This is a genomic window from Streptomyces sp. NPDC097129 (assembly GCF_055668065.1).
The window spans coordinates 396,156-451,213 of the sequence record NZ_JBVOQE010000005.1 but is presented as its reverse complement, the minus strand read 5'-3'; the positions used below and the strand labels follow the sequence as shown (position 1 = coordinate 451,213).

Here is a 55,058-nt window from a genome sequence, read left to right as displayed (position 1 = left end):
GGCCTCCTTGCGGCTCGCTTTCGGGTGGTGCACCCGGTAGGCCTCAGTGATCTGGGCGCCGATGGTATAGAAGGGGTGCATCGCGGTCAGCGGGTCCTGGAAGATCATCGCCATCTTGTGGCCCCGCAGGTGCTGTACCCGGTCGGGAGGGGCGGAGATGAGCTCTTCGCCGTCCAGCCAGATCTCGCCGGAGATCTTGGCCTTGACGGTGCGGTGAAGGCCCATGATTCCCAGCGAGGTCACCGATTTCCCGGAGCCCGACTCGCCCACGATGCCCAGTGTCCGGCCGCGCTCGAGCTCGAAGGAGACGCCGTCCACGGCCCTGACGAGGCCGTCGTCGGTGTCAAAGTGGACGCGCAGGTCGCGTACCTGGAGAAATCCGATGCCGGTAGGCGCTCCGCGGCCGGCCTCCACCCCGCCGATGGGCGCCCTCACCGGCGGATTTTCGCGAGCTTTCCGGCTCATCAGTACCTCACCCGGGGGTCGACGGCGACGTAGAGCACATCCACCACGAGGTTGGCCACGACGATGAAGAAGGCGGCCAGCGTGGTCACGGCCATGATCTTCGGTAGGTCGTTGTCGGTGATCGCCTGTACCGCGTACTGCCCGACTCCGGGCAGCGAGAAGGCGGTCTCGGTGAGGACGGCGCCGCCGAGTAGCAGACCGATGTCGAGGCCGAAGATCGTGAGGATGGGGGTGAGCGCGGAGCGCAGACCGTGCTTGACGACCACCGTCCGTTCGCTGAGGCCCTTGGCCCGGGCAGTGCGGATGTAGTCCTCGCTCATCGTCTCCAACATGCCTGCCCGGGTGAGCCGGGCGTACAGCGCCGAGTACAAGAAAGCGAGAGTGACCCACGGCAGTACCAGATTCTTCGCCCACATCAGAGGGTCCGTGGTGAAGGGCACGTACTGCAGGTTCGGAAAGATCGCCCACTTGTAGCTGAACAGTGCGAGGGAAACCAGTGCGGTGAAGAAGATCGGAAGCGAGACGCCGGCCAGCGCGACCCCCATGGAGAGCCGGTCGAAGATCGAGCCGCGCTTGACCGCCGACAGCACGCCGATCGACACGCCGCTGACCAGCCAGATGATCGCCGCCCCCACGGCCAGTGACAGCGTCACGGGGATGCGTTCGGTGATCTGTGGCCAGACCGGCAGGTGGCTCTTGAACGAGTAACCGAAGCACGGCACCTGGCAGTAGGAGGCGTCCGGTCCGAAGTGGAACGTGCGGCCGGCGAAGATCCCGTGCACGAACTGCCAGTACTGCGTATACAGCGGCTGGTCGAAGCCCAGGTTCTTCTGGACGGCGGTCAGTGCCCCAGGACTGGGGTCGCGGCCGACGTACTGAGCCGCCAGCTGGGTGCTGGTCTCGCCGGCCAGCCGGGGCACCAGGAAGAAGATCGCAAAGGTGATGGCCGTCACGACGAACAGCAGGATCACCGCAGCCGCTATGCGGCGAATGATGTACGCACCCACGGTCGGGCGGCGGGGGCCCGGCCGGCCGGAGCTCGGCCCGGTCGGCCGGCGCCTCGCCCTTCACCTCCTCAGCTCCTCAGCTCCTCAGCTCCTCAGCTCCTCAGCTCCTCAGCTCCTCAGCTCCTCAGCTCCTCAGCTCCTGCGTTCCCGTACGGTCCGAGCGCCTGTGAGGGCTACCTCATGCCGACGTTCATGTGAGGGCTACTTCATGCCGACGTTCAGGTAGTCGTACATGCCGTAGGCCTCGGTGACGAACACGTTGGTCGCTTGGTCCGGGCGGTACAGCGGGTCCTTCCGGTACAGCAGGGGCACCAAGGGGGCCTGCGCCATCGCGGCCTTGTCGATGTCCCCCCACGCCTTGGTGCGGGCCGCGGCGTCGGTGTTGCCGATGGCCGCGTCGAGCATCTTGTTGATGGCGGGATCGTTGAGCTCGGACAGGTTGCTGTTGCCCGAGGCCTTGATGGCCCTGCCGTCGATGATCTGCTGGAGGAAGCCGTAGCCGTCCGGCCAGTCGGCGGCCCACGCCGTCATCATCAGACCGAGACCGTGGGAGTGGACGAAGGCCGGCGCGCCGGCGCTGTCCGTGAAGTACTTGCCCGACGGGTACTGCTGGATGCCGACGTTGATCCCGACCTTCTTCAGCGAGGCCTGGACGGCCTGGGCGATCGCGATCTCGTTGGGCCGGTCGGACCGGGCGGAGAGGTTGGTGGAGAAGCCGCCCGGGTGGCCGCAAAGGCCGAGCTCCTTCTTGGCCGCGGCGAGGCCCTCGGGCGAGTCCACTCCCTTGTAGCCAGGGGTCTTGTACAGGTCGTCGTACTTGACGTGGCCGGACACGGTGGGCGGCAGGATCGTCGTGGCGATGTCGCCGTGGATGTCGCCACCGGTCGCGGTCTGCGCGGAGACCTTGTCGACCGCGTACTCCACCGCCTTGCGGCAGTGCACATTGTCGAACGGCTTGACGGCGCTCGAGATCGCCACATAGGCGAGCGCGCCGCTCTGCGCGTCGTCGAGGTGTCCCTTCTGCGTCGCATTGTTCAGAGTGGCGGCCTGGCTCTGCGCCGCGATGCCGGCGCCTGCGACGTCGAGCGTCGCGTTACCGGCGATCAGGTTCTGGTCGACCGTGGTCTGGGCGATGTTGAACTGGACGGTGATCTTGTCCGGGAGCTGCTTGCGGATCGGGTCGGAGGACGCACTCCACTGCGGGTTCCTCACCAGCGTCGCCCCCTTGCCGTCCTGGTAGCTCTGGAACTTGTACGAGCCGGACGAGATCACGTTCTTCACGTAGTCCGAGCCGGTGTCCTTGGCCTTGGGCACCGGCGCCGTCTGCGGACTGCTGACCAGGTAGTCGAAGTCCGCGAACGGCTGCTTGAGGTGGAAGACGATGGTGGTGTCGTCAGGCGTCTCGATGGACTTCAGGCCGCCGCTCTTGTCCTTGTACGGCCCCTGATACTTGGGGGTGTTGTCCATCAGGTACGCGTTGAAGTACGTGGGCCCGTTGGACATCACCTCGGGCGCGTAGTTGCTGCGCTCGATGGCGTACTTGACGTCCTTGGTCGTGATCGGTGTGCCGTCGGAGAACTTCAGGCCGGGACGGATGTGGTACGTCCAGGTCCTGCCGTTGTCACTGGGCTTGCCGAGCCCCGCCGCGAGGTCCGGTACGAGCTTGAGACCAGCCTTGCCGGGGGCCGGCTGGTAGGTGGTCAGAGCCCGCGCGTAAATCCGCGAGAAGTTCCACATGAAGGCGTAGTAGGTGTTGCCGGGGTCCATCGAGTCCGGTGTGCTCGACAGCTGGTACACCACTGTCCCGCCCTTGTGGTCGGAGGGATTGACCACGCCGGTGATGCCGGCGTTGTAGGCGGGGGCCTTCCCCGTCGTTCCGCCGCCGGAGCTGCCGCCTTTGCCGCCGCACCCCGACACGACCAGCGCCGCGGTTGCGGCCCCCGCGAGAACGAAAGTGATCCTTGATCTCCTCATGACGCTCTCCCCTCGCCTGAGACGGGAATCGGTACGCGCATCATTTGCTCCGCGGGTCCAGGGCGTCCCGGAGTCCGTCGCCGAGCAGGTTGAATGCCAGAACAGTGATGAAGATCGCCAGACCCGGGACGAGCATGAACCACGGATCCGCCTGGTAGAGACTGATGGCCTGGTTGAGCATGCCGCCCCAGGACGCCTGCGGCGGCTGGATGCCGACGCCGAGGAAGCTCAGGCCCGCCTCGAAGAGGATGTTCGTCGGGATCAGCAGCGTCGAGTAGACGATGATCGGCGCGACGAGGTTCGGCAGCAGTTGCTTGAACAGGATGTGCGGCCCCCTGGCGCCCAGGGTGCGTGCCGCGTCGACGAACTCGCGCTCGCGCAGCGAGAGCGTCTGGCCCCGAATGATGCGGCCCATATAGGGCCAGTTGAAGAAACCGATCACGAAGATCAGCACGCTGATATGGAGCGTCAGCCCGTGGAGTCCGAAGGCACCGCCCTGCAGCGATGCGGACAGCGCGATCGCGAAGAGCAGCAGTGGGAAGGCCAGGAATATGTCCATGAGGCGGCTGATCACGGTGTCGACCCAGCCCCCGTAGTAGCCGGCGGCCACGCCCAGCACCGTGCCGAGGGTCACCGACAGCAAAGTCGCGCCGAATGCGACTGCCAGCGACACCCACGCACCTTCGATGATCCGGGCGAGCAGGTCGCGGCCGAACTGCGGCTCGACGCCGAGGGGATGGCCCCAGCTGATCCCGCCCCAGGCCCCCTTGGGCCTGAGCTGCACCGGGTCGATCAGATTCTGGTGGAAGGCGTTCGGATCAAGCTTGAAGACGGATTCGATGACTTTGGCGAAGACTGCCAGCACCATCAGGCAGAGAACGACGATGCCGCCTGCGACCGCGACCTTGTCACGCTTGAACCGTATCCATGCGATCTGCCCGAGCGACCGGCCCTCGATCCTCTCGCCCATCCCGGACAGCACGGACTCCGGCTGTGCTTCGGCAGCTGAGCCGGTGACCTCTATGGGCGCCGTCATGGCCGTGCACCCCCTGTCCGGCGGCGACCGGTTCCGGTGCAGCTGTGACGGATGAGGGCCCGGCGGGCGATGATCATCCATCCAGCACCGGTCCGAAGGGTCGCCAGACCAGAGCGGGATCAGAATGCCTCATTATAAGACTATTCAGATGGTAAGGATGAAAATTGCAACTGGGCCGGGGCCAGCCTGACGGCTTCGATGTGGTCGGCGGCGGTGTTGGAGCCCGGGCCGCAGCAGGCCCACGACCGGCTCGCCGGACCCGCCCCGGCCGTGGTCGACGCATCCCATCAGCGGGTGGTGCCCGAATGTTTTCTTCCAGGTCGCGGCGGCGTCCTGCTTCTCGGAGTGCGCCAGGACGAGGACGCCGTCGATGTCCACGATCACCTGGCCGCCCGCGTCCGGCACTGCTTCACCGACCGACTTCCATACGTGTTCGCGAACTTCGGCGCGGGCGGTTCGCAGCGCGGCCAGGGCCTGCTACCTGCCCGAAGCCAGTTTGCTGATCAGTCGGGAGACCGTGGGGTCGGAGGCCACCGGCCCGAACACGGCCGGCTCGGCCCGCAGCATGCCCACATCGGCCAGGCAGTCCCCGCCCAGCGCGACGGCGAGCGCGACATCCAGAAGGACCGGTCCGGCGCTCGTCGCCCGGGCCGACCGCACCCCTGTGGGGCCACCCCGAGCAGGAGTAGCCCCACAGCTGACGCTAGCGCCGGCTGGGCGTCAGTTCACGCCGCCAGCCGCAGCACCGTCCTGCGCCTGGTCGACGTTCTTCCCGAGCCGGAGGTGCCGGCCCCGCGTGTGGTCGGCGTCGACGAGTACGCCACCCGCAAGGGCCATCACTACGGCACCGTTCTCGTCGACGTCGAAACCCGCCGTCCTGTCGACCTACTGCCCGACCTGGAGGCATCGAGCCTGGCGGCCTGGCTCGCCGATCGGCCCGGGGTCGAGGTCGTGTGCCGTGACGGGGCGCCGTTCTTCGCCGAGGGCGCCAGCGCCGGTGCGCCGCAGGCCGTCCAGGTCGCGGACCGGTGGCATCTCTGGCAGAACCTGAGCGAGGCTGCCGAGCGGAGCGTTACCCAGCACCGTCGCTGCCTCCGCGCTTTGGTCCCCATGGTCCCCGAACCCAATCCCGACACCGTTCCAGCAGCGGAATCGTCCGGTTCTCCTTGGCCGCGCAGAAACCGATTCGCCGATCGGACCCAGGCCCGGCACGCCACCGTCCACGCACTGCTGAAAGCGGGGCATAGCCGACGCTCGGTACAGCGGCAGCTCGGAATGACCTATCGCACGGTCAAGCGGTTCGCCGACGCCGCAATGCCAGAAGAGCCGTTCACCGGTCAGTGGCAGACGCACGGCAGCCAAGCGAGCGTCGGCTCGACCGGCCAGGGCGAGGCCGGCTGAGGTCAGGGTGGAACGCAGCCGCTCGGTGCGCTGGCCATATCTGCGGGCCAGGCCGGGTATCTGCTCCACGAACGTCCGGCGCGGACACTTGGTGTTCCGGCACCGGAACCGCCGGAACCGCAGCTGGAGTACGACGCTTCGTCGGGTGCTCGGGACATCAGCGAGAAACCGAGGGTAGGAGCTGTCACCCCGGGTCGAGCAAGGACGAGGACGTGGCCCGGCTCTCCCCGCTCAAGGACCGGCACACCGACTTCCTGGGCCACTATCTGTTCAACATCAAAGCCAGCGGCCCCGGCCAGGGTCTGCGTCCCTTCCGGGACCCGGACGCCGTCGAGGACGCCGAGGACGGCTGACCCCGCGCGCCCGACCCGTTGGGCCGCTTGCTGACCCCGTGCAGGCCGGGTGCCGCCGCCCCGGCCCGAGGTGATGCTCGTCAGCCCGCGGGTGTGCCGATCTGGTTGCGTTCGAGCACGGAGCGCAGCTTGGAGAGGGCCTGTGCGGCGGCCGTCGCTGAGGAGTCGTCGAGAGTGCCTCCGATCAGCTCGGCCACTTTGGCGGTGAAGGTTTTCTCTGCTGCGTCGACGAGCTGCGTGCCGTTGTCGGTCAGGGCCAGCAGCGAGGAGCGGCGGTCGGCTGGGTTCGGCTGTCGGGCGGCCCAACCCTGCTTCTCCAGGCGGTCGATGGTTTTGCTGGTCGCCCCGATACCGATGGCGAATTCGGCGGCGAGGTCCGCCACGCGGGACCCGGGGTGGTCGCGTAGGTAGCGCAGGGCCTCGTACTGCGAGGTGACGATCCCGTGCTGCTCGCGGAGACGGTCGTTGAGGGCGTTGTACAGACGCGTCTCGCAACGGACCAGGTCGGCGAAGAAGCCCGGGAGGTCGGCCGTCTCGCCGCTCGATGTGGATGCCATGGCATATAGTGTACGTTAGATTCCAAGGCATATAGTTCCATGGAACTGACCTATGGCGGGAGCGTACCTATGAGCAAGGAACAGCGCGCGAAGGTCGACGCGATGCTGCGGCAGCCCCGACCTGAGGGGCAGCGGTCGGTCGAGGCGATCCGAGCCGGATTCCGGGAGCTGATGGCCCGGATGATCGTGCCCGACGGCATCCGCACCACGCGGACGACGCTCGGCGACCGACCCGCACTGTATGTCGAGCCGGACAACGGGCCGCGCGCCGGCACGATCCTGTACTTCCATGGCGGCGGCTGGGTATTCGGCTCTCCCGAGACCGCCCTGTCGCTGACGGGCCACCTCGTGGCCAAGACCGGCTTCGGGGCGTACTCGCTGGACTACCGGCTTGCCCCCGAGCACCCGTTCCCGGCCGCAATAGAAGACACGCTGAGCGCCTACCGCGCCCTCCTCGACAGCGGCAAAGACCCTTCGACCATCGTGTTCGCCGGCGACTCCGCCGGCGGCGGCCTCACCGTCACCACCTGCCTCGCCGCCCGCGACGCGGGCCTCCCACTGCCCGCCGCCATCGTGGCGTTCTCCCCGGGCCTCGACGCCACCCGAACCGGCGAGAGCATGGACACCAAAACGGGCATCGACCCGATCTTCACCCGCGAGGCCGTTGAACACACCGGAGCCATGTACCTCGCCGGGGCCGACCCGCATCAGCCCCTGCTCAGCCCGGCCGTGCTCGCCAACCTGACCAGCTTCCCTCCGATGCTGATCCAGGTAGGCACCAACGAGATCCTGCTGGACGACTCCACGCGCCTGGCCGCGCGTGCGAGGGCAGCCGGAGTGGACATCATCCTGGACATCACCGCCGACGTGCCGCACGTATTCCAGTCGTTCGCCGGCGTCCTGGACGAGGCGGACGAGGCACTGGAGCGCGCAGCACTCTTCCTCGGCCAGCGCATCCGCGCCGCAGGCGCAGCGCACACGTCAGCAGGGTAGGGGCAGCCCCGGCCTCACTCGGGCCGCGACCTCCACCCCGGGCCTTGCTCGCCATTCCCTTCCAGGCGGTCGTCTGGCCCATTCCTCCCCCGGGCCTCCCGCCCGAGTCACCGAGAAACGGCCCCTCCAGGAACTGACACCGCCAGTCTCGCCATCGCTCGGCCCGCTCCTGGGCGCCTTCGCTCCGCCGGTCACGAAGCCGTCCGCACTTCCTCCGGTCACCTGATCGCCTTTCAGTTGGGTTTCTGAAGAACCCACCCGAAGGACCGCCCGGCCCCTGGGGCCTTCAAACTTGCGGGTGGGTCTCGCGTGGGGCGTCCCACCCGGCCGGCTCGATGGCCTTCCACCGTTCGTCGGTGAACCTGGTGCCGCAGCCGGCGCACACGGGACCGCTGGCTTCCCGCTTGGCCTTCTGCTGTGCGGCGATGCGGCGCAGCTGCTCCTTGTACTCCCGCTCGCGGGCAGCGTACTCGGCCTACTGGCGGCTTCGTCAAACTGCCGGCCGCTGTACTCGACCAGTACGGCATCGTCACCGGGGACCTTGCGCAAGGCCGGGCACGAGGCCGGTATACCGACATGATCCACGCCCTGACCGCCCAGACCCGCCAGTGGCTGGAACAGACCGCGACCGCCGGCAGCGAGCACCCGCCCAGGGCCGCCGCCCTGCGGACCATCGCCGACCTGCACCGGCTCGAACTCGACCGCATCGACCAAAACCCCCACACACTCTTGAAAGGCCGCACCCGCGCCAACCCGGTCCGCTTCCACCTCACGCTGGCCCGCGGCCGGCTCCGCGTGGCCAGGAGCTGGCGCCGCCACGCGCGCACCGCCGTCCAGTCGCCTGCCGCCATCCCGCTGCCACGCTCCGCGGAAGGCGATCTGGCCGCATCGGGAACGCCGGCGCTGCTGCCGCCGGTGCCGCACCCCAGCGGCGCCCGGCCGCCCCGACTGCCCGCTCACCTGCCCCCCTCCGGCACGTGGCGGTCATCATGAACGGCGACGGACGGTGGGCCACCCACCGCGGCCGGCTGCGCACCGCCGGCCACGAAGCCGGCCAGGCCGCCGTGCGGCAAACCGTCTACGGGGTCCTCGAGATCGGCCTGCCCTGCCTGAGCCTGTACGCCGTGTCCACCGAGAAGTGGACGCGTGCCACCGCCGAGACCGAAGCGATCCTGCACTTGTTCCAGGCCGGCCTCGACATGGAAACCGGGGAAGTCTGGCAACGCGACGTCCTGCTGCGCTGGTCCGGCACCCCCGACGGGCTGCCCCCCGACCTGGTGCGCCCACTGCGTCGAACTGAACACGCCACCCGCAACAGGACGGCCCTGACCCTTAACATGTGCGTCAACCACGGCGGCCGCGATGAACTCACGCAGGCCGCCCGCGCACTGGGCCACGAGGTGGCCGCGGGGACGATGGACCCCGCCACCATCACCCCACGGCATGTGGCCGCGCACCTGCACCAGTCCGACCTGCCGGAGGTGGACCTGCTCATCTGCACCGGCGGCGAGCAGCGCACCTCCAACTTCCTGCCCTGGCAATCGACCTACGCCGAACTCGTCTTCCTCGACATCCTGTGGCCCGACATCGACCGCACCTGTCTGTGGCAGGCCATCGACACCTACACCCGCCGCGACCGCCGCTTCGGAGCCACACAGCCGACCCCCGGCACACCGGACGAACACGGATTTACCGGATAACCTTTCGCACCCTGCACAGACTCGCCGGCTCAGAGGCCTGGCGGGTGCGGCGGGAGCGTGCCGAGACGGTCCAGGCAGCCATGCCGGCGCCGGCCACCCCCTTGCGGCCATATCGGCGCCCGGGGCACCACCCGCTGGAACAACTCCCACAGCTCATCCGGCACCAGCCGTTCAACGATCCCCACAGCGGAAGGCTATCGAGTACACCAAAGGAGATGACCTGTTAGGAGGCTGCCTCGACGCCATGTCCGTTGCCCCCTATCGGTGTTACCGTCGCAGGGTGTCCAAGATCGAGATCGACGCCATAACCGCCGAGTTCTTCGGAGCCTTCGACAACCGCGGCGGCAAGGCCGCGGACGTGGCCCGGATCCGCCGGCTGGTCATTCCGGGGGGCGTGATCGTGCTGACCGGGCCGAAGTACACGGTCTACACCATGGACGAGTTCATCGAGCCTCGCGAACGCCTGCTCTCCGACGGCCGGTTGGTCGAGTTCTCGGAGTGGGAGACCTCCGAACGGACCGAGATCGCGGGTGACATCGCGTCGCGCTTCGGCGAGTACCGCAAGGCCGGCGTCCTGGACGGCAAGCCGTTCGAGGGCGGCGGGACCAAGACCTTCCAGTTCGTCCGCACCCCGGAGGGATGGCGGATCGCGGCATTCTCCTGGCACGACCAGTCCTGAGCGCAGCAGCCCGCGGGGCAGGGGCGTCCTAAAGTCCCGGTGATCATGTGAGTCCGCAGGTCGTGGCGGGCCAAGGAGTGCGGGTTGGACGTCACGAACGCAACCAAGCTCCGGTTGAACGGGATGACCTCCCCAAGTCACCTTGTACCACTGGAGCTTCGCTGTGTCGTCAGTCTGCCACCGCCTGTCTGATCAAGTCGCCCGCTCTGGAGGACACTTCGGGATTGTCGCTGGTGGAGCGGTTGCGACTGTTCGCCGGATCCGCGGCGGCGTCGAGGCGGGCGTCACCCGTTCGTGGCGGTGCTGCTGGTTGCCGCCTCGGCGGCTGTCGCCGGCGCACGCTCGTATACGGCCATCGGCCAGTGGTCCGCGAACGCGCCGGGGCATGCCCTGGCCCGCCTGGCTGCCCGGGTCGTGGGAGCGTTGAGCGTGCACGTCGGGCCGAGTGCCGCCACGATTCGGCGGGTTGTCGGCTTGGTCTGCCCTGGTGGCCTGGCCGATCCAACCGGCGCTCTCCTGCCGGCTCGGACTCGGTGGCGATCGATGGCAAGGCCGCCCGCGGCTCTCGACACGGCCAGACGCCCGCCGCCCACCTGCTGGCCGCGATGACCGGAGACGGCCGAACCGTCACCCAGCTGCGGGTCCTCGTCAAGACCAACGAGATCACCCGCTTCGCCACGTTACTGGCGCCCTTCGACCTGACCGGTCACCGTCACGGCCGACGCCCTGCACACCCAGCGCGCGCATGCGCGCTTCCTGGTGGACGAGAAGAAGGCGCACTACCTGTTGGTGGTCAAGGCCAACCAGCCCGAACTGCGCCGCAGGCTGCGATCGCTGCCGTGCAAGGACGTCACGGGCCGCCGCTACGACCGGGAGATCGGCCAGCCGCCGGGAACCCGGGTGACCAGGGCCCTCGTCGTGACCGACCTCGATCTGGACCTTCCCCACGCCGCCCAGGCTGTTCGCATCCTGCGCCACCGCACCGACCGCACGACCGGAACCGCCAGCCGCCAGCCGCCAGCCCGTACACGCGATTACCGACCTGACCTCGTATCAGGCGTCGCCCCAGTGGGCGTCGCCTGACCAGCGCCACTACAAGATCACCGGACTTTGCAACGGCCCTAGGTTCTGTCGTCAAATGTCACGCCCACATCAGGAGGGCTGCGAGGGTGACGGCTGCTTGGTAGGACTCGGTGGTCTTGTCGTACCGGGTAGCGATGCCGCGCCACTGCTTCAGCTTGTTGAAGCACCGTTCCACCACGTTGCGCCGCTTGTAGGTATCGCGGTCGAAGACCGGGGGTCGTCCCCCACGGCTGCCGAGGTTCAGCCGGTTGCGGACCTGATCGGTTCGCTAGGGGAATGGTGTGGCTGATACCGCGTCGACGCATCCAGGTGCGGATCGCCCTGGAGCTATAGCCCTTGTCGCCCAGGACGTGCGAGGGCCGCACCCGGGGGCCGTCCCGGGCCGGTGCGGGGCACCCGGATCGCCTCCATCACGGCGGTGAACTGGGTGCAGTCGTTGGTGTTGCCGCCCGTGACGACATAGGCGAGCGGGCGGCCGGCACCGTCGCAGGCCAGGTGAATCTTGCTGGTCAGGCCGCCTCGGGAGCGTCCGAGAGCCGTGCTGCGGAGCCCCTTTTCGAGCACCGGCGGCATGCTGGTGGGCGCGGACGATGGTGGAGTCGACCGACACCAGCCAGTCGATGTCGCCGGCGGCGTCCGCCCGGGACTGGGCGGCGCGCAGCATCCGCTCCAAAGTGCCGTCCGTCGCCCATCGGCGAAATCGGGTGCGCAGCGTGGCCCACGGCCCGTACCGCTCAGGCACATCCCGCCAGGCCGTCCCGGTACGAAACTTCCACACGATCCCGTTGAGGACCCTGCGGTCATCCAGCCGCTTGCGCCCACGCAACGACACGGGCAGCAACGGCCGAACGAACTCCCACTCGGTATCGCACAGTTCATGGCGACGTATCCGGCCTTGTGGTGTGGCTTCAGTTGCAGATGCCGGAAGCGATAACTCCGCCGGCGCGGGCGTCTGTGATGTAGGCGCAGATGTAGTGACCTGGACCGTCGTACCACCAGCCGGAGCCGGCACCGGACGAGGACCAGATCGTGGTGCCGTTGTCCTTCAGGCTGAACACGCAGCCGCTAAGAGCCCCGGTCGGGTTCAGCTCCTGCTCATCATGCCAGCCACCGTTGACGTAGTGCAGTTCGATCTTTTGATCGGCAACGCAGTTCGGCGTGGCGATCCAGTGGTCGCCCTCGTTGGCGGCGAAAGCGGGCGCGGGCGAGGACAGAACGATCGCCGCACCGACGCCAAGGACAGCGACGGCGGATCTCAGGGACGTACGGCGAGACAGCATGAAGCGGATCCCCCTCCGAAGTCGGCACAGCCCGGTTAGCCGGGCGGAGACACATTCACAGCGCTCGAACCCCAACGCCAGTGGCTTTTTGGACACGTGTGGGCGGGACCGCAGGTGACCCCAAGCAAGCCTCGGTGGGTGTCTCGCGCGCGGGCGGGCAGGACGACGGGGAGGGTGCGCACGGCGACGCAGGCGTTCCGCATGCTTCAGTAGCTCAGTTGGTCAGAGCGCCCGCCTGTCGAGCGCGTAGCCGCCGGTACAGGCACCACTGACATTGGATCAGTGCTCCGCCCTCTCAACTCGCTTTGGAGCTGCGTGACATGACGCGTTTCAGTCATCGAGGCGGCCTGGTGGCGGAGGGCTGCCAGCGGTTGTTTGCGCCGACGCATCCCGCGCGGGCGTCGTTTTGGCAGACAGCAGGTGCTTCGGGACAGTCAGGGTGGGGGCGCGTTCACTCGGAAGGCGTGCTTCCTGTGGGGCGTTGCGCACGCACGCTCAGGAACTGACGTCGTCCTGGCTGCGGTCGCCTGCCGCTTCTCCCACAGCGGTGGGCGGGCAGACTTGCGGCCGCCTAGCAGTTCCACGCCCGGGAAGGGCGTCTCCAGGTCCCTCGCAAGCACGTCGAATGCGGTGGCAGCAAGAGGCGGTCCGCCAGCTGAACTGCAATGAAGCACACCTGGCGGGACGCAACGCTCTTTTTGGGGCCTGTTGTGTCGTCGTCACCCGTCCTGGCGCTGCGCCGCGAAGACGAAGAAGCCGTCGTCCGTGGTGAGGTACCCGTAGCCGGTGGAGCGGGAGAACAGCGGGATGCCGTCGCTCGGCAGGTCCTTGGCCAGGACCTTCTTCGTGCGGGCGTCCACTGCGAGCGCGCTCGTGCCGGACCCGCCTTCGTTGTCGGTGTCGCCGTACAGCACGCCGTTCGCGGAGAAGCGGCGAGGGGTCAGCGAGGTCTCGCCCTCCGCCTGCTTCCACAGCTCCTTGCCGGTCCCGAGGTCCCACAGGGCGGTGCCGCCCTTCGTGTGAGCCGCGGCGAGCTTGTGATCAGGAGAGAAGACGGAAGAGCCTTCCGTGTTGATCGTGTCGCCCGGGAAGTCGGCGTAGCGATACGTGGTCGAACCGCCGATCTGCTTCCCGCTGGCCAGGTCGTACGTCGCTGTGACGAAGGTGTCCGGCGAAAACGCGCCGGCGCCCCACGCGGTGAGAATGCGCCCGTCGCGTACGTCGAGGACGCGGACGGCTCCACTGGTGCGCTTGTGGTCCTTGTCCAGCTCCACACCCTGGGGCGGAGTGACGTCCGCCGTGGTCCACACCTTCTTCCCGGTTTCCAGCTCGGACAGGACGAGCTGTTCGGGATCGGTCTCGTACGTGGACGCGTTCTCCACGTGGAAGGCATATGCCCCGGTGATCAGTGGGGCGTGCGCCTGTCCGCCGTCGATCTCGTTGTTCCGCGGGTCAAAGGAGCAATGCGCGAGCGTGCCCGTGCAGGTGACCTTGCGCGGCTCGCCGCCGTCGATGGGCGTGAGCTTGAGGGTCGCGTCGCCGTCCTGCTCGATCAGGTGGCCTTCGTGGATCGAGACGCCCTTGCCGTCGCCCGCGTGTTCCATCGTGCCGAGCCGCGCTCCGTCGGCTCCGTAGACCGTGACCGTGATGCTGCTCTGCTCCGCGCTCAGCCCGTCGGACTCCTGCGTGCGGGTCGTGGTGACCGCCACCGCCGGCACACCGTTGTGCCAGGTCGTGGCAGCGACGGTGCTGGCCTTCAGGGCGAGGGACTTGCGTACGGCTCCGGTCCGCACGTCCCTGAACTCCAGGGTCACGGCCTCCGGCTTGTCCGAGGAGTAGGCGGAGAAGAGTGTGCCGACCGTGCCGTCGAGGGGGTCGTTCTCGTCTCCCCCGCGTGCGTAGTCACCCTGACCGACCTTCACGAAGAGCAGGACGTCACCGAGGTCGACGGCCTTGGCCGGCGGCAGGCTCCACGCCTGCTGCTCGGCGAGGCCTGGCAGCGCGGGGCCGGCGTAGAGCGGCCCCTTGGGCTTGGATACTGCCCTGCCGTCCTGGGACGCGCTGCCGGGCCTGGCCTTGCCGCCGTCGCTCTCGGAGGAGCAGCCCGTGACAAGGCCGAGAGCCAAGACGAGACTTGTGGTGATCAGTGTGTGCTTCCTCATGTCCCCGCTGATTCTCGATGAAGTGCGCATGGCAAGCGCAGATGATCTTCCCGGAAGCATAAGGCGTCATCCCGGCCCTTCCTGACGCCCCGGGTGTGCCTGCCCAGTTCGGCGGGCACGGGCCCCGGCCAGACCGCCCGGTCCGCTACTCGGGGCGGGACCTCCGTGTTCTGGCATGCCTTCAGCGCCAGCGGCCGTCGGGCTGCTTCGACATCACGTACAGCGGGCCACCCTTGCTCTCCTCACCCGGCGTCAGGTACCGCTGACGGACCTTGACCGTGGTCACCTCGGGACGGATGGTGCCTTGCTCCTCCCGCCGTGGCCTGGACCGCCGGTGCACAGGACACCGGCGGCATTGGGCGAGCACGACCAGGACCCGGACCACCTCGCCAACCGCTCCCGGGGAGAGCGCGAGTGGACGCAAGGTTTCAGAGGGCGGAATGTGAGCTGCTGTCCGTTCTGTCGCCGCCTGAACGAGTGGCCTTTGCCTCCGTGGCGGGTCGTCGGGGCGGTGCCGTGCTGGGGTGGCTGGGTGAGTGACCGCAGGCCCTGCAAGAGCGACTTATCCGACGAACGCTGGGCGCTGATCGAGCCCGTGATCACCGCCTGGAAGGCCCAGCACTCCTCCGTCAGCGGCCACGAGGGCCGCTACGAGATGCGGGAGATCGTCAACGCGCTGCTTTACCCAGTCCCGGACCGGCTGCCAGTGGGACTACCTCCCGCACGACCTTCCGCCCGTCGGCACGGTGAAGTACTCCTTCGACACGTGGCGCAATGGCGGCACCGACCAGGTCATTCACGACCTACTGCGCTGGCAGGTCCGCGAGAAGAGGGGTCGATTAGCCGACCCCAGCCTAGTGGTGCTCGACACCCGGAGCCTGCACGCCGCGGCGGGGGTGCCGACTGGGACGCAGCCCCAGAAGTCGTCGTCGTAGATGAAGACCAGCAGGTCCGGGCAGTCGTAGGCGCGTGAAACGTGAAGCTGGGCGCGTCGGCGCAGGACCCACTCCCGGCCTCGGGTCCATTCCAGCACGGTCCAGTCGCCGCGCCGCTCGTGCAGAGCGTAGGAATCGAGGTTGACGTCGTGGACGTCCTCCAGGTTGAGCGTGTGCTCCTCCTGGTGCCAGAACTCCTCCGACGCGGCGTACACCTGCTCGTGGTCGACGCCGTAGAACAGGTTGACGCGCTTGAATGTGCCCATGTGTGCCCCCGAGGCATGTGGTCGGCGCCGACGGCTGGCGCTGTCGCCTGGCAGTGTCGCAGCCGCCCCGGCCGGAGCTGGTGTCCGGGCGGCCGGCGACATCGGCCGATGCTGCGGATGCCGAGACCCGCTACGCACCTATGAACTGCACAAACGCGCCTGCGGAGAACGCCCAGATAACCAGCGCAGCTACTCCCTCTGCGGCAGAGAAACGCACATCGCCTCACATTCCGCCCTCTCAGACTCCCTTACTGGCATTCGACCCAACCAGGTCATGTCCGCAAAGCGGCGACCTCGTTGGCCTGGTCGTGGTGCGTCGTCATGAGCTGACCGGTGACTCGTGTGCGCTGTTCGAGCCGTTGCCGGCTCCACCGCGGATGGGCAGGCCGGTGCGGGACCGCCGTCAGGTGGTCAACGGGATCCTGTGGAGCTGTCCACAGGCGTCGCCTGGCGCGACCTGCCCGAGTGGTACGGGCCGTGCAGGACGCTCTACGAGCGCTTCCGCCGCTGGTCCGCCGACGGCACCTGGGACCGGCTCTTAATCCCCGTCTCCTACCAGTTCGCCGCTTGGCGCCCCGGGCTCGTGGACGCACTGGACGTCGAGGACATCGGCGCCGAGGTCGGGGACGACGTGTCGACCGCCCCGCGAGTCCGCATCCAGTGCCCGGACGATCCGCTCACCCCAACCCCGCAGGACCGTGATCCATTTCAGCGGCACTTTCTGCCGGTGCCCACTAGGTGAGGAAAGCGATCGGTTGTCAGGCGTGGGCGAGTTCATCCGCCATCCGGGCAGTGATGGCGACCAGTGCGCGGGCGGCGGCGGCCAGTTCCTCGGCCGGGACCGAGCCGTAGGCACGGGCGAGGATCGCGCCGGTTTCGGCACGGACCTTCGTGGCCAAAGCCCGACCGTCGTCGGTGACCTCGATCGCTCCGTCGGGCAGTTGTTGCGCCAGGCCGCTCTCGATCAGTGCCGCCAGGGCGTTTTCGACATCGGCGGGCACCCACTGGGTCAGGCCGGCGACGCGGGCGACATGCGCGTCCCGTTCGACCGGGGCACCGGCGGCCAGAGCCTGGTTCAGGGTGATCCACTGCTTCTCGTCGACCGTCGTACCGGCCAGCGCCCGGGCCAGGATCGCGGTGTGATGCTTCTCGGCCTGGCCGATGATCGACGGGTTCAGGGTGACGGTGGTGGTGGTCACGTCGGTCTCCTCGGTGCTGCGCGTTGCTGCCACCCCCAACAATGACACTGAGTTTCAAAAAAGCACAGGTCTCAGAAGAGACGTAATCCCTTTAGCTACTCCGGTTCGGTCGAGTTAGGATCCTGGCATGGTTCCCGACGACCGCTCATTGCCGCTCCGTGAGCGCAAGCGGCTGCGCACCCGCCGTGCCCTCGCCGACGTCGCGCTGAGGCTGTTCACCGAAAAGGGCTTCGACGCCACCACCGTGGAGGAAATCGCCGACGAGGCGGAGGTCTCGCGCAGCACGTTCTTCCGCGCGTTCGCGACCAAGGAAGCGGTGGCCGTCGAGGCCGAGACCGAGGTGTGGGCCAACTACCTGTCCGCGCTGGCGGATCGAGACCTGCCCGGACCGGTGCTGAACGCGCTGCGCGACACTCTCACCGATACTCTCCGCACCCTGCCGCCGGACTGGGACCGCCGCTACATCGCCACTCGCCGCCTGATCCTCACCGCGCCCGCGCTGCTCGGCCACGTCGAGTACCACCGCTCCGGAGTGGAAGACCAGACCGCGATCTGCCTGGCAGGCAGGCTCGGCCTCGACCCCGACGACATGCGGCCGCGCATCCTCGCCGAACTGGCCACCACCGCCTGGAGCGTGGCCGGCCGCACCTGGGTCCGCGACGACGGCGACGGCGGCCGTGCGGCCCTCACCGACCGCCTCCACGACGCCTTCGCCGCCGTCCCGGCCGCCCTGGGTCTCGCCGGAGACAGGTGACCCGCGGGCGGCTGAGCCGCAGACGTCAACCGATGACGCGACCCCACCGGTTCCGTTCCGCTCCTGGCCACGGACCGCGCACAGGTCGGGCCAATCCTCCGCCTCTACCTGGGCCCTGGATCCTTCACCTGAAGGGGAGTGCTGGAGGGAGCGGGCAAGCCCGCCAGTCTCTGGTGAGCCCATCATGTGCCAGCCTCGGTCAGGGCGGATGTGGGAGAGACAGGTACCACCGGCTTCTGCTCGGGCATTACATGGTCTGGCTGCCGGGATGTGCTGGAGTGCAGGGCCAGCGCCCATGCTCGCCACGGCCAGCTCGGGTTCCTTACGCTGCGGAGCCGGAAGGGGCCGTCAGCAAGGTCGGCGAACAGCTTCACGAACCGCCCCGTGCCGCTAGTCCCGCCGCAGGCCATAGCGCGGCGTTCTCCGTGCGGACGCGGACAACGAGCCAAGGCGTGTTGGCGATGGTGAAGAGCATGGCGGTGATCCATGCAGTGTGGACGAGGGGCAGGGCGATGCCTTCGAGCAGGACGATGAGGTAGTTGGGGTGCCGCATCCAGCGGTAGGGACCGGTGGTTACCAGCGGTAGCCCAGGCACGACGATGACGCGGGTGTTCCATCGGGGGCCGAGCGCCCTCATGCACCAGGCGCGGCCTGCCTGTACGAGGATGAGGACGACCAGTGCCGGCCAGCCGATCAGAGGAACGAAGGCGCGGTCGGTAAGGGCGACCTCTGCAACGGTCCCAACGAGCAGGCCGACATGAAGGGTGATCATGACGGGGTGATGGCGTTGCCCGTACTCGATGCCGCCGCGGTCGATGGCCCATCGCGCGTTGCGGCGGGCGTTTGTCAGTTCGACCAGGCGCACAACGGCCATGGCGGTGACGAGAACGAACAGGCTTACGGGGATGGTTACCCAGCCCAGGGACATGTCGGATCGGCCTTGTCAGTCCGGGACGGCGGAAGTCTCGTCTTACGCGGTCGCGAGTCGGTTGAGGCGTTCGGCCAGGGCGCGGTATCTGCCGGCACGGTCCGCTGATTCCTCCATGTGGGCGGCGATCTCCTCCTGGGCGTGCTGTCCGGCCGGTGTGACTCCGGTGGTGTCGAGGGCGCCGAGCATGCGGACGAAGGGGAGGGCGATGTCCTTGTAGTAGGTCTCCGGGGAGAGGATGCCCGACCTGGCCATGGAGCTGATCAGCCGCCCGGAGCCGGGTGCGGCGTGGGCAGGGGGGCGGAATGTCTTGAGGACTTTCGCCACGGCCTGAAGCGTTCGGTCGGGGTGCATACGCATACACGCTTGGAGGGTGGTCCGGTAGAAGAGCATGTGCCGGTTCTCGTCGTGGGAGATGCGCTGCATCAGGGCCTCGCACACCGGTTCGTCGCACAGTCGGCGGATTCCCTGGTAGCTGACGCGGGTGCCGAGTTCCTGGAGGGTGACGTAGACCAGAGAGGCGATGAGGTCGCCGCGGTAGTCGATCTCGTAGCCGTGCTGCACATGCGCGGCGCGGGCGTCCTCCAAAAGCACCGGATCGGCACTGCGGGTGACCACGAGGTAGTCGCGGATTGCGGTGCCGTGCCTGGCCTCCTCCACGGTCCATCGATTGACCCAGACGCCCCAAGGGCCGTCGAGCGACAGCATTTCCCCGATCACCCGGTGGTAACTGGGCAGGTTTTCTTCGGCGAGCAGACTGTAGAGGAGCCCGTCCCGAGCGGCCGCGTTCAGTTTCTGCTGTGAGGGGTCCCATGGCTCCCCTTCGAGGAGACCGTCGTAGTCACGGCCCTGGCTCCACGGGACGTACTGATGCGGGTACCAGTCGACGGTAGTCCGGAAGTGCGTGTTGAGGGCGTCGGTGACCACCGGTTCGAGGTCGATCAGAATGCGTACGTCTGCGGGGATGGCGGGCACGGTCTGAGACGCCTTTCTTGTCATGCGGTCGGCAGGTTCCGGTGCGCGGGCGGCCCCTACCAGCGGAGGAGGACCAGTTCGATGGCGAACCCGGGCCCCATGGCGGCGACCAGGCCGGGTGCGTGTGCGGGGGGCGGTGTTTCCATGGCCGCGTGCAGGATGTCCAGTACGGAGACGGACGAGAGGTTGCCCCGCTCGGCCACAGAGCGCCGGGTGAGCTCCAGGGCGCCAGGTTGCAGGTCCAGGGCCTGTTGTACGGCGGTGAAGACCTTCGGTCCACCACCGTGGATGATCCAGCTCGCGATCTGGTGCGGCGTCAGTGCGTGCCGTGCGAGGAGGGGTTGGACGGCCGCGGGCAAGTGCTTCTCCGCGAGCGCCGGGACTTCCGGCGACAGCAGGATCCGGAATCCGTGGGAGCCGATGTCCCAGCCAAGGACGTCCTCGGTGCCGGCGACCAGCAGGCTCTGGGTGTCCACCAGTTCAGGCCCGGCAGGGCTGCCGTCCCGGTGGGCTCCGACGGTCACGACAGCGGCCGCACCGTCCCCGAAGAGGCTGCCGGCGACGATGTTCGCCACGGAGCCGTCCTTGAGCTGATACGCCAGTGTGCACAGTTCCACGGCGAGCAGGACGGCCACTTGGTCGGGGTGGGCCAGTAGGTAGTCGTGAAGCCGGGCCAGACCTGCGGCGCCTCCGGCGCAGCCGCTGCCGAACAGCGGGATACGTTTGACGTCCGGACGCAGTCCCACCCGATGGGCGAGCCGAGCCTCCAGCGACGGCACGGCCAGCCCGGTGACGGTGGTGCTGATCACCGCGTCGACCTCCTCCGGCTGGACGCCTGCGGTGCGCAGCGCGCCGATCAGCGCCCGTTCCCCCAGGTCCATGGCGGTGTCGAGCCAGACGCGGTTCTGCTCGGTGAAGTCCTCCCGGCGGGCGAGATCGACGAGCTTCTCCAACGGCAGGGACAGCGAGCGGGTCTCCACGCCCGAGCTGGCCTGGATCTTGCGGAGTACCAGAGCGCCCATCTCGGACTCCAGCAGCGTCGTGGTGGCCAGGGCGGCCAGGATCTCTTCCTGCCGGTATTGGTACGGGGGGAAGGCCGTCTGGATCGCCACCACTCGTGGCGCGGCAGCCGCCGACTGCCGGGTGCGGTCATGTGTCGCTTGACGCATTGACGTCAGCTTCCGCCTTTCCTCACGGGTGTACTGATCAACAAGAGGGGCCTGATACGGGCCGGAGCCCACCAGTTGGCAGGACCGAGGGCCGCCATGACGGCGGGCACCAGAACTCCCCGTACCACAACAGCGTCCACGAGCGCGCCGAGCGCGATGCCGATGCCGATGAACTTGAGCAGGGCGACGTGGGAGGTGGCCATGGCCGCGGTGGAGATCGCCACGGCTGCCGCGGCGGACGTCATCAGCCGGCCGGTGCGGGCGACGCCCTCAATGATCGAGGTGCGGTTGTCGCCACAGCGGTTGTACTCCTCCCGGATGCGGCCGAGCAGGAAGACCTCGTAGTCCACCGACAGGGCGAGCGTGATGAACAGGACGAACAGCAGCGTCGAGGCGTCAAGCGTTCCCGTCACCGTGAAGTGGCCGAGCACTGCGCTGCCGTGGCCCTCCTGGAAGAGGACGACGAGCGCGCCCAGGCTCGCCCCGAGGCTGGCGACGGCCACTATCAGAGCTTTCAGGGGGGCAATCAGGGTGCGGGTAAAGGCGCTGAGGAGGGCCAGGATGCCCGCAGCCAGGAGAAGCAGGCACCACGGGAGGGCGCCGAAGACGGCGTCCGCCGTGTCGACGATCTCCGCAGCCCGCCCGCCCACCGCCACGCTTCCCGGGGCGGGGGTTTGCCGTACCTTGCGCACCGCGGTGCGCGCCTCCGGCGTGTCGGGGGCGGCGGACGTGGCCGCCAGCAGCACAACCGCCTCACCGGACGGAGCCACACGCACCACGCGGACACCGGTGATGCCCGGGACACGGGCGAGCCGGTCGCCGTACGCCGGTGCGCCGTCCGTCGCCCGCGGTCCGGTGACGACCACGGTGAGGAGCCGCTCCGGTGGCGCGGTGAACTCGGCGCGCACACGCTCGGCCGCGGCGGCAGCCGGAGCCGACGAACGCAGCGTGCGTTCGTCCACAATGCCGAGCTGTGCGTGGGTGAAGGGCAGGGCCAGTAGAGTCAGCAGCAGCACCGCCAGGCCGCCCGCCAGAAGGGGCCGTGCGGTGACCGCAGACGTCGTCCAATGCCAAAAGCCACTCCCGTCCCCGGTACGGGCACGCCGCCACCGCGCCAGCGGGTCCACTGCCTGGGCCCGGGGGCCGAGCAGCCGCAGACAGGCGGGCAGCACGGTCAGGGCGACCAGCGCCGCCAGCACGGTGACGATCATGCCCGCCAGGGACAGTGCGCGCAGCATCGGCACTGGCACCACCAGGGCGGTGGCGAGGCATACGGTGACGGCGGCGGCAGAGAACACGACCGAACGGCCGCTGGAGCGCCGGGCGGCCTCCAGCGCCGTGTGAAGGTCAGCGCCCCGCCAGGTCTCCTCCCGTACGCGGGCCAGCAGGAAGAGGCTGTAGTCGACGGCCAGCCCGAAACCGATCGCCGAGGCGGCGTTCACCGCGACCCGTGACACGTCGGCCACCTGGGCCAGCATGCCCAGGACCGGGATGGTGCAGCCGATTGCCAGCGCGGCCACGACCACGGGCAGCAGCGCGGACACCACGGACCCGTAGGCGAAGACCAAAACGACAAACAGTACCGGTGCGGCCAGCAGTTCGGCGCGGCTCAGATCGCGCTCGACGGTCTCGTCGATCTCCCGGTTGGCCCACACCTCGCCGCTGGGCTCCACCCGCATCCCCGGGACGGCCGAGCGGGCCGCCGCCACCACACCAGGTGCCACCTGTTTACGTTCCTTGTCCGTCCCCTTCAGCCGTACGGCGACCAGCAGCGTCTGTCCGTCCTTGGAACGCAGCCACGTGTCACCCGTGGTCTGTGCCGACCACACGGTCTTGACCTCGCGTTGCCTGGCCAGCGTCTCCACCATCGCCGTGGTGCCGTCCCGGAGGCGAGCCTCCCGTTCACCGCCGGTGCGCTGTGAAACGGCCAGGAGCAGATCGGGCGAGGGCACGCCGAGCCCCTCTGCCTGCCGTCTGGCGCGCATCGCCTCCGTGTCCGTGGCAACCGCGCCGCCCGTGCTCAGCGCCGAGAAGGCAACCGGGGCCAGCAGCCCCGCGCACACCGCCGCCAGCAGGGCGCTCACCACCACCAGCCAGGCCCGGCACCGTGCAGCATCCATCCGTGTGCCTCCGTCTTGCATCCGCCGGACGCTTCGTCTGGCTCGCACTAGGAAGCCGTGAACAGCAGAACGGCGTTCTGGCCGCCGAAGCCGAAGGAGCAACTGATCCCCGCGTCGCCGCGCGTGGGGCGGGGACGTCCGGCGACGATGTCCAGCTTGTGGTCCCCGTCCTGGCCCTCGAAGTTCGCCACCGGCGGGACGGCCGCATGCCGCAGCGCGAGAACCGTGTACGCCGCCTGGATCGCCCCGGCCGCCCCCAGCGCGTGCCCGATGACGCCCTTGGATGCGGTGACCGGCGGCCCGGCGTCACCGAAGACGCGGACGAGGGCTCGTGCCTCGGCAGCGTCGTTCAGCGGGGTGGAGGTGCCGTGCGCGTTGACGTGGCCGACGTTGCCCGGTCCGCACCCGGCGTCGGCGAGAGCGGTGCGGATGGCGCGGACGGCGCCGTCGCCCTGCGGGTGCGGGGCGATGGGATGGTGCGCGTCGGCGCCGGCACCGTAACCCCGCAGCAGCGCCAGGACGGGAGCCCGGCGGGCCCGAGCCGCGCAGGCGCGTTCGAGGACGAGGATGCCGGCGCCCTCGCTCAGGACGAAGCCGTCACGTTGGGCGTCGAACGGCCGGCTGGCCAGGGCCGGTTCCGCCCTGCGCCGGGACAGCGCCCGCATCCGCGTGAAGCACGTGGCCGTCATGCGCGAGCGAGCCGACTCGCTGCCGCCCGCCAGCACGATGTCGCAGGTACCGGAACGCAGCAGGTCCCGGGCCACTCCGATCGCGGTGGCGCCCGACGCGCAGGCGCTGGCGGTGGTGAAGTTGGGGCCGCGCACGCCCAGGTCGATGGCGACCTCCCCCGCGGCCATGCTCGGAACGCTGCGCGGGAGCGCGAGCGGCGAGACCCGCTCCGGCCGCCCGGAGCCGAGGTGGCCGAACTCAGTGACGTAGGTGCTCAAACTGTTCGATCCCACGCCCAGCACGACACCGACTCGCTCCGCCTCCCAGGTCCGGCGATCGAGGCCTGCGTCCGCGACGGCCCGCCGGGCGGCGACGAGGGCAAACTGAATAAAGCGGTCCGCGCGCCGCGCCAACGCCCGGCCAAGTTCCGTCTCGGCGTCGAAGTCCGTCACCCGGCAGGAGAAGTCGACGGGCAGTCCCGCCAGGCCGGGATCCGTCACGGCCAGCGAACGCCCCCGGCACAGGGCCGCCCAGTTCGCCTCCACCGTATGCCCGGCCGGAGTCACCAGCCCCAGCCCGGTGACCGCGATCTCAGCGCGCATGCTCGAACGCCCGAGCCGCCTCGCCCAGGGTCGAAGACGGGTGCAGGTCCAGAGCGTCCTCGGGCAGGACGATCCCGTACTCCTCCTCCGCCGCCACCACCAACTCCATCAGCGACAGCGAGTCCAGGCCAAGACTCTCGAACGTCGTCCTGTCGGAGAGCTCACCGGCATCCGCCTTCACGTTGAGGTGGCCGGTCAGCAGGGCCACCAACTCCTCGGGAAGGGCCGACTCCGCCGCGCCTTCCGCCGTCTGCCTCATGCCTGGGTCTCCTGTTTCCTCGCTGCGAGAGGCCCTGCGGCACTGCCCGCGTTCATCCGTTCGCAGAGGCCACCCGCGCGGGAAGCCTGCGTCTCAAACCACTCCACGTGCTGACCGAGCCGCCTCCTGCGCCTGTCGCCCGGCCGCACCCAGCCCGAGCGTCGACATCACGCCAAGCGCACGCCACAGCTGCCCCACCACGTACTCGCGGTGGGTACCGAGGCTGAAGATGCCGGCCGCTGCGACCCGCGCCGGCCACGCCCGCACCTCCCCAGCCTGGTTACTGTGTGAACGCCGAGGAGGGCTCAAGGGAACGATCGGTCACTCGTTAGTGTCAGCAAGCTTGTTTCTTTAACCAGTTCGGAGTGGTTTTGTGCCCACCTTGTGGTGGGTGGGACGGCTGAACGCCTCGCCGGAGGCGAGGACGCTGGCCCACGTCGTGGCGGGTGGCCGGGCGGCGGTTCATTGAGCCCGGTGGCCCGCCGGACCCGGGGCGGGACGGTTTTGGTGCACCGGCAGATGAACCGGCCTTCGCATGCAGGTCTCTGAACGCTCTGCGCCTCACGCTCGTCATCGAAGGCGGCCACGAGGTCCACCACCAGGTGCGCCCCTACGTAGACGGCACCGGTGAGGATTCCGTCTGCTCCTGACCTTCGAGGACGGGCGGTGCACGCTCAGGTCCGTCGGCGATAGAAGTGGAGTCCACCGAGTGGAGTGGATGCGCGGCATTACCGGTGCGATGCACGGCATCGGATGCGCGGCACCGGATGCACTCAGTGGCCGGCCTCCCGGCCACGGTGCGGTCCGGGCTCCTGAGGGCGGTGCGATCCGGGCTGCTGAGGGCGGTGCGGCTATGTCCCACTCCCCCGGCCCCAGGCCCGGAGGCCGGGGCGCGGCGGGTGCGCTCGGGTCGGCCGGTGGCTGCCGGTCGGGGGCGGTGGTGGGCGGGCGCGGGCGGTCGGATGTGAGGTCGGCCAGTGACCAGCGGGCGGTGTGGAGGCGGTAGGCGGGCAGCAGGCCGCGCAGCGTCTTCGGCTCGCTGATGTCGACGCAGTACATGGCGAGCGCGGCGTCCACGATCCGTTCGTCCAGGCCTGGCTCGCGGCGGCGGCCGCGCAGGACGAGAGCGAGGTGACGGCGGGCCTCGGCGAGGTGACGGCGGGCTTCGGCGAGCAGGTGCCGGCGGTGGAACCGGCCGCCGCCTTTCATTACGAACACCGTCGCGGCGACGTCGACGGCCGCCAGGGCGACGTCGACCACGGCGGCGACCCGGGCCCGGATCGCCGCCGCTGCGGCGCGGGCGTGCTCGAGGAGGGAGTTGATGACGTCGGCGGCGACACCGGAGGTAAGGTTCGCGCTCGCCTTCCACCACGCGCGCGACTGAGCGAGCGGGCGGCCCTTCTGCTTCGGCGGGCGGGTCTTCTTCGCGGCCATCCGGTTCAGCTTGGCGCGGGCCCGCTCGGAGACCACGGGCAGGAACCGCGGCTCACCGTCGTCGTCGACGGCGGTGACGTACTCGTGCTCCAGCTCGGCCAGGCAGGCGGCGATCTGGTCGCTGCGCCGGGAGGCCCAGCGGATCAGCTCATACGGCACCCCGGCGACGTCCATCACCGGCCGCCGCCCGGCGGTGACGGTCCGCGGCTCGGAGGCCAGCCCCAGCGCCTCACACGCCTCAGCCATCACGACTTCGATGTAGAGCGCGGAGGCGGCCACTGCGTGCTCGAACAGGACCTCGGAGTGCATCGAGCCCCACTTGCCATCAGCGCTGGGCTTTGACGGACAGAAGGAGATCGTCATGCGGCAGTGGCATCCCGGAGCGCGCCTCGTGGTGGCGGGACCGCGCGGCGACCAGACCGTGCACCGGGATGGCCTTGCAGACGCCCTGGGCGCCGACGCGGATGATCGCGGCCTCGTCCTCGATCCAGGCGAGCACGGCCGCGATGGCCCGCTCGTGCGCGGCCTCGTTCGCCCGCCGTGTCTCCTCATCCCCGAGCGCCCACAGGAGGGTGAGGGTAGGCTGCGGGCGGAAGGTCAGGTCCAAGCCGGTGACCTTCACTCGCCGCCCGAGCCCCCCGGCCCGGCGCGCGGCCGCGGGCTTCTTCCCAGCGGCGAGCTGGTCGCCCTCGATCCGGTCGGCGTGCGGGTGCCGGCCCTCGCCGAAGAGGTTGCGCAGCTGCACCTCGGTGACGACGTCGCCTGCCGCCAGGCCCAGGACGGCAAGCGGGCGTCAGGCTCGGGGCAGTTGACCAGGACTCCTTGAGAGGGGAGTTGTTCGATCTCGGTGAGGATTACGGGCGGCTGAGAATCCATCTGGTCACCAGTCGGGGCGTCGGTGGCTTCTTCAGCCGTCGGTGTCGGGGTAGGTGCTGATCTCGACGAGGTTGCCGTCGGGGTCGCGTAGATAGGTGCTCACGAAGGGGCCCCGGGCGCCGGTGCGCGGCATCGGGCCTTCTTCCGGATTGACGCCGCAGGCCGCCAGGTGTTCCAGGACCTGGGTCTGCGGGAGGTCGGTGAGCAGACACAGATCGGCGCTGCCGGGGATGGGTCGAGCGGCGTGCGGGAGGAGTTCACGGCCGGCCCGGTGCAGATTGATCTTGCTGGGGCCGAACACCAGGGCGCGGCGGCCGTCGCCGAACGTCACCGGTTCCATGCCGAGGACGCGCCGGTAGAAGTCGACGGTCCGCTCGATGTCCGTGACGGTCAGCACCAGATGGTCGATGCCCGTGACCCGCAGCCCCGGCGCGGCTTCCGGCCGGGCTTCGGGCCCGAGCTGCCGGGTGCAGGCGGCCCACGCGCCGGCGGAGAGCAGGTCGCGCGACCGGGCGAAGAGGCCGTACAGGGCAGCGCCGTACCGGGCGGCCAGGTCCTCGTTGTGCGCGAGGACGTCCAGTTCGTTGGCGGCGGTGATCTCCACGAACGCACGCAGGTCGGCGTCGGAGGGGGTGTGCTCGCCTCCGGTGAAGCGGTCACGGAAGACGACCGGTCGGTCCCCGCCGAGCAGCGGATACACGGCGTCCCGGTCGCAGCTGCCGTAGAGGTGGACCAGCGCCTCGGCGCGCTCGCCGATGAGGTCGGCCAGTGAGGCGCGTTCGGTCGTCCTGAGCAGGACCTCGTCGAACCCGTCGGTGCCGTAGGCGGCATGGCACAGCCCCGCCGCCTGGACGTCGGGATCGGCGCCCCATTCAGCCAACAGCCCTGCTACGCGCGAGAGATGGGCCAGCAGGGTGCCGCCGGGGTGGGGCACGCGGTCGGCGCCGCGGTCGCGCAGGAAGTCCTCGACGTGGGTCCAGGGGGACACGGATTCGCTCGGGCTCGTCGTCACGTCACGAGTCATAGTCGTGACGTGACGTCCGCAGCAACCAGATTACGGTGAGTCCCACCCGCAGCGGCAGGCCGTCGTCCGCGGCGGTGGCCTCGGCCTCGGCGAACGCCCGGTACAGCGAGGCGACCAACGGCGAAGAGGCCTGCACCTATGGGCAGCCGGGACCGCGGAAGGCGGGGCATTTGAGGCTTGCGAGCCGGATGCGGCGCGCACGGATGCGCGGCCCGTGCAGCGTGCCGACCGGAGGCCGGGGCGAGCCCGGTGTCCGGCCGGTGGATCTCTGAGAGCGTGGACGTAGCCCTCGAAGAACGCTTCCCGCCCGGCCGAGGCGAAGATGCTTCACTGCACGAACAGACGGAGCGCGGGGCAGTCAATTTTATGTGGCAGGTGTGGCCGCAGGCCCCTGAGCCTCCAGGACGACAGCCGTTCCAGCGGCGGTTCGGTCTTCGTGCATCGTGATCGTTTGGCCGGGCTGAAGGTGCCGCCACTGCGAAGGGTCAAGGGGGGCGAGTCGCACGGAGGATCGCTCGCCAGGCCCCAGCAAGGGTGTGAATTCGACCCAGAGGCTCGCGATGTTGAGGGCCGGTTCGCCGGACGGGGTTCGATTTCCGATATTCCACATCGGCCGAAGAACGCCGGCTCCGGCGAAGGGGGTCTGCCGACGGCCCTCACTGGCTGGTCCGAGGGTGAGGTCCGCACGGATGATCCCGTTGCGGGTTTCGTAGCAGCGCCAACGACACCAAGCCGCGCTCTTCTCCAGTTGCATCTGCTCGGCAGCCATGGCGAGGGTCTCCCAGAAGCTGAGCTGAAGCGGGTGGACGTCGCCGAGTTCCTCCAACAGCCCGAGAGCCACCTCCCACTCGTCGTGGGCCAGGTATTTCCAGACGTCGTTGACCGTGATGTCGTTCTCGGTGGCGATCTCTTCGGGGACCAGCAGGGAGGCGGCTTCCAGAAGCGTGGGGACATCCACGCCCTGATTCTGGAGCACGTGTCGGCGTACTCGCGAAACGAAAGTGCTCAACGAAGTACAGATGAAGGTGCTCAGCCTGGTGTTCGTCTGTGGGCTCGGGTAGGTGGACTCGTGCCACGATCGTGCGATGCAGAGTCCTGATCCCTCGTTCCGTCGGCGCTTGTTGATTGAGTCGCTGACCGTGCTGGCGGCTGATGCCCAGACCCAGGTTGCCTGGCTGGCCAGGCATGACGTGGTGACGGATGAGATCGCCCTGGACTTCGATCACGCTTTTCGCATGGCTGAGGACCTGGTGGAGGAGGGACAACTCGATCGCGGCGTCCTGCCCGACTTGAGCGAGATCGACACCATTCTCAGCGAGATGAGCGGTGCCGAGAACGCTGGTCAGTGGACGACGGATGCGTTGTCCGTCTATGAGGGGTGGAGTCGGGCTCGGCGGGTGGCCCGCCGGGTTCTCGTTGCGGAGCTGGGTGAATGGCAGGGGCCGCTTTGGGAGATTTCTGTCATCCGGTGAGAGCTGCGCTGTTGTCGCTGGTCAGGCCATTTGGGCATCCCGTTCGATGGAGGCGAGGGGGTTCTTGCGGCGGTAGCTGGGGCCGTTGATAGAGGTGACTCCGCAGTGGTGGAGGGGACGGTCGAGGGTGGCGGTGGCCGGTGTGCTGGCTCTTGCGACGCACCGGCTCGCCGGCCTTCGCCGAGTTGCGAACGGCTTGGCTCAATAGGATGTACTTGGCCAATTGGTCCCGAAGCAAGCACCGAGGCGTTCTCGAAACTCAGCGACGTCACTCTCCCGCGGAACCAGGCGTTCCCACGGCTGATCGACAGACGTTCTCGAAACTCACCTACAAAGCCAGGACGGAGCACCATCTCGTCGTACCTGAGCGGCGAGTCTGTGCCCTCTCAGGCCTTCGTGCAGTAACTGGTCGCCCACGTCACTCCCCACCAGCAACCGGCGTGCATGAGGGAGGCCTTACGTCTGTTCGTCGCTGCCCAGCGCCCGAAGCCTGGCCCGGAGCTGCCCGCGCCGAGAGCGGCAGCCCCAGACGATGCGCCGGGGTCTGCTTTGGCCAGCGACGCGGCCACCGCCCAGGACCAGGCCGCAAAAGCGCAGGAGCAACTCGCCCAAGCCCACGAGCGCAACCAGGAACTGATGGAGGAACGGGGCCGTACCAGGCAGCTTGTCTTGAGCCTCAGCTGGCTCACCGCCAAGCTGCAGCAGCAGTAACGAGAGCCGTGGATTCCGGCGGGTGAAGCCGATGCCGGGAGCCCCCGCGCTCCTGCCCTTGCTTGGCGAGAATGCGCAGCGGGCTGGTCACCGGCGCTCGTACTGTGCCGGTCGACGCCCAACCGAAGAGCCCAGCCTTGCCAAGTCTCGCGTGAGCCGCAGCACAGGAGTTGTCATCGGTAGAAGCGGATGAGCTGGCGTATGGGAAAAGTGGAGGCAGTCTGGTTGTCACGAACGAGGCCTTCGACTTGTCACGAGAACTCATTCAGCACGCCTTCTGTCACCGGAACGACGGTCGGGACACCCTGGCCAACGGCAGACGTCTGGCGCGTCACAGAAGACGCGCCAGGGCGGCTTCGGACGGGCTCCCGGCCGTCGCCTGATACACGATGATCACCTGTTGCTCGGCGCCGCCGACGGTGAGCGCCTGCCTTCGCAGGGCGAGGCTGCCGACGACCGGGTGCGCGAAGCGCTTGAGTTCGTCCCGGGCGGGCCGGGTCTCGTGCCGCATCCACATACGGCGGAACTCCCCGTCCGTCTCCAACTCGGCGATCAGGCGGACGGTTTTGGGGTCGCGTGGGTCGGCTTCGGCGCGCAGGGCCGCTGCGGTCTGCGCGGCCACCTCCGCCCAGTCGGGGAAGAGCCGGCGGGACGCCGGGTCGAGGAACACCGCCCGGACCAGGTTGCTCCCGGGCTCGTACATCGGGGCGAGCGCACGGGCCTGCTTGTTCGCCGCCAGCACGTCGAAGCACCGGTCGCGCACGTACGCAGGGCGGTCCGCCCACGCGTCGAGCAGCCGGTGCACTTCCGCGGAGACCTCGGTCCGCGACGGCGGCACGGGGGCGGCGGTGGCGAGGGCGTGCAGGTGAGCGGAGGCGTCAGCGTCCAGCTTCAGCGCCCGCGCGAGAGCGCGCAGCACCTGGGGCGAAGGGTGCCGGTCGACGCCCTGTTCGAGCCGGACCAGGTACGGCTCGCTGATTCCGGCGAGCCGGGCCAGTTCCTCCCGGCGCAGTCCTGCCACCCGGCGACGTCCGCCGGCGGGCACCGCCACGTCCGCCGGAGCGACCCGTCCACGCCGGGCCTTGAGGAAATCTCCCAGAAGGTTGTCGGACACCATGGTGCGAGGGTAACCCTGCGGGGGTGCTGGCTGCCGAGATGTGAACGGCGCAGGCTCGATGTCATGAAGATCTGGTTCATCACCGGCGCGTCCCGCGGCTTCGGCCGCATCTGGGCCCAAGCCGCTCTCGACCGCGGCGACCGCGTCGCCGCCACCGCACGCGATCCCGAGACCCTGCGACCTCTCCTGGACGCACACGGGGACAACGTGCTCCCGCTCCGCCTCGACGTGACCGACCGCACCGCCGTGACTGCCGCGGTGCAGCAGGCCGCCGAGACCTTCGGCCGCCTCGACGTGGTCGTCAACAACGCGGGCTACGGCCTGTTCGGCATGGTCGAGGAAACCACCGAGGAACAGGCTCGCGCCCAGCTCGACACCAACCTGTTCGGCCCGCTGTGGGTGACGCAGGCGGCCCTGCCGTACCTGCGGGCCCAGGGCAGCGGTCACATCCTGCAGGTCTCCAGCCTCGGAGGCCTCGCCGCCTTCCCCACACTCGGGCTGTACAACGCCTCCAAGTGGGCCCTGGAGGGGATGAGCGAGGCCCTGGCCCAGGAGGTCGCCCCCTTCGGGATCCACGTTACTCTGCTCGAACCCGGCCCCTACGGCACCGACTGGTCGGGCGCCTCCGCAGTGCACACCGAACCGCTCCCCGCCTACGAACCCGTCCGCGCCGCGCGCCGGGCCGGTGCGTCCGCCCGCACGCCTCAGGACGCGCAAGACACCGCCGCCGTTGTCCTCGAACTCGTCGACACCGACGCACCACCCCTGCGGCTCTTCCTCGGCACCTACCCCTATCCGGTGGTCGAGGCGGCCTATCGGAAGCGGCTCGACACATGGAACGAATGGCGGCACCTCGCCTCCCGCGCGTGACCGGCACAGAGCACCCCGCGGCGTCCAGGCTCGCCGCGCGGGACGCCTCGACGGCAGCCGGTGCATCAGCCCGCGCCGGCGTGACGGGAACAGGGCGCCCTACAGCTCGGTGACAAAAAGCCTGCCCTGTGACAACTATCGAGCTTCGGCTCATCGCGTGAGCCGAAGCACGGTAGGTGTCACCTCACGCGAGCACCGACCTGCGACTTTGTGGCCGTGAGCGCGCTACTTGGCACTGGCAGCGTGGGAAGCAGGGTTGCTGTCACCTCCGACCGCGCACGCTCCCTGGTTACGGGGTCAGCCACCTGGCGCTACCGTCCCGGGATGGCCCACTCTGGCACGCATGGATTGGTTGCCACTGCTCTCCACCCTGACCGGGGCCGCGATCGGCATCGTCGCCACTCTCATCGCCGATCGGAACCGATGGAAGCACGAGGATGTCAAAGAAGCCCTTCGACTGCGGCTCGACATCTACACGCAGTACACCACCACCGTGAAGGTCCTCGGTGAGACTCTGCGAGCCTTGGCCGAGCGAGAGCACCCCTCCGACGACGAACGGGCCCTGGTGCTGCGCGAAGCCCTTCGGGATTCAGGCATAGGTATCGCATCAGAACGGATGTGGCTTATCGCGCCCCAACCCGTCGTCAAAGCCTCCAACAGCGTGTTCCACTGCCTGCGACGCATCTGCGACGGCTACATCGACGGCACTGCCGTCGGCAGTCCAGAGGATCGCGCCCGCTGGGAGGCGCGCGGCAAAGCAGCCGCCAAGATGCGCAAGCTCATGCGTGAAGACCTCGGCGTCGGCCCACTCACCGAACGCCACAGCCCCCTTCTCGACGACTACAGCAACCCCGCCGCGCAGTGATCGTGACACCTCCCACCCCCCCACCTGCTGACCTTGGTGACAACAAGCCCGCCTATGTGACAACTACCGTGCTTCGGCTCAAACGCGCGAACCCGAAGGGCCTCGGTGTCCTCTTTTCAGTAGTCCAGGTCCAAATAGTCGATGTCGTTGATTTCCACGTCCGACCGTCCCATAGCGCGTCCGCTGCCGTCCTGGACATAGACCGCCTTGAACCCTTCGGCGATGATTCCGCGCATTTGCTGGTCGCCGGCCCCGGCGTCACGACAGGGCGGGTTCCGCTTGCTACGTCCTTGCGGATCAGGCCCGCCGGAACCCCTGTCCCCAAGCGCCGGATGCCCGCCTCCTGCGTCAACGGAGTTCTGCGGCGACCGGTACGTGAGCCGAGGACCACGTCGCTGCACCGAGTGCATGCTTGCTGGACACGCAGAGCATCAAGACCTCCGCCAACGTGCCCTCCGCCGGCCAGGGCGTTGACGCGGGCAAATACTCTGGTCCGACGTTCCCTGCAGAAGGGTCCACGATTCCTACTGTGCCCGGACCGCGTTCGATCGTCTTGAAGCCGGGTCTGTACCCGGGGCCGACTCGCGGTGGCGGGCGACGGCCACCCGCGACAGAGCCAGCGTGAAGGCGGTGATCCCGGGCCACAGCACCCCCATGACGATGTGAAGGCCGCCGAGCCAGGCGATCTGCGCACGACTGTAGAGGGCGGCCTGCGCCGCCAGGCTCGCCAAGGACACCAGGCCGATGAACACCGTCATCCAACGATAGAAGCGGTGCAGGGGCTGGTGCGAACGCCAGTGTCGTGGGCCGCCCGCGACCCGGTTGGCCACCATGCCGGCCAGCGGACGGCCTGCCAGCACCGACAGCAGGCAGGCCGCCGATGACGCTGCGGGCAGCAGCATGGGCAGCAGGAAGAAGCCTCGCGCCTGCCCGGTACCGACCGCCACGGCCGCGCAGGTCACCGCCAGCAACGCGCCTACCGCCGCGTGCCGGAGGTACCGACGGATCCACAGACCACACCCGAGAACGAGCGCCCCGGCCGCTGTGGCCGCCACGAGGGCGGTCCGCAGCCCGTCGGCACCGTAGGCGGTCACGAACGCCAGGGTGGGCGCGGCCGTGGCCGCGAGCGTGGGCAGCCGGGCCCTCATCGTGCCCCCGCCCCCGCGTCCGGAGCGGGCTGCGTGCCGGTGCGTTCCAGGGCGCGGAGTGCGAGCAGGCCTCCGATGCCGGGAATGACGGCGCGCAGCACGGCGCCGGTGCTGCGCTGCCGGTCGCGCCAGGTGGCCAGTATGCCGAAGAGCCATGCGATCCCGTGTACAGGACCGATCAGCGCCGCGATCTGCTGGGCGTTCGCGGTGGCGAGGTTGAGCAACAACACGGTGAGGCTGACCAGTTCGATGGTTGCTGTAGCCCGCAGCGGCTTGCGTGCGAGCCGTGGCGCGGCTGCGGAGTCGGCGGTCATGGGTCACACTCCCGTGGTGGAGCCTGGGCGGAGGATCATCAGGACGGTGACCGTCGCCCAGAGCAGATTGAAGGCGCCCGTGAGCATGGCCAGGCGCGCGGTCTGCGCGCGCTCGACGACCGCCGTCCCAGGTGCGGATTCGGCCAGGTCGGCGAGGAGGCGTTCCTGGGCCGGCAGAACCAGCAGTGCCAGCACCAGTGCGGCGGCACCGGTCAGCGCGATCGAGGTGATCAGCCAGGGGCTGCCCAGGACGTGCAGCTCGCTCGCGGTGGCGAAGCCGAGGCCGGGAACGGCCAGAGCGAGTGCGGCGTAGACGCGGCAGACGCGGTGCAGCACCCGTACCGTGGCGACCGCCTCCTTCCGGTCGGGCGAGCCGGCGGCACGGCGGGCCGCGGCGGGAAACATGCTGCCCGCCACGGTCACCGGGCCGACGGCGACGATCGCAGCGAGCACGTGCAGGATGAGCAGGAGCTTGGTCATCGCGGCTGCTCCGCGCCGCCGGCGGCGGACACCGGCGCGGGCCCCTGGTCGCGCCAGACGACGCCGCGGCGCTCATAGGCGAACAGCTGCTCCACCGCGAGCGCGACCTTCGGCCCGATCTCCCGGTCCAGCAGATACAGGCCCAGGTCGAGGCCGGAGGTGACGCCCCCAGCGGTGACCAGGTCGCCGTCGTCGACGACCCGGCCCGGGGCGACGTGCACGCCGCCCGCGCCGAGCAGGTGCAAACCCTGGTGATGAGTGGTGGCGTGGCGGCCGTGCACAAGTCCGGCCATCGACAGCACCAGTGAGCCGCCGCAGACCGTGGCCACCGTGGTGCCCTCTGCGGCCAGCGCGGCGGCCAGCAACTTCGGGAGTTCGGTGGTCAGCGCACGGCCGAGGATCGCGGGAATCTGTTCCTCGGCGGAGCCGTCCGCGCCCTGCCCGGGGAGCCTGCCGGCCGCGCCCGGGACGACGACCAGGTCCGCGCGGTCCGGGGCCAGAGAAGCGGCGGCCGGCAGCGCGACGCCGGGGATTCCGCTCGGCACCTGCCTTCTTCCTTCAGCGGAGACCAGTTCGACGGTCACTCGATCGGTGAAGGTTCGGGCGGCGCTGAAGACTTCGAACGGGGCGATGATGTCCAACGGGTCGAAACCATCGAAGAGGACGAACTGGGCCAGCATCGGCGACTCTCATTTCCCTGGGTCCTTGACTGCCGCGCTCACGCTAGGCAGCACAACAGGCCCCGCCCATGGGCTTGAATGACACAAATCAACGAGTTCTCGCCACTTCGCTGACTAGCGCTTTCCCGACACACAACCTCTGGGCCAGGGCGATGTGGTGCGGCTGGAAGTGGGCGTAGTCTGCGCGGATGCACACGGTTGCGATTCTTGCGCTGGATCGGACGGTGGCCTTCGACATGGCCATCCCGGTGGAGGTGTTCGGACGCGTGCGCCTGCCGGACGGGCGTCGCCCCTACCGGGTGCGCGTCTGCGGCACCCGACCGGAGGTGCCGACCGAAACGTTCACCATCCGTGCGCCCTGGGGGCTGGACGGCCTCGCCGACGCCGACACGATCATCGTGCCCGGCCGGGAGGAACGTGCGGGCCCGCCCCCGGTCGAGGCTCTTCAGGCTCTGCGCGACGCCGCCGCCCACGGCGCACGCATCGCCTCGATCTGCGGCGGCGCCTTCACCTTGGCCGCCACCGGCCTGCTGGACGGCCTGGCTGCCACCACCCACTGGATCGCCGCTGATCAGCTCGCCCGGCAGTACCCGACAATCGAAGTGCGCCCGGACGTCCTCTACGTTGACAACGGTCAACTGCTCACCTCTGCCGGGGCCTCCGCCGGCATGGACCTGTGCCTGCATCTGGTCCGCAGCGACCTGGGCTCGGCCGTCGCGGCGGACGCGGCCCGACTGGCCGTCACGCCCTTGGAACGTGAGGGCGGCCAGGCCCAGTACATCGTCCACGAACCCCCGCCGCTGCCTCGCGGCTCACTTCTGGAACCGACTCTGGCCTGGATCCAGGATCACCTCGGCGAGGACCTCACCCTGGAGGCCATGGCTGCCCGCTGCGCCATGAGTACCCGCACCTTCAGCCGCCGCTTCCGTGAACAGACCGGCACGACCCCGCTGCAATGGCTGCTCCGCGCACGCGTCCGGCACGCCCAGTACCTACTCGAGAACAGCGATCATTCCGTCGAACGCATCGCCGTACAGGCTGGTTTCGGATCCGCCACCGCCTTCCGCGAACGGTTCAAGCGCGTCACCGGCACGACCCCGCAGACCTACCGGGCAACCTGGAAAGCGACCGGCTCAGATCGAACCCCTGCCGCTCCCGGCTGACGTGCGCAGCGTCGAGATGCCCACCGCGGAACTGTCCGCCCATGAGGGACGTCCGGTGCTGTGGGCCGCCCGCCTCAGCGCCCAGGCCACGACGTCCTGGCCTACCTCCAAGCCTCCCCCGCCTCCACGCCGCACAGCGCGCCGCACACGGACACGGAGCAGGTGATCGAGCTACGCCCATCACAGATGGATGCCCTGCGCGTGTACGTGGGCCTGGCCCCGGTGATGCACGTGCGAGAGAACACCCCCTCGGCGGTCGTCCTTGAGTCGACGAGGGTGTCCCCCGCACGGCGGACCGGTCCCCACCGTGCGGAGGACGCCGGAAGATGGGATGGGCTGCGATCTTCGAGATGCGTCACACGAACGATGCCTGACGAATCGAAGGAGCAGTGATGTCCAGCTTCCAGCCCGAAGTGCCCCTGGCGAACAGGTACTTGCCCACCACTCAGGGCGCCGGTCGCTTCCCCGTTTCACCGGTGCCCCGTTGGGCACGGATCGCTGCGCACGCAGTGCCCTTCACGATCCTGCCCTCGGGGCTGTGGCGCATGGGAGTGATGCTTGCCATCCCCGGTTTCGGCACAGCCGAGGCCCGCGACCACGGTGCCGGTCTCGATCTGTACCTGATCCTGCTCTTCGTGGTCTCCGAGGGGCTCGGCCTGCTCACCCTGGGGCTGATCCAGCCATGGGGTGAGTCGGTGCCGCGCTGGATACCCCTACTGGGCGGACGCCGCATCCCCCCGCTCGCCACGGTAGTCCCGGCCACACTGGGCGCGCTCGCAACCACAGGGGTCGTGTACTACTTTTTCCTGTCCATCCTCTTCGCGGGATTTCCCCCAGGACACACGACCACGGAACAGGTGGTCTTGACGGCCTGTTACCTGCCGCTGCTCGCCTGGGGGCCGCTGCTCGGATCGGTGACGTACGCCTACTACCGTCGACGCGCGAGCGGACAGGGGGCGAAACGCGCCTCCTCCCTCTCCCTGACCCCGTCGAGCTAGCCCCAGTCGGCAGGTCATGAAATCTGGCACATTTTGGCCGTTGCCCCGGAATTCCGTGGACGCGGCATCGGCGGTGAGCTGGTGCGCGCCATGGAGGACCGGTTGAGGGAGCGGGGTGTCCGGATCTGGTTCGGCCTGGACCACACCCAGGCGCGCGGCTACCGGGCCTGGAAGCGGCACACCGCGCACGCGCTCGCCGCCTACGCGCTGCTGGCCGTCGTCGCATCGGCCCTCGTCAAAGCCACTCACCCCCGCACCTGTCCTACCCGACGATGCCGACGAGAAGGCGCCGGCCTACTGCGGCATGACAGCGCTGACCGTCCCCGCGATCCAGCGCCTTCTCATCGTGATCACACGGCGGATACAACAGGCCCAGGACCTCGCGTTCCACTTGGCCTGGTCCGATTGGCGACGAAGCCACCGGCCCCGAGCCCGTTGGCACCACTACCGCGCACGCATCGAACTCCTGAAATGACGGTGCGCACCAGGCTGCGAGTCCGACGGCCGTATCAGATTTGTTACGCGCGCAACGCCTGCGGCAGCGCGTCCACGGTCACGCCCACGATAGCCCGGAGTTGCGCCGGGCTCGCCCCGGCCCTGCTCATGACGGCGAGCGACTGGTTCACAGCCGCCGCGTGTACAGCGAAGGCTTCGGCGTCCTGGTCGGTCAGTCCGCCGGCCTTCAGCGCGGTGCGCAGGCGCAGGCGCTGGAAGCCGAGCGCCTGCTTGGCGTGCGCTGCGACGCTCGGACTCAGCACTGGGATCGCCATGGCTGACTGGGCAATCAGACATCCATCGGGTAGTTCGGGATCGGCGATGCGCTCGAGGGTGACGTCGAAGAACGCACGAACAGCGGCAACGGGTTCCGAGGCTGCACACGACAGGGCGGCGTCGTACTTCTCGCCATAGCGCGCGGCGTAGAGATCCAGGCAGCGCAGGAAGAGCGTGTCCTTGTCGCCGAGGGAGGAGTAGATGGAACTGCGATTCAGGCCGGTTGCCCGAGACAAATCGTCCAATGAGGTGTCGGCGTAGCCATCGCGCCAGAACTGGATCATCGCGGCGTCGAGCGCCGTGTCCATGTCGAACTGCTTCTTGCCTGCCACGCGGCACTTCCTTGCCGATGCGTCGATGGTTCGGGCTGGGTTGCGCACCATTCTATCTTGAACTGATCAGTTCAAGATGTGTAGCCTTCAAGCGTGGTCATGGCCAGGCATACCCCGCACTTCGCGACCGCGCGAGAAACACACCACGTGGTCCCAGCCACCGCCGTCAGCTACACCGCCCCCACCGCACACCTGACACCGACGGAGGATCCCCGTGACCGACCCAGCAACCAGCACTCCGCATGTCTCCGAAAACAACCCCATCCGCGACCTGCCCCTGCAGCATCTGGCCGGATTCACTCACCGCTGGGTCGACGCGGACGGCGTCCGCCTTCATGCCGTCGAAGGCGGACGACCAAGCGGCCCGGCCGTCGTCCTGCTCGCCGGATTCCCGCAAACCTGGTGGGCCTGGCGAAAGGTAATGCCCGGCCTCACCCACCGGTTCCACGTCATCGCGATCGACCTACCTGGTCAGGGCCACTCCGAGCGTCCGGAGCGCAGCTACGACACGCACGCGGTCGCCGCGCACGTCCACACCGCCGTGAAGGCTCTCGGAGTGTCGACTTACTCTCTGGTCGCCCACGACATCGGCGCCTGGGTCGCTTTCTCCCTCGCCCTCAACTTCGAGAGCCACCTGCGCGGGGTCGCTCTGCTCGACGCCGGGATTCCCGGTATCACTCTCCCGGAGGCGATTCCCACCGACCCGGATCGAGCGTGGAAAACGTGGCACTTCGCGTTCCACATCGTGCCCGACCTGCCCGAGACGCTGCTTGCCGGCCGCGAACGCGAGTACGTCGGCTGGTTCCTGAAGGTGAAGGCCCTGTCTCCCGACACGTTCGACGACGCCGAGCTCGACCACTACGCGGCGGCCGTCGCCGTCGACGGCGGCCTGCGCGCTTCCCTCGCGTACTACCGAGACGCCGCGGAGTCAGCGCGCAAGAACCGCGAGGCGCTCAAGCGGCGGCACCTGACCGTGCCCATCCTCGGAATCTCCAGCAGCCACGGCTCCGTTCCGGACATGGCCGCCTCCATCAGCCCATGGGCCGACAACACCACCGGAATCGTCGTGCCCGACGCTGGACACTTCATCCCCGACGAGCAGCCCGAAGCTATCGCTGCCGCGATAACAGACTTCATCGCCGACGACGACTGACACCCGTCGAACCCACCCGACCGCGTTGCCCAAGGCCGCGCGAAACTCAGACCACGAGGTCTGACCGGCGCACTCGACGAATTGCGGCCGTCTACGCCTGCCGAGGCGAAAGCGTTAGACCACAGGTCAGGACCTTGTGAATTCCGGGCCGCTACGAAGAATCTGGTTGAGTTGAGCACCAGGTCATCAGTGAGGAGTTGAGAGCCGCCCGCCACATGCCCCACACCGTTGAGTGGCCGTCCCATCCCTTCCACGGCCACCACCGGGAACTGTGCTCCTGTGAACACTGCACGCTCCTCCCCGGCGCCGGCGATGGCCTGGGTCGGATTCAGCAGGGAGGCGCTGACATGGAGGGGCCCCGGAGGTGAGCCGACTTGGTACTCGACGTGGCTCACGTTTCGTGGACCTACCGGAGCCGGGCCTCGTCGATTCACGGCGGGTTCGTGATCACCAGGGGACGACGCCGTCGTCCTCGAAGAACGAACCGGTCGGGCCGCCGGCGGGCAGGGTGGCGAGCCGGATCGCCGTGGCCGCGCCCTGTTCAGGAGTGCGGGGCCCTTGGAAGCCTGTGAAATCGGTCGCGACCAGGCCCGGGCAGGCGGCGTTGATCAGGATGTTCGTACCCGCGAACTGCCGGGCGTACTGCACGGTGAGGGCGTTGAGGAACGACTTCGACGGCGCGTAGGCCGCCATGATCGGGATCTCGATGTCTGGGTCCGCCTGCCGGGCCAGGGAGCCGACGCTACTGGAGACGTTGACGATGCGTGGCGAGGCCGAGCGCCGCAACAGTGGCAGCATCGCGTTGGTCACCCGGACGACACCCATGACGTTGGTATCCACGACCGCGCGGAGCACCTCCAGGTCGAGCGCGGTCGGGTCCTGCACCCATCCCGGGTCCATCTCGCCCGAGATGCCGGCATTGTTGACCAGGGCGTCCAGGCGCCCGGCCAGCCGTTCGATCACTTCCGCGGCATCAGTGACGCTCTGGTCGTCGGTCACGTCCAGCGGTACCCCGAACGCGTCCACGCCGACGGCGCGCAGCTTCCCGACGGCGGTTTCGCGTCGGGCGGCGTCGCGGGCTCCCACACCCACGCGGTACCCGAGGCTGCCCAGCCCGGCCGCGATCTCGTACCCGATGCCCTTGTTCGCGCCGGTCACCAGCGCGATCATCGTTTCGCTCATGCTGATGATGTTGGCTCGCGGACGAATTGTGCGGCCAACACCGATACGGTGTTCTGTCATACCTGCCAGGTATCACTGCGTATGCTGCGGCCGTGGACACCCTGGAGACCCGCGAGCTGAGGTACTTCGTGGCCGTCGCCGAGGAACTGCACTTCGGGCGCGCCGCCGAGCGCCTCGGCATGGCCCAGCCGCCGCTGTCGCGGGCGATCCAGCAGCTCGAACGGCGCCTCGGGGTCTGCCTGCTGCAGCGCAATCGCCGTGGCGTCCGCCTGACCGGTGCCGGAGAGGTGCTGTTGCACGAGGGCCGGGCGGCCCTCGACGCGACCGCTGCCGCCGCTCGCCGCACCCGGCGCGCCGGCGGTGCCGACAGCCCTGGCGGCCCCCGCGGTCGGCTGGTCCTCGCGGTGAAGGCCGCCGCGTCCCACGAACTGCTGCGGAACCTTCTCGACACCTACGCGGCCGAGCCCGACAGTGCCGAGATCGAGGTGCTGCCGTGCGGCATTTCCGAGCAGGAAGAGCTGCTGCGCGACGGACGCGCTGATGTCGCGCTCATGCACACGCCGTGGAACTCCCTCGCCGGGTTCGACAGCGAGGCACTGACGACCGAGGGGCAGGTTGCCGTCCTGCCTGCCGGGCACCCCCTCGCCGCCCGCGAGACCTTGTCCCTGGCCGATGTCAGGGACGTCCCCGATCTGCCGCTCGCCCGCTGGCCCACCCACGGCACCTACGCACCCGGCCCGGGCCCCGAGATCCACAACCAGACGCAACTGGCCCAGTTGATCGCCCTCGGACGCACCGTGGCGGTCGTCCCCGACTCCGCCCGCTCCTGGCTGTGGGCCGAGCACAGGGCCGTCCCCTTGACCGACGCGCCTCCCGTCGTGACCCACATCGCCTGGCCCGCCCACAGCCGCTCCCTCGCCCTGGCCGGCCTGATCCGCGCGGCCGCACGGCTATGACCAGTTCCTGCCCCCAGCGGTCAGCACCCGGGACACCTCAGGCCCCGGCCGGTGATGTCGTGGCAGTCGCCGGCGGGAACGGATCGGGAAAGTCGACGCTGCTGCGGATTGCGGTGGGTCTGTCTCGGCCGACCCACGGCACGTTGGCCGCCCGGCCGCCCGTTGTCGGGTACGTTCCGGACCGGTTCTCCCCCAACGAACGCATGTCGGCCGCGGCGTACCTGACGCACAGGGCCGCATCCGCGGGCTGACCACCTCGGCCGCCTCGGCGCGGGCCGGCCGGTGCTGGACCGACTCGCCCTGCTGGGCGGCGAGCACGCCCCCCTGTGGAGCCTGTCGAAGGGCAACGCGCAGAAGGTCGCACTGACCCAGGCCCTCCTGGTGGAACCCGGGCTGCTCGTCCTGGACGAGCCGTGGTCCGGGCTGGACGCCGACGCCCATGGCGTGCTCGCCGAGATCATGGCCGAGCTCGCGGCCTCTGGCGGCACCATCGTGTTCACCGACCCCGCGAGTCGGTCACCCGGGCCCGCGCCACCCGGACATACACGGTCAGCAAGGGCCGCGTGTCGTTGCGGGGACCGGAACCGTGGGCTACCGGGCAGCGGCCTGCGTCCGACGTCGTCCTGACTTCAGGCCGGACGGCCGCGTACCGCAGGACCTTGCTTGGGAACAACTGGACGGCGTGCTGACGGTGAGCCGGGATAGCACCGGCGTCAGGATGCGCGTGAGACGCGAGTCCACCGACGCTCTGCTGTTCACCACGCTCCAGCACGGCTGGTCCGTCGAGCGCGTCACCGGGACGGCCATGGACCACCACCGGACGCCGAACGTCGCGACGAACGGAGAGACGCGGTGATCGCGCTCTTCCGCCACACCTTCGCCACCGTGCTGCACACGCAGCACTACCTTGCCCCGCTGCTCCTGTTCATGGGCCTCATGGGCGTTCCGACCGTCAACGGCAGCGGCCCCCTGCCCCCCGCCTACGCCTCCTCCGCCGGCGCGCTGTTCGTCTGCTCGACCTGGCTGACCATCGCTCTGATGAGCCTGGACGACCCGCCGCAGCGGGCGATCGTCGTCATCACCGCGGGCGGCCGGTCACTCACGGTCCTGCTCGCGGCGATCGGCACGGCCCTGCTGAGCTGCCTCGTCCTGATGGTCTTCGGACTGTGCTTCCCGTTGTGGATGGGCGACTAGGTGGTCACCGCGACCGACCTCATGCTGGGCCTCGAAGCGCAGCTCACCTGTGCCCTCGTCGGCATCGCCATCGGCGTGCTGTGCTCGCGGCAGGTTGGACGTATTCGTCAGATCTTCATGATCAACTACTGGCGGCGCTTCGACCATTGACGGGCGACCGGGCATGCCGTGCTGCCGGCCCAGATGGTAATGACCGCCACATCGAGCGGGCGAAGGCGTTACTAGGTGCAGCGACCGGACCGTCACTGGCGTGCAAGGAGATCGCTGCACCTCGCTCAGCTCGTTCAGCTCACCGGGCGTGCCGGTAGGCGACCACCTTGTAGTCCCCCAGGTCCGTGTCCGCGTCGTCGGCGTTGTAGAGGAAGAAGCCGTAGCCGGCGAAGTCACCGAACGGCGTCACCTCGTACCGGTCGGCCCTGACCGTTCCGGTGGCGATGTCCACGACCACCGGGGAACGTTGCTCCGAGTCGTCCACCGGGAGGGTGCTGCCGAAGGCGGTGCCGTCGTCGGTCACGCCGTCGAAATCGACGGCCTTGGTCTGCGCGGTGTCCCCGAAGCAGCGGCCGGTGCCCTTCTCCAGGTCGAAGGCGGCGTCGTCCTGGACGAGGTAGCGCCCGTTCGCGGACAGCGACGCGCTCTTGGCGGCGTCCTCGTTCCGGTGGAACGAGGACGCCGTGCAGTTCACCTTCGACCGCACCTTGCCGGTCGCGGGGTCCAGGACGGCGAGGGTGTCCTGCGTGGCCCCGTCGTCGTGCCATAGGGCGAACAGGGAGGTGCGGACCGGGGTCATGAAGAGCTTGTTCTCGGAATCGGTGGTGAGGGCACCGCCCGACTAGACGCCGGGAACCCAGTAGTGGGCCTTGGGCTGCTCGTCCGTGGCGAGCAGCGGTCCACGCGAGGTCACCGCAACGGCCTTGGTCGACGCGAAGCACAGATGGCACTCGCCGGCCGGGGGCTTCATCTTCGTCAGGTCGAAGGACTTCGTCGCCCCGGTGGCCGGATCCACCATCGCGATGGTCTCGTCACCGAACCGCACCAGCAGGCCGCCGCCCCCGTCGGTGACGGTGCCTTCGCCCGGCAGTTCGAGATGGTGCGCCAGCGTGACAGCTCCGGAGTCCGCGTCCTTGGCGCTGAAGATGTCGAGGGTCGTGACGTCCCGGCCTTTTCTGACCGCGTCCTCGCCCGTCGTGCCGGACGACGTGGCCACGAGATAGTCCTGGCCCTGCTCGGTCGTCACGAGGGCCGACATCATGCCGACGCCTTCAACCTTCCGCGTCCACCTCGTTTCGCCGGTGGCCGCGTCCATGACGGTGAAATCGCCGTGGTTCGCGGCCGGCTGGAAGACGGCGACGGCCGCGGAGTGCGGGAGGAAGAGATGGGTCCCCATCATGTCCGATTCCCAGCCGTGGGAGGTGTCGTACACGCTGGGCACGGACAGGCGGTCATGGGGCGCGGACTGACCGTGGGTCACGGATCCGGTCTTCCCTGCGCCGACTGGGGGCTTGTGGGTCTCTCCCGTTCCGTCGCCATGCCCCGAGCCGCCGACGCAGGAGCTGAGCAGACCCACTGTGACGACTCCCGCGAGGACGTACCTGAGCCGTTGCATAGGGATTCCCCGTTCGACACACGCCGTGACATGTCCTACGGGAGCAGGAGTATCCCCGACGTTCCCGCGGCCGGCACGGGGCCGGACCGTGATCCCGCGATTTCCAGCCATTGCACGCCGATCAGGAAAGCGCGCCCCATCTCCCGAATCCGTGCGGAGCAACAGAGTTCACAGAAAAAACGGTCCGGCCACGGGGCCGCTGCCGACCGGCCAAGGGTGTGCGGTCAGACGATCCGACCCACTCCGCCGAACTCGATCCACTCGTGGGTGAGCCGGCGCGGTGCGACCTCGGTGTCCGGGCGCCAGGTGGAGACCTCCACCAGGCCGGGCTGAGCGTCACCGCGACGCGGTCACCGTTTTCGGGTGACCTGGTCGAGGCGGAGGCGGGCGGTGCGGCTCCGAGTCGTCCGCGGGCACGCTCCCGTCGCGCAGGAACGTGTCGTAGACCGCCCGCTCCTCCCCCACGGCGTAGATGTCGCGCAGCTCCAGGTGCAGGGCGTGCTGCCGGGCGGAGTCGAGCAGGTCCTCAAAGCTGGGTGCCGGCTGCTTCTGCGGCATCACACGCCTTCCTGATCTGATCCACCATCCGGACCGGGGTACGGATGACCCCTTTGTCGTCTGCAGGCGGGCTCTCCTGGCTGCAAGCCGCCCGGGTCGCCGCGTCGGCGAACTTGCCCTGCAGGACCAGTTCAGGCCCCTCAGCGGTGCCGGTGTCCCCCCACGCCGCAGGGCAGTTCCTTCCACCCGAGTTCGGGTCCGTGCCGAAGAAAAGCAACGCCATGATCCCCTGCGAAGCGAGCCGGTTGCGCGTAGTCGCGGGACGGCCGTCCCGCGCCCGGAGGCCGGCGCCAAGGCCCAACTCAGTCCCGCGTCGACCACGAAGCCGGGCCCGTCGCTCGATGCGGCGGGCCCGGCTTCGCGTCTCTGCTGGGTCGGTCGTGTGTCCGGCCGGGGTCAGATCTCGGTGGCTTCGACGTCGGTGATCAGCGGGCCGCAGGCGCCGGGGGGTGGAGGAGACGAACTGCAACCGGCTGTGGCGCCCGGTGGCCGGAAGGATGGCCCGCACCAGCTGCCAGGTGGCGTAGCGACGGGGGGAGTTGGGGGTTCCCAGGCTGAAGGGCTCGACGTTGTCGGGGTTGTCGGCGAACTGGACGTACATCATCTCGTTCACTGTGCCGGCGTTCGCGGCGCACCAGGGGTGGTCGTTGATCTTTAGTGCGAAGGTGACGGCGACCGTGGTCCCGGGCGTCGTGTTCAGGGTCTGCTCCACGCCTCCGGGTTCGCCTCCGTTGAGGTCGACCGCCTGCGAGCCGCTGTCGACGACGGGCGAGCCGCTAGTCTTCGACGCGGCCCGGCCGAAGACGTCGACGCTGCCGTTGGTGACGCGCCAGCCAGGGATGGCGTTGTTGTTGTACGCCACGGTCGTGTAGGAGCTGAGGTTGGTCGGGTCGACGTAGGGCTGGATGAACGAGGGGTTGGTGACGGCGATGCTCGAGTCCGCACTCGCCGGTGTTGCTGCGGCGATGGTGGTGGCGACGATGCCGAGGGTGGACAGGACCGCGATCAGTTTTCCTGGCAAGACAGGCTCCCCTCTCTGGGCGTCGCTGCCGAGCGGCAGCGGTACCGAGCCTTCCGCTTGATGCGTGTGTTGCACATCCTTCGATCGAGTGCTGCCCGGGGCGCACCAGAGCACGTCAGTTCCTGATGACTGCGCCCGCACGTTCTCAGAGGGGCCAGCGCTTTATTTCTGCCGGTTGTTATTCGCCGGGCGCGGTAGTGACAGAAGACGCCGCTTGGCCGGGCCATCGTGCATGTGCCAGGGCGGTGATGACGGCCGGGAGAACGACGAGGCCGAAGTCCGTGACGTGTCCAAAGGGACTGAGAGGGAGAACTTGGCCGAGCAGACCCGCCGCTGGCTAAGAAGGCGAGCCAGGGGTCGGCTGCAGGGGTTTGGGCCGGCGGTCGAACTTCACCCAGCACCGTCGTACGTTGGCGAGAACTCACACGCCCACATGGACCTCCACCTGGGCGGGTTCCTTCGGCGGTGCACTGCACGCGGCCTCTTCCGCCCAGCACGGCCCCCGCACTGCGCCCACACTCTGCCCGACCGTCCATCGGATCCTGGAGGTCAGCATGGGCTTTCCCCCCATCGGCGCAGAAGTCCCGTTCAGCATCACCGATTTCCTCAGCCGCCTAAAGCTGACATGGCCTTGCAGCAAAGAGGAGCTGCTGCAGCATTTGCCTGTCGCGAACGCTATGCCCGTCGGAGGGCCCGTCAGACGGGACCTCTTGTCCAAGATCCCCGACCGCGAATACCAGAATGCGGCAGATGTAGCGCAGGAGTACCACAAGGCCCTGCAACAGCTCTAATGGTCAGGCACGGCAGCTCCGCCCATCGCTGAGGGACGTCGTCGCCTTCCTCCAGGAGGCCGGCATGGGAGGGGTCGACGACCTCCACGTCATCCGGTCCGACTACATCGAATGGCGCGGCGGCGGCCCGGAGGTATAGGGCTAGCAGCCGCATGCAGCGCGGTCCGAGCGGCGGGCGCTGCGTGAGGCTCTGCTTGCGGTCAGCGCGTAGAGATCCGGCCGACCCCAGTCGGCTGCGGCCCAGTAGGCGCTGCAGCCAGCCCGAGCCGTCGCGGCCGCTCCGTCGACCACCTCGGGACGGACAGAAGTGACGAACGATCGTGCGCTGCTCGGTGTCTCGCGTTCGTGCCGAGGTGGACGGGCCCAGTGCCCAGGGGGGCGGCGGTCGGTCACGCCTGATTGTGCCTTCGGGTCCGGATCCTATTCTTCAGGCCCCCGTGCGGTACGGGGCGCACACCCGCTCATCTCCCCGGCCTGCCGCGCCGCCGGACCGGACGCGGGCGCACCGCCTGGCTGATCTCATCCGGCGGCCGATACCGCGCCCTCGCCGAACGCGGACACGTCCGCGACGGCCACGTCCAGGCGCAACCGGGCGAAGCGGATGGGGTGCCGCCACGCGCCGCGTCCCTGCGCCGTGTAGACCGTGACCTCAGCGACCAGGCCCGGCTCGACCAGCGTCACGTCCAGCGGCGTTCTCGACCCCCACGACGACGTGAAACGGACGCCACTGAGTAGTCACGGAGAGTCAGATCTTGGAGTCATGCGATGACGGTTTGGATGGGCACGGAGCCGAGGTGAAGTGAGTTCGAGGGCCCGGTCGTCGCGTCCGGCGCTCATGTGCTTGAGCCAGCGTTCGTACCAGTCGAGGAAGTCAGTGGCGGAGGAGACATCGGGGCCCCAAAGCCCGTCGCTGTTGCCCATCAGGACGCGGCCGGTGAGGGGCCCAGTCACTGCGATGAGGCATACGTCGGTGCAGCCCATCTCGATGACATGGAGGAAGAGGTCGCCTTGGTGGTCCCCGGCTCCGGCGTCGTCGAAGCCGCGGGGTGTCCCTGGTTCTCCGCACGGATTCATGACCAGCAGGGAACATCGCTCCAGCGGCATAAGGCCGTAGAACGGCGCCGCGCCTGAGCCGCCGATGTGCGTGAGGAACTGCCGATAGGCGTCGGGCAGGGCGATGTCGTGCTCGGCCTCAAACGCAGTGACGCGTGCTTCCGCCAGCTTCGGACCGAGGCGGAACTGGTGTTGCTCTACCCCGAAGGAGTGGCTGCGCAGAGGTTGGAACGGGATCGCTTCCAGCTTTCGACGCAGGCGGGGTATGCGGGGATCCATGGTGCATCTTCTCTCGTCCCCTTCACCCCCCGCAGCCGGACTGGGCGTCAGCCTGCTGGGGTCTTTCGTAACACCGCTTGTCGGGCGGATGCCACAGCGTGTCGGGATTGGGGGTCATGGTCGATCCTCTCGCCGGCGAGTGGAAGGCCGGGGGCCGCTGACCAACCCGGCGTCCATGAGCCAGGTTCCCGTTTCGTGCAGGGTGGTGCGCACAGGGTCTGACACGCGGTTCCGATCGTGCGCCACATGCTCGAACGTGTTGGTGTATGTGGTGGAGGGCCACCCGGCTGGCGCCGGAGCGTCACGCCGAGCTGGACGCGTCGGGTATGCGCTGGTAGCAGGCGCGGTGCGCGTCGCGCAGTATCCCGCTGGGCGACGCGCATTGGCCCGTGCCGTCGTCGGATCCCGCGTCCGTTGAAGATGTCTGGTTGAACACACGCTCAGGGCAGCCGCCGCCCCATCTTCGCTGACTGGCGGTTGTGCTCCTTCGTGTCCCACCACTCTTCCAGATGGGCCTGGACGAGGTTCACGAGCAGCTGCAGTCGCTCTGGCTCGGGCGAGGCCGAGGTGAGTACATCCAGCCAGGACTTGTCGTCCCAGGGCAGAGATACCTCCCATCGCTCGGCTGGGCGGCCCTGGCGGCCCACAGCCAGCCGGTACGTCAGGGTCACGCTTCGGTCGGGGCGGTGTTCGATCGACAACCTGTCGACATCGAAATGGACCCCGTCTGTGGTGACGTACGAGCGGCTCAGGGCCCGTTTGGCCGGCGTTGGTTCTTCCACGGGAGGCACCGCCCTTTCCTCATTGAGCACACGCCGGGCTAGGAGGTCAGCGCAGGCAGCAGAGCGGGGGGCAACGGCCGGCTGATCGACGTTGTACGCCGTCAGAAGGTCGTTTTTGCCGGCCGGGGACCCGAGGCTGGTGCGGAACTACTCCACCCGCGGCACTACCTGAGGTAAGTCGAATATCCGCCGCGGCCGTTCGGGTCCCCAGGCCAGATGGCAGCGTCGATCTTCCGGTCCTTGGTCCTGTTCCAGCCGTGCCGCAGCTTAATGCGCAGCGTGAAGAACTGGGTCCCTCGGTAGTACTTCTTGAGGACGTAGTTGCGGCTGTGGCTCCTGCACTGAGCATCGAAGCTGTCTCCCGCTGCGGCAACGGCTGTCCAGACGTGGAAGGCACGGAGGACGCTGCCGACGCCGCACTGGCAGCGGGAGCCAGCAGGGCCGATACGGCTATAGCGGTAGACAGCGCAGCCCTGACGGTCATGTTGACATGCATGTATTCCTCCCTCTTCCCTCCCTGTGTCAATGGGGAGTTGGAGTGTCGCGCCTCGTCGAACGTTTCACCGCTAGCCGATCACGGTCAACCGGATTGCCGAGTCATGGACTCGATCCGGCATCAGCGCCCGGGGTAACGGCTCACACGACGGGACCGGTGCCGCAGCGCTCCGTAACGCGGCTCGTACGGCGCACCGTTGGCACCCGACGCAGCTTCCCACGACGCTGCCGAAACCGAGGCGCGACGCGGGCGCCGAGCAGCGGAGTGGCGTGTGGTCGGGAGGCGGGTCACCGGCCGGAGCCCGTCATGGAGAACCGGACCGGCAGGCTCGGTGCCCTCCTCGATGGGGCGAGGCCGACGACTCAACTGGCAGCCAGCAGTGCGCCCAACCGAGCACGGCACGTCTGCGACGGTCACGCCCAAGCACAGCCGGGCAACGATTCACTGAGCCGAACGCGGGGCCGGGCCGGCCGGGCGGCCGGGCCGGTACACCTCCGGGTGCTACTCGGTCGAACCCGCCCGCCAGGTGGCACCGCCGCGGAGAATGGGCGGGGTGACCATCCCAACCCAGACCTCTGCCGCCACTAAGGGCGTGTCCATCACGCAACCGATCGCACCGTAACCAGCGCCTGCCGCTGGAGCCGGGGCCAGGACGGCGGGCCCGGAGCCGAAACCCGCGGTGGCGTCACCGAACTCTGTGTCGGCGACCTCCGCGCTGGACCGCCCGGGTAGCCCACAGTTGCCGCCACGGGGCTGAGAGTCAGCCGCGCCGGTATCGAACAATCGCCATGCCCGCACTGACTGCGAGGATCACAGGAAGGGGATAGAGCCAGGCCTCCTTCGGCGCTGATCCGCTGACGCTCCCGACCACGCCGAACAGTACGTACACGGCCAGGGCTACGCCCGCAATCATCAGCAGGCCGCGAGGGCGGCTGGAGACGCTCTCGCCACTTTCTCGGTTCATCATCACCGTCCCTTTCCGCCCGCGCGTCATCTGTGCGTAGACCTTACGAAAGCCACGACTCGATCGCGGCGGATGTGCTGGCGCCCGCTGCGAAGCAACCGGCCGTGGAGACGAATCCGGACTCAGGCCCGGTCGCCGCTTCACATACGGCACCGACGACGAACCCGCCCGCGAGGCTCGTCGACCCCCGGACCGCCCCCACAACGTCCTCGGAGAAGAGATCCTCCCCGATGTTGTACAAGTCCTTCGCCTTCTTCGAACTTCCCTGCAATTCCGTCCGGCTTGTCAAGGGCCGACAGGCCGTTGGGGGTCGGCCTTGTTGATGGGGTCGCCGTCGGCGTACAGATAGAGGGGGGACGCCCACTGCCTCGGCCAGTGCCTGGCGCGACACTCTCCGCTCTGCTCTGACGACCACCAGTCCGTTGTACCCGCTCGTTTATTTATTAGAAGTACTTCGTGAGATCCCGGCCGCTGTGGGCCGATCAGGTCGTGCCTCGCGCGTCGGACGAGGTGCGGTCCGCGGTCGGGTTATAGGTGGTCCCGGAGTGGGGTGCGGCCCGGGCAGTGAGTGGTGCGCGGCTCGTCGCCGACCTCGTGTCATCGGGTCACATCTGGGCGATACGGAGATCGGACATGACTAACGGCGACAAGTGGCGGGCCGTCGGGCCCGCCAACGTCGGTTTCGAGACCAAGGCCTCGACCTTCACGGTGGGTGCCCGGATCAATGGGCTGGAATCGGGACTGGTGGCCGTCTGCGAGGACTCCGGCACCGGAGTCAAGGGGACGGGGAACGGCGAGGGCAGGCCCGGCGTGCACGGCTTCTCGGACAGCAACAACGGAATCGGTGTGAAGGGCGAAGCCCATCAGGGTGAGGGCGCGATCGGGGTGTGGGGAAACTCGGCGAACGGGTACGCCGGGTACTTCGACGGGCCGGTGCACGTCACCGGAGATCTCGAGGTGGACGGCACCAAGGGCGTCACGGTCCGCAGGGACGACGGGACGTACCGGGTGATGTACGCGGTCGAGGCGCCGGAGCACTGGTTCGAGGACTTCGGCTTCGGCCGGCTGGTCGACGGCCGCGCCCAGGTGACGCTGGACCCGGAGTTCGTCGCGGTCACCGAAGAGGGGCCGTACCACGTCTTCCTGACAGAGTACGAGGCCTCCAGCGGGCTGTACGTGACGGACCGGACCTCCGAGGGCTTCGGCGTCCGCGCGGCGACCGACGCCACGGCCCGCGGCGAGTTCGGCTACCGGGTCGTGGCCCGGCGCCGGGGCGTGCAGCCCGAGCGGTTCGCGGTGCGCCGCGACACCTCGGCCGCCCAGCGGTCGGCCCGGTCCTGAGGCCCACCCGATCCGACATGCGCGGCCGAAGAGGCCCTAGCTGTATTGGTCTCGAGCGTTGTTGACACTCGCCGGGCTTGATCATGGCGAAGACCTCCGGGTGGTGGAGCTGTCCAGGACTGCACCGCACGGAGCTCTTCGTGTCCCGCCGTAATGCCCCGCTGACCCTTCACGGCAGGCGGCTGTTGATCGAGCGTGTCTGCTCGGGCCGGCCCGTCGCACATGTCGCAGCCGTGATGGGCTCCTCGCGGCCCACCGCCCACAAGTGGCTGCGCCGCTGGAGGCAGGAGGAGAAGCCGGCCTGCACGACCGTTCCAGCCGGCCCCACACGATGCCGCACCGCACTCCGGCCGCGGTGGAGGCCCGGGTCTGCCGCTTGCGGCAAGAACGCAAGCCGGGCCCGGCCCGTATCGGTCCTCCCATCCTGGGCCTGCCCGCCTCCACCGTCCACCGGGTCCTGACCCGGCACGGCCTTGAACCGCCTGGCCTTCCTCGACCGGCCCACGGACGCACCTAGCCGGTTGTCCCGGCCGGGGTGCGCTTCGCGTGCGAGGTGAGGAGGGCGGCGAGGGAGCGGTCCGCCGGGTGGCCGAGGAGTTCGGGGTGCAGGAAGAACCCCTGCGCCTCCTCCGGCTTCTCCTCCTCGGCGGTCAGCGGGTTGGCCCTGGCCCAGCCGTCGCAGCGGACTCCGGTGACCTGCCAGCTGACGTCCAGTCCGGCCGCGCCTCCCGCGATGGCGAAGGTGTGGTCGGCGAGGGGGCGGCTGACGTGCAGGTCCGGGGCGGGGGCGCCGACGGCGGTGAGCTGGTAGCGGAAGGACTCGTTCATGGACTCGAACCACTCGGGCAGCTCGACCGTGGCCTGTCCGGACGCGTCGAGGACGACCGTCCCGTCGTAGACGTTCTTCAGCTCCGGGGACTGTACGGCTGCGTGCACCAGGTAGCGGGTCTCGGGGTGCAGCGGGTGGTCGACCCTGACGAGGTGCACGCTGTCGGACACCGTTCCGGTGATCACGACGTCGCCGTCCAGGTAGGCCGCTCGTGTCGTCCCGCTCGCGACCAGGCCGGTGACGCCCACGGCTTCGACCCCGGCGCCCTCGGTGCTGTGTGCCTGGACGCCGGCGCTCTTGGTGCTGGTGGCGAGGACACCCGGCCCTTCGTCGCCGGTGCCGGTCACACCGGCGTTCGTGCCGCCGCCCGTCCCTGACACGCCGACGCCCTGGGCGCTGGTGCCCAACACGCCGGTCCCCTGGGTGCTCGTGCCCAGGACGCCCGAGCCCATCGCTCCGACGCCCTGAACGCCGGGGTTCACACCGCCGCCCGTGCCGGAGACGCCCACGCCCTGGCTGCTCGCGCCCGAGACGCCGGTGCCCTGGGTGCTGGACCCGGCCACGCCCGCAGCGCTCACGCTCTGGGCGAGCACGCCCACGCCACCGGTGCTGACGCCCGACACGCCGGGGCCGGTGCCGCCCGTGCCGAGGACTCCGGGTCCGGAGCCACCGGCCGTTCCCGAGACGCCGGCGTCCTTCGTACTGGTGCCGGACACGCCCGGGCCCGTGGTGCCACTGCCCCTGACCCCCGGCTTCGCCCCGCCGCCCGTACCGAGGACGCCGATCCCCTGCTGGCTCGTACCGTTGACTCCGACGCCCTGGGCGCTCGCCCCGGACACCCCGTCACCCTGCGCGCTCGTCCCCAGGACGCCCGCCCCTGACGTGCCGACGCCCTCGACGCCGGCCGACGTGGCGCCGCCGGCCCCGTGGAGGCCGGCTCCTTGCGTGCTGGTGCCCGACACTCCCGGACCGGCCGCGCCCTGGCCCGTGACTCCCGCGCCCGTGCCCCGGGCCTGGCCGGTGACGCCGTCGCCCTGCTCGCTGGTGCCCGACACGCCCGCACCCGCCGTGCTCGCGCCGGACACGCCCGGGCCCGTCTCCGCGCTGCCGTCGACGCCCGCGCCCGTGCCGCCTCCGTGGCCGGTGACGCCGGGACCCGTCCGGCTCGTGCCGGAGAGGCCCGGTCCGGCGTCGGAGGAGCCGGAGACGCCGGCGCCCGAGACGCCGCCCACCCCGTAGACGCCGTTCCCCTGCGCGCTGATTCCGTACACCCCGGCGGCGGTCACGCCGGAGCCGGCCACCCCGGGGCCCGCGCCGCTGCCACGGCCGTCGACGCCGGGACCGTCCGTGCTCGTTCCCGACACGCCGGGCCCGGTCGACCCGATGCCGAGCAGTCCCGGGCTGGATCCCCCACCCGTTCCGGACACCCCGGGTCCTGCCGTGCTGGCCCCCTCCACGCCGGGGCCGTCCGCGCCGTCGCCCCTGACGCCGGGGCTGCCCACGGCGCCCTTGCCCGTCACGCCCGGACCCTGCGCGCTCAGGCCGGTCACTCCCGGGGCGGTGACACCCTGGCCCAGCACGCCGGGCCGGTCGCCCCTGCTCGATCCGGACACCCCCACGCCACGGACACTGCTGCCCAGGACGCCCGTGCCGCCGAGGTTGGAGACGGACTTCCCGAAGACACCGACGCCCTCGGTCTCTCTGTTGACTCCGTACACGCCGGCGCCGCCGGGCTGGGACGCGTCCCCCGACTTGCCGCTGCTCCCGACGACACCGTCGCCGTCGGCGCTGTCCCCCCACACGCCGTACTTGGTCGCTGGGCTGTCGGTCCCCGGGTCGTACCCACTGGACACATCGTGGCCGTGGACGGGTACTACGGTCGGTACATCGGTCATGATCGTCTCCTCCCGCCTGGCGTCGAAGGGTTCCCGTCACTCGTAGGTGAGCTGGATGCAGAACACCTTCACGGCCTTGCCCGCGTCGGCATTGTCGACGTCGAGCGTCAGAAAGTAGCGGTGCGTGTCGTTCGTGA

General features: G+C 69.1%; 56 protein-coding genes and 11 pseudogenes (2 of these 67 cut by a window edge). 27 read left to right on the top strand and 40 right to left on the bottom strand.

The features are described from left to right. From AC0B9F_RS18310 to AC0B9F_RS18290, 5 genes and pseudogenes are all read right to left on the bottom strand, one after another. Positions 1-465, bottom strand: the start of a protein-coding gene (locus tag AC0B9F_RS18310; protein ID WP_472003733.1) for an ABC transporter ATP-binding protein. The gene continues 639 nt to the left of window position 1, outside the view; 465 of the gene's 1,104 nt are visible here — the first part of the coding sequence; the start codon lies at positions 463-465; its stop codon lies beyond the left edge, outside the window. Beyond that, positions 465-1,472: an ABC transporter permease gene (locus tag AC0B9F_RS18305; RefSeq protein WP_472003731.1), complete on the bottom strand. Its 1,008-nt coding sequence runs from the start codon at positions 1,470-1,472 to the stop codon at positions 465-467. Before AC0B9F_RS18305 ends, AC0B9F_RS18310 begins: the two co-directional genes overlap by 1 nt. 201 nt (positions 1,473-1,673) lie before the next feature. Then, a complete protein-coding gene (locus AC0B9F_RS18300) occupies positions 1,674-3,446 on the bottom strand; it encodes an ABC transporter substrate-binding protein (protein WP_472003729.1) in 1,773 nt (590 codons plus the stop codon). Between the two features lie 40 nt (positions 3,447-3,486). Then, positions 3,487-4,482, bottom strand: coding sequence for an ABC transporter permease (locus tag AC0B9F_RS18295; RefSeq protein ID WP_472003728.1), 996 nt, complete (start codon positions 4,480-4,482; stop codon positions 3,487-3,489). 167 nt (positions 4,483-4,649) lie between these two features. Further along, a pseudogene (locus AC0B9F_RS18290) lies at positions 4,650-5,115 on the bottom strand (transposase); the annotation flags it as partial. A 150-nt stretch (positions 5,116-5,265) separates the two neighbouring features. Here AC0B9F_RS18290 and AC0B9F_RS18285 point away from each other — a divergent pair. Further along, entirely contained in the window at positions 5,266-5,883 is a 618-nt protein-coding gene (locus tag AC0B9F_RS18285; RefSeq protein WP_472003726.1) for an ISL3 family transposase, read from the top strand. 212 nt (positions 5,884-6,095) lie between these two features. Then, a complete protein-coding gene (locus AC0B9F_RS18280) occupies positions 6,096-6,236 on the top strand; it encodes a hypothetical protein (protein WP_472003724.1) in 141 nt (46 codons plus the stop codon). Between the two features lie 80 nt (positions 6,237-6,316). Here the strand turns inward: AC0B9F_RS18280 and AC0B9F_RS18275 are convergent, their stop codons facing one another. Beyond that, positions 6,317-6,793: a MarR family winged helix-turn-helix transcriptional regulator gene (locus AC0B9F_RS18275; protein WP_472003722.1), complete on the bottom strand. Its 477-nt coding sequence runs from the start codon at positions 6,791-6,793 to the stop codon at positions 6,317-6,319. A 39-nt stretch (positions 6,794-6,832) separates the two neighbouring features. Between AC0B9F_RS18275 and AC0B9F_RS18270 the strand changes: the two genes are divergently transcribed. The 6 genes and pseudogenes from AC0B9F_RS18270 to AC0B9F_RS18245 all read left to right on the top strand — a co-directional run bounded on the left by AC0B9F_RS18270 (position 6,833) and on the right by AC0B9F_RS18245 (position 11,248). Continuing rightward, positions 6,833-7,786: an alpha/beta hydrolase gene (locus AC0B9F_RS18270; RefSeq protein ID WP_472003721.1), complete on the top strand. Its 954-nt coding sequence runs from the start codon at positions 6,833-6,835 to the stop codon at positions 7,784-7,786. A gap of 417 nt (positions 7,787-8,203) precedes the next feature. Further along, positions 8,204-8,779 (top strand): squalene/phytoene synthase family protein, encoded by a 576-nt coding sequence (locus AC0B9F_RS18265; protein WP_472003719.1) that lies wholly within the window; start codon positions 8,204-8,206, stop codon positions 8,777-8,779. Further along, positions 8,764-9,486 carry a polyprenyl diphosphate synthase gene (uppS, locus tag AC0B9F_RS18260; protein WP_472003717.1) on the top strand — a complete coding sequence of 241 codons (723 nt, stop codon included), beginning with the start codon at positions 8,764-8,766 and terminating at the stop codon, positions 9,484-9,486. Before AC0B9F_RS18265 ends, uppS begins: the two co-directional genes overlap by 16 nt. A 280-nt stretch (positions 9,487-9,766) precedes the next feature. Further along, the gene (locus tag AC0B9F_RS18255) at positions 9,767-10,165 is read left to right on the top strand and encodes a nuclear transport factor 2 family protein (RefSeq protein WP_472003715.1); all 399 of its coding nucleotides are present in this window, start codon (positions 9,767-9,769) and stop codon (positions 10,163-10,165) included. A gap of 267 nt (positions 10,166-10,432) precedes the next feature. Further along, positions 10,433-10,774: pseudogene (locus tag AC0B9F_RS18250) on the top strand (transposase family protein); the annotation flags it as partial. A gap of 150 nt (positions 10,775-10,924) precedes the next feature. Then, on the top strand, positions 10,925-11,248 hold the full coding sequence (locus AC0B9F_RS18245; protein WP_472003714.1) for a hypothetical protein: 324 nt from the start codon (positions 10,925-10,927) through the stop codon (positions 11,246-11,248). Between the two features lie 58 nt (positions 11,249-11,306). On the opposite strand, the pseudogene AC0B9F_RS18240 reads toward AC0B9F_RS18245, so the two are convergent. The 3 genes and pseudogenes from AC0B9F_RS18240 to AC0B9F_RS18230 form a co-directional block, all read right to left on the bottom strand. Beyond that, positions 11,307-12,137, bottom strand: a pseudogene (locus AC0B9F_RS18240) (IS5 family transposase). A gap of 19 nt (positions 12,138-12,156) precedes the next feature. Continuing rightward, entirely contained in the window at positions 12,157-12,528 is a 372-nt protein-coding gene (locus tag AC0B9F_RS18235; RefSeq protein WP_472003712.1) for a hypothetical protein, read from the bottom strand. Between the two features lie 719 nt (positions 12,529-13,247). After that, entirely contained in the window at positions 13,248-14,690 is a 1,443-nt protein-coding gene (locus AC0B9F_RS18230; protein ID WP_472003711.1) for a hypothetical protein, read from the bottom strand. Positions 14,691-15,222: 532 nt separating this feature from the next. Between AC0B9F_RS18230 and AC0B9F_RS18225 the strand changes: the two are divergent. Beyond that, positions 15,223-15,601 (top strand): annotated as a pseudogene (locus tag AC0B9F_RS18225) (transposase); the annotation flags it as partial. On the opposite strand, the gene AC0B9F_RS18220 reads toward AC0B9F_RS18225, so the two are convergent. Further along, the gene (locus AC0B9F_RS18220; RefSeq protein WP_472003812.1) at positions 15,487-15,891 is read right to left on the bottom strand and encodes a hypothetical protein; all 405 of its coding nucleotides are present in this window, start codon (positions 15,889-15,891) and stop codon (positions 15,487-15,489) included. The pseudogene AC0B9F_RS18225 and the gene AC0B9F_RS18220 overlap by 115 nt on opposite strands. 308 nt (positions 15,892-16,199) lie before the next feature. On the opposite strand from AC0B9F_RS18220, the pseudogene AC0B9F_RS18215 reads away from it, so the two are divergent. Continuing rightward, positions 16,200-16,432: pseudogene (locus AC0B9F_RS18215) on the top strand (transposase); the annotation flags it as partial. Positions 16,433-16,649: 217 nt separating this feature from the next. Here the strand turns inward: AC0B9F_RS18215 and AC0B9F_RS18210 are convergent. Next, on the bottom strand, positions 16,650-17,090 hold the full coding sequence (locus tag AC0B9F_RS18210) for a hypothetical protein (protein WP_472003709.1): 441 nt from the start codon (positions 17,088-17,090) through the stop codon (positions 16,650-16,652). A gap of 127 nt (positions 17,091-17,217) precedes the next feature. On the opposite strand from AC0B9F_RS18210, the gene AC0B9F_RS18205 reads away from it, so the two are divergent. Continuing rightward, positions 17,218-17,844 carry a TetR family transcriptional regulator gene (locus tag AC0B9F_RS18205; RefSeq protein WP_472003708.1) on the top strand — a complete coding sequence of 209 codons (627 nt, stop codon included), beginning with the start codon at positions 17,218-17,220 and terminating at the stop codon, positions 17,842-17,844. Between the two features lie 370 nt (positions 17,845-18,214). Here AC0B9F_RS18205 and AC0B9F_RS18200 read toward each other — a convergent pair whose 3' ends face one another. The 10 genes from AC0B9F_RS18200 to AC0B9F_RS18155 form a co-directional block, all read right to left on the bottom strand. After that, positions 18,215-18,772, bottom strand: coding sequence for an isoprenylcysteine carboxyl methyltransferase family protein (locus AC0B9F_RS18200; protein ID WP_472003706.1), 558 nt, complete (start codon positions 18,770-18,772; stop codon positions 18,215-18,217). Positions 18,773-18,814: 42 nt separating this feature from the next. Then, positions 18,815-19,747 carry an acyl-ACP desaturase gene (locus tag AC0B9F_RS18195; protein WP_472003704.1) on the bottom strand — a complete coding sequence of 311 codons (933 nt, stop codon included), beginning with the start codon at positions 19,745-19,747 and terminating at the stop codon, positions 18,815-18,817. 56 nt (positions 19,748-19,803) lie between these two features. Further along, entirely contained in the window at positions 19,804-20,916 is a 1,113-nt protein-coding gene (locus tag AC0B9F_RS18190; RefSeq protein ID WP_472003702.1) for a type III polyketide synthase, read from the bottom strand. A 5-nt stretch (positions 20,917-20,921) separates the two neighbouring features. Further along, positions 20,922-23,036: an MMPL family transporter gene (locus AC0B9F_RS18185; RefSeq protein WP_472003701.1), complete on the bottom strand. Its 2,115-nt coding sequence runs from the start codon at positions 23,034-23,036 to the stop codon at positions 20,922-20,924. Between the two features lie 47 nt (positions 23,037-23,083). Beyond that, the gene (locus tag AC0B9F_RS18180) at positions 23,084-24,307 is read right to left on the bottom strand and encodes a beta-ketoacyl-[acyl-carrier-protein] synthase family protein (protein WP_472003699.1); all 1,224 of its coding nucleotides are present in this window, start codon (positions 24,305-24,307) and stop codon (positions 23,084-23,086) included. Next, positions 24,297-24,566: an acyl carrier protein gene (locus AC0B9F_RS18175; RefSeq protein ID WP_472003698.1), complete on the bottom strand. Its 270-nt coding sequence runs from the start codon at positions 24,564-24,566 to the stop codon at positions 24,297-24,299. Before AC0B9F_RS18175 ends, AC0B9F_RS18180 begins: the two co-directional genes overlap by 11 nt. A gap of 570 nt (positions 24,567-25,136) precedes the next feature. Continuing rightward, a complete protein-coding gene (locus AC0B9F_RS18170) occupies positions 25,137-26,309 on the bottom strand; it encodes a relaxase domain-containing protein (protein WP_472003696.1) in 1,173 nt (390 codons plus the stop codon). A 16-nt stretch (positions 26,310-26,325) separates the two neighbouring features. After that, entirely contained in the window at positions 26,326-26,772 is a 447-nt protein-coding gene (locus tag AC0B9F_RS18165) for a relaxase domain-containing protein (RefSeq protein ID WP_472003808.1), read from the bottom strand. Between the two features lie 135 nt (positions 26,773-26,907). Continuing rightward, a complete protein-coding gene (locus tag AC0B9F_RS18160; protein ID WP_472003694.1) occupies positions 26,908-27,888 on the bottom strand; it encodes a VOC family protein in 981 nt (326 codons plus the stop codon). A gap of 376 nt (positions 27,889-28,264) precedes the next feature. Beyond that, positions 28,265-28,858: a hypothetical protein gene (locus tag AC0B9F_RS18155; protein ID WP_472003692.1), complete on the bottom strand. Its 594-nt coding sequence runs from the start codon at positions 28,856-28,858 to the stop codon at positions 28,265-28,267. A gap of 127 nt (positions 28,859-28,985) precedes the next feature. On the opposite strand from AC0B9F_RS18155, the gene AC0B9F_RS18150 reads away from it, so the two are divergent. Both AC0B9F_RS18150 and AC0B9F_RS18145 read left to right on the top strand, forming a co-directional pair. Further along, positions 28,986-29,372, top strand: coding sequence for a hypothetical protein (locus tag AC0B9F_RS18150; protein ID WP_472003690.1), 387 nt, complete (start codon positions 28,986-28,988; stop codon positions 29,370-29,372). 549 nt (positions 29,373-29,921) lie between these two features. Further along, positions 29,922-30,083, top strand: a complete 162-nt coding sequence (locus AC0B9F_RS18145; RefSeq protein ID WP_472003689.1) for a hypothetical protein — start codon at positions 29,922-29,924, stop codon at positions 30,081-30,083. A 331-nt stretch (positions 30,084-30,414) separates the two neighbouring features. Here the strand turns inward: AC0B9F_RS18145 and AC0B9F_RS18140 are convergent, their stop codons facing one another. Beyond that, positions 30,415-31,200, bottom strand: coding sequence for a helix-turn-helix domain-containing protein (locus AC0B9F_RS18140; RefSeq protein WP_472003687.1), 786 nt, complete (start codon positions 31,198-31,200; stop codon positions 30,415-30,417). Between the two features lie 63 nt (positions 31,201-31,263). Between AC0B9F_RS18140 and AC0B9F_RS18135 the strand changes: the two genes are divergently transcribed. After that, a complete protein-coding gene (locus tag AC0B9F_RS18135) occupies positions 31,264-32,070 on the top strand; it encodes an SDR family oxidoreductase (RefSeq protein WP_472003685.1) in 807 nt (268 codons plus the stop codon). Between the two features lie 343 nt (positions 32,071-32,413). Continuing rightward, entirely contained in the window at positions 32,414-32,935 is a 522-nt protein-coding gene (locus tag AC0B9F_RS18130; RefSeq protein ID WP_472003684.1) for a hypothetical protein, read from the top strand. A 116-nt stretch (positions 32,936-33,051) separates the two neighbouring features. On the opposite strand, the pseudogene AC0B9F_RS18125 reads toward AC0B9F_RS18130, so the two are convergent. Further along, positions 33,052-33,198, bottom strand: a pseudogene (locus AC0B9F_RS18125) (telomere-protecting terminal protein Tpg); the annotation flags it as partial. Between the two features lie 84 nt (positions 33,199-33,282). Between AC0B9F_RS18125 and AC0B9F_RS18120 the strand changes: the two are divergent. Then, positions 33,283-33,419, top strand: a pseudogene (locus AC0B9F_RS18120) (IS5 family transposase); the annotation flags it as partial. A gap of 40 nt (positions 33,420-33,459) precedes the next feature. Here the strand turns inward: AC0B9F_RS18120 and AC0B9F_RS18115 are convergent. Genes AC0B9F_RS18115 through AC0B9F_RS18100 form a run of 4 tightly spaced genes read right to left on the bottom strand, consistent with a single transcriptional unit; the run spans position 33,460 to position 35,557 of the window. After that, positions 33,460-34,083: a DUF3159 domain-containing protein gene (locus AC0B9F_RS18115; protein ID WP_472003683.1), complete on the bottom strand. Its 624-nt coding sequence runs from the start codon at positions 34,081-34,083 to the stop codon at positions 33,460-33,462. Continuing rightward, positions 34,080-34,397 carry a hypothetical protein gene (locus tag AC0B9F_RS18110; protein WP_472003681.1) on the bottom strand — a complete coding sequence of 106 codons (318 nt, stop codon included), beginning with the start codon at positions 34,395-34,397 and terminating at the stop codon, positions 34,080-34,082. Before AC0B9F_RS18110 ends, AC0B9F_RS18115 begins: the two co-directional genes overlap by 4 nt. A gap of 3 nt (positions 34,398-34,400) precedes the next feature. Further along, positions 34,401-34,877 (bottom strand): DUF2269 family protein, encoded by a 477-nt coding sequence (locus AC0B9F_RS18105; protein ID WP_472003679.1) that lies wholly within the window; start codon positions 34,875-34,877, stop codon positions 34,401-34,403. Next, the gene (locus tag AC0B9F_RS18100) at positions 34,874-35,557 is read right to left on the bottom strand and encodes a DJ-1/PfpI family protein (RefSeq protein ID WP_472003677.1); all 684 of its coding nucleotides are present in this window, start codon (positions 35,555-35,557) and stop codon (positions 34,874-34,876) included. The genes AC0B9F_RS18105 and AC0B9F_RS18100 overlap by 4 nt, the downstream gene beginning before the upstream one ends. Positions 35,558-35,745: 188 nt before the next feature. Here AC0B9F_RS18100 and AC0B9F_RS18095 point away from each other — a divergent pair, with 188 nt between their 5' ends. The 3 genes and pseudogenes from AC0B9F_RS18095 to AC0B9F_RS18085 form a co-directional block, all read left to right on the top strand. After that, positions 35,746-36,720 (top strand): GlxA family transcriptional regulator, encoded by a 975-nt coding sequence (locus AC0B9F_RS18095; RefSeq protein ID WP_472003676.1) that lies wholly within the window; start codon positions 35,746-35,748, stop codon positions 36,718-36,720. A 392-nt stretch (positions 36,721-37,112) separates the two neighbouring features. Next, a complete protein-coding gene (locus AC0B9F_RS18090; RefSeq protein ID WP_472003674.1) occupies positions 37,113-37,718 on the top strand; it encodes a hypothetical protein in 606 nt (201 codons plus the stop codon). 33 nt (positions 37,719-37,751) lie between these two features. Beyond that, positions 37,752-37,862 (top strand): annotated as a pseudogene (locus tag AC0B9F_RS18085) (GNAT family N-acetyltransferase); the annotation flags it as partial. Between the two features lie 374 nt (positions 37,863-38,236). Here the strand turns inward: AC0B9F_RS18085 and AC0B9F_RS18080 are convergent. Next, positions 38,237-38,821, bottom strand: a complete 585-nt coding sequence (locus AC0B9F_RS18080; protein ID WP_472003672.1) for a TetR/AcrR family transcriptional regulator — start codon at positions 38,819-38,821, stop codon at positions 38,237-38,239. Between the two features lie 214 nt (positions 38,822-39,035). Here AC0B9F_RS18080 and AC0B9F_RS18075 point away from each other — a divergent pair, with 214 nt between their 5' ends. Then, positions 39,036-39,974 (top strand): alpha/beta fold hydrolase, encoded by a 939-nt coding sequence (locus AC0B9F_RS18075; RefSeq protein ID WP_472003670.1) that lies wholly within the window; start codon positions 39,036-39,038, stop codon positions 39,972-39,974. Between the two features lie 447 nt (positions 39,975-40,421). Here AC0B9F_RS18075 and AC0B9F_RS18070 read toward each other — a convergent pair whose 3' ends face one another. Next, complete coding sequence (locus AC0B9F_RS18070) at positions 40,422-41,156, bottom strand: SDR family oxidoreductase (protein WP_472003668.1); 735 nt, start codon at positions 41,154-41,156, stop codon at positions 40,422-40,424. Positions 41,157-41,248: 92 nt separating this feature from the next. Here AC0B9F_RS18070 and AC0B9F_RS18065 point away from each other — a divergent pair, with 92 nt between their 5' ends. From AC0B9F_RS18065 to AC0B9F_RS18050, 4 genes and pseudogenes are all read left to right on the top strand, one after another. Continuing rightward, entirely contained in the window at positions 41,249-42,112 is an 864-nt protein-coding gene (locus tag AC0B9F_RS18065) for a LysR family transcriptional regulator (RefSeq protein WP_472003666.1), read from the top strand. After that, positions 42,109-42,968, top strand: a pseudogene (locus AC0B9F_RS18060) (ATP-binding cassette domain-containing protein). The gene AC0B9F_RS18065 and the pseudogene AC0B9F_RS18060 overlap by 4 nt, the downstream one beginning before the upstream one ends. Beyond that, positions 42,965-43,306 (top strand): hypothetical protein, encoded by a 342-nt coding sequence (locus AC0B9F_RS18055; RefSeq protein ID WP_472003664.1) that lies wholly within the window; start codon positions 42,965-42,967, stop codon positions 43,304-43,306. Before AC0B9F_RS18060 ends, AC0B9F_RS18055 begins: the two are co-directional and overlap by 4 nt. Next, entirely contained in the window at positions 43,307-43,456 is a 150-nt protein-coding gene (locus AC0B9F_RS18050) for a hypothetical protein (RefSeq protein WP_472003662.1), read from the top strand. It begins immediately after the preceding gene. Positions 43,457-43,595: 139 nt separating this feature from the next. Here AC0B9F_RS18050 and AC0B9F_RS18045 read toward each other — a convergent pair whose 3' ends face one another. The 5 genes and pseudogenes from AC0B9F_RS18045 to AC0B9F_RS18025 all read right to left on the bottom strand — a co-directional run bounded on the left by AC0B9F_RS18045 (position 43,596) and on the right by AC0B9F_RS18025 (position 46,605). After that, the gene (locus AC0B9F_RS18045) at positions 43,596-44,096 is read right to left on the bottom strand and encodes a hypothetical protein (protein WP_472003660.1); all 501 of its coding nucleotides are present in this window, start codon (positions 44,094-44,096) and stop codon (positions 43,596-43,598) included. 42 nt (positions 44,097-44,138) lie between these two features. Further along, complete coding sequence (locus AC0B9F_RS18040) at positions 44,139-44,777, bottom strand: PQQ-binding-like beta-propeller repeat protein (protein WP_472003659.1); 639 nt, start codon at positions 44,775-44,777, stop codon at positions 44,139-44,141. 359 nt (positions 44,778-45,136) lie between these two features. Next, positions 45,137-45,244: pseudogene (locus AC0B9F_RS18035) on the bottom strand (SAM-dependent methyltransferase); the annotation flags it as partial. A gap of 4 nt (positions 45,245-45,248) precedes the next feature. Continuing rightward, on the bottom strand, positions 45,249-45,470 hold the full coding sequence (locus AC0B9F_RS18030) for a DUF6879 family protein (protein ID WP_472003657.1): 222 nt from the start codon (positions 45,468-45,470) through the stop codon (positions 45,249-45,251). Beyond that, positions 45,439-46,605 carry a DUF642 domain-containing protein gene (locus AC0B9F_RS18025; protein WP_472003655.1) on the bottom strand — a complete coding sequence of 389 codons (1,167 nt, stop codon included), beginning with the start codon at positions 46,603-46,605 and terminating at the stop codon, positions 45,439-45,441. The genes AC0B9F_RS18030 and AC0B9F_RS18025 overlap by 32 nt, the downstream gene beginning before the upstream one ends. A gap of 440 nt (positions 46,606-47,045) precedes the next feature. Between AC0B9F_RS18025 and AC0B9F_RS18020 the strand changes: the two genes are divergently transcribed. Then, on the top strand, positions 47,046-47,282 hold the full coding sequence (locus AC0B9F_RS18020) for a DUF2795 domain-containing protein (RefSeq protein WP_472003653.1): 237 nt from the start codon (positions 47,046-47,048) through the stop codon (positions 47,280-47,282). A 519-nt stretch (positions 47,283-47,801) separates the two neighbouring features. On the opposite strand, the gene AC0B9F_RS18015 is transcribed toward AC0B9F_RS18020, so the two are convergent. From AC0B9F_RS18015 to AC0B9F_RS18000, 4 genes are all read right to left on the bottom strand, one after another. Beyond that, on the bottom strand, positions 47,802-47,963 hold the full coding sequence (locus AC0B9F_RS18015; RefSeq protein ID WP_472003651.1) for a hypothetical protein: 162 nt from the start codon (positions 47,961-47,963) through the stop codon (positions 47,802-47,804). Between the two features lie 54 nt (positions 47,964-48,017). Next, a complete protein-coding gene (locus tag AC0B9F_RS18010; protein ID WP_472003648.1) occupies positions 48,018-48,614 on the bottom strand; it encodes an SMI1/KNR4 family protein in 597 nt (198 codons plus the stop codon). 440 nt (positions 48,615-49,054) lie between these two features. Further along, positions 49,055-49,396: a hypothetical protein gene (locus AC0B9F_RS18005; RefSeq protein WP_472003646.1), complete on the bottom strand. Its 342-nt coding sequence runs from the start codon at positions 49,394-49,396 to the stop codon at positions 49,055-49,057. A 1,256-nt stretch (positions 49,397-50,652) separates the two neighbouring features. Next, complete coding sequence (locus AC0B9F_RS18000) at positions 50,653-50,886, bottom strand: hypothetical protein (protein ID WP_472003644.1); 234 nt, start codon at positions 50,884-50,886, stop codon at positions 50,653-50,655. A gap of 603 nt (positions 50,887-51,489) precedes the next feature. On the opposite strand from AC0B9F_RS18000, the gene AC0B9F_RS17995 reads away from it, so the two are divergent. Both AC0B9F_RS17995 and AC0B9F_RS17990 read left to right on the top strand, forming a co-directional pair. Continuing rightward, positions 51,490-52,197 carry a hypothetical protein gene (locus AC0B9F_RS17995; RefSeq protein WP_472003643.1) on the top strand — a complete coding sequence of 236 codons (708 nt, stop codon included), beginning with the start codon at positions 51,490-51,492 and terminating at the stop codon, positions 52,195-52,197. Positions 52,198-52,337: 140 nt separating this feature from the next. Further along, positions 52,338-52,703: pseudogene (locus tag AC0B9F_RS17990) on the top strand (helix-turn-helix domain-containing protein); the annotation flags it as partial. A 7-nt stretch (positions 52,704-52,710) separates the two neighbouring features. Here the strand turns inward: AC0B9F_RS17990 and AC0B9F_RS17985 are convergent. Together AC0B9F_RS17985 and AC0B9F_RS17980 are read right to left on the bottom strand one after the other, a co-directional pair. Further along, positions 52,711-54,921: a beta strand repeat-containing protein gene (locus tag AC0B9F_RS17985; protein WP_472003641.1), complete on the bottom strand. Its 2,211-nt coding sequence runs from the start codon at positions 54,919-54,921 to the stop codon at positions 52,711-52,713. Between the two features lie 36 nt (positions 54,922-54,957). Further along, on the bottom strand, positions 54,958-55,058 hold the end of the coding sequence (locus AC0B9F_RS17980; protein WP_472003639.1) for a hypothetical protein. The gene runs 493 nt beyond the window's last position; only the last 101 of its 594 coding nucleotides appear in the window; its start codon lies beyond the right edge, outside the window; its stop codon occupies positions 54,958-54,960.

Coding starts and splice junctions, on each gene's coding strand:
- AC0B9F_RS18300 (WP_472003729.1), bottom strand. CDS start 3,446: ATGAGGAGATCAAGGATCACTTTCGTTCTCGCGGGGGCCGCAACCGCG.
- AC0B9F_RS18295 (WP_472003728.1), bottom strand. CDS start 4,482: ATGACGGCGCCCATAGAGGTCACCGGCTCAGCTGCCGAAGCACAGCCG.
- AC0B9F_RS18275 (WP_472003722.1), bottom strand. CDS start 6,793: ATGGCATCCACATCGAGCGGCGAGACGGCCGACCTCCCGGGCTTCTTC.
- AC0B9F_RS18270 (WP_472003721.1), top strand. CDS start 6,833: ATGGAACTGACCTATGGCGGGAGCGTACCTATGAGCAAGGAACAGCGC.
- AC0B9F_RS18235 (WP_472003712.1), bottom strand. CDS start 12,528: ATGCTGTCTCGCCGTACGTCCCTGAGATCCGCCGTCGCTGTCCTTGGC.
- AC0B9F_RS18230 (WP_472003711.1), bottom strand. CDS start 14,690: ATGAGGAAGCACACACTGATCACCACAAGTCTCGTCTTGGCTCTCGGC.
- AC0B9F_RS18220 (WP_472003812.1), bottom strand. CDS start 15,891: ATGGGCACATTCAAGCGCGTCAACCTGTTCTACGGCGTCGACCACGAG.
- AC0B9F_RS18205 (WP_472003708.1), top strand. CDS start 17,218: ATGGTTCCCGACGACCGCTCATTGCCGCTCCGTGAGCGCAAGCGGCTG.
- AC0B9F_RS18200 (WP_472003706.1), bottom strand. CDS start 18,772: ATGTCCCTGGGCTGGGTAACCATCCCCGTAAGCCTGTTCGTTCTCGTC.
- AC0B9F_RS18190 (WP_472003702.1), bottom strand. CDS start 20,916: ATGCGTCAAGCGACACATGACCGCACCCGGCAGTCGGCGGCTGCCGCG.
- AC0B9F_RS18185 (WP_472003701.1), bottom strand. CDS start 23,036: ATGGATGCTGCACGGTGCCGGGCCTGGCTGGTGGTGGTGAGCGCCCTG.
- AC0B9F_RS18180 (WP_472003699.1), bottom strand. CDS start 24,307: ATGCGCGCTGAGATCGCGGTCACCGGGCTGGGGCTGGTGACTCCGGCC.
- AC0B9F_RS18175 (WP_472003698.1), bottom strand. CDS start 24,566: ATGAGGCAGACGGCGGAAGGCGCGGCGGAGTCGGCCCTTCCCGAGGAG.
- AC0B9F_RS18170 (WP_472003696.1), bottom strand. CDS start 26,309: ATGCACTCCGAGGTCCTGTTCGAGCACGCAGTGGCCGCCTCCGCGCTC.
- AC0B9F_RS18150 (WP_472003690.1), top strand. CDS start 28,986: ATGCAGAGTCCTGATCCCTCGTTCCGTCGGCGCTTGTTGATTGAGTCG.
- AC0B9F_RS18140 (WP_472003687.1), bottom strand. CDS start 31,200: ATGGTGTCCGACAACCTTCTGGGAGATTTCCTCAAGGCCCGGCGTGGA.
- AC0B9F_RS18135 (WP_472003685.1), top strand. CDS start 31,264: ATGAAGATCTGGTTCATCACCGGCGCGTCCCGCGGCTTCGGCCGCATC.
- AC0B9F_RS18130 (WP_472003684.1), top strand. CDS start 32,414: ATGGATTGGTTGCCACTGCTCTCCACCCTGACCGGGGCCGCGATCGGC.
- AC0B9F_RS18115 (WP_472003683.1), bottom strand. CDS start 34,083: ATGAGGGCCCGGCTGCCCACGCTCGCGGCCACGGCCGCGCCCACCCTG.
- AC0B9F_RS18110 (WP_472003681.1), bottom strand. CDS start 34,397: ATGACCGCCGACTCCGCAGCCGCGCCACGGCTCGCACGCAAGCCGCTG.
- AC0B9F_RS18105 (WP_472003679.1), bottom strand. CDS start 34,877: ATGACCAAGCTCCTGCTCATCCTGCACGTGCTCGCTGCGATCGTCGCC.
- AC0B9F_RS18100 (WP_472003677.1), bottom strand. CDS start 35,557: ATGCTGGCCCAGTTCGTCCTCTTCGATGGTTTCGACCCGTTGGACATC.
- AC0B9F_RS18095 (WP_472003676.1), top strand. CDS start 35,746: ATGCACACGGTTGCGATTCTTGCGCTGGATCGGACGGTGGCCTTCGAC.
- AC0B9F_RS18090 (WP_472003674.1), top strand. CDS start 37,113: ATGTCCAGCTTCCAGCCCGAAGTGCCCCTGGCGAACAGGTACTTGCCC.
- AC0B9F_RS18070 (WP_472003668.1), bottom strand. CDS start 41,156: ATGAGCGAAACGATGATCGCGCTGGTGACCGGCGCGAACAAGGGCATC.
- AC0B9F_RS18045 (WP_472003660.1), bottom strand. CDS start 44,096: ATGACCCCGGTCCGCACCTCCCTGTTCGCCCTATGGCACGACGACGGG.
- AC0B9F_RS18030 (WP_472003657.1), bottom strand. CDS start 45,470: ATGCCGCAGAAGCAGCCGGCACCCAGCTTTGAGGACCTGCTCGACTCC.
- AC0B9F_RS18020 (WP_472003653.1), top strand. CDS start 47,046: ATGGGCTTTCCCCCCATCGGCGCAGAAGTCCCGTTCAGCATCACCGAT.
- AC0B9F_RS18010 (WP_472003648.1), bottom strand. CDS start 48,614: ATGGATCCCCGCATACCCCGCCTGCGTCGAAAGCTGGAAGCGATCCCG.
- AC0B9F_RS18000 (WP_472003644.1), bottom strand. CDS start 50,886: ATGACGCGCGGGCGGAAAGGGACGGTGATGATGAACCGAGAAAGTGGC.
- AC0B9F_RS17995 (WP_472003643.1), top strand. CDS start 51,490: ATGACTAACGGCGACAAGTGGCGGGCCGTCGGGCCCGCCAACGTCGGT.
- AC0B9F_RS17985 (WP_472003641.1), bottom strand. CDS start 54,921: ATGACCGATGTACCGACCGTAGTACCCGTCCACGGCCACGATGTGTCC.